Below are 56576 nucleotides of genomic sequence, written 5' to 3'. Positions count from 1 at the left end.
CGCAAACTTTATACACAAACCAAGTCAGCAAATGGATTGTACCTATACTTAATGATAAAAATATGCCACTTGATTTAATGACCATTAAAGATTGGATAACTTACTTTGATGAAGTGAAAGCACAAGGTAGTGCTAAAACAGCCGGTACTATACTAGTACGTATTAAGTCGATTATTGGTTGGGCTGAAAAGCGAGGGGAAGTAAAACCATTTAACCCTGTGCTTACATTAAATGTAAATGATATCGGTGAACAAGCATCAGTTGGCCAGCGAGTTATGCGCTTTGATGAAATTGCAAAGCTTTGGATACAAATAGAAAGCTCAAAAGCCACACCAGCAACTAAAGCATGCCTTCAGCTAATTTATATAACAGGGGCAAGGCAATCAGAGGTTCGTTTAGCTAAGTGGGAGCATTTTGACTTTGACAACAATATTTGGACAGTACCACCAGAAAACTCGAAAACAAATAAAGCTATCCGCAGGCCAATTTCAGCGAAGATGAAAAGTATACTAGACACACTAGCAATGGTTTATGGGCGAAAAGGTTACTTAATACCAGGTAGTAATCCACACAAAGCAATGACCACCCACAGTATTAATCGCTATTGTTGCCGCATGTGGGATCACCTATTTGAAAAATACAAAACGCCCAAGTTTCTACCTCACGATGCTCGTCGCTCGTTATCAACATTGCTTAGTGAAAATGGTGTAGCACCGCATGTAACCGAAAAAATGTTAGGCCATACAATGCGCGGAGTAATGGCCGTATACAACAAACATGATTGGATAAAAGAACAGGCCGAAGCCTACGAGTTATATTGCCAGCTGATTGATGATTCAATAGCATTTGAACTGAATAAAAATTGATATATAGAAAGCATCTATCAGTCTATACTTTGAAACTGATGCAAGCTATATCGGAATACTAAAACAAGGAGTTAAAATGTTAAAAATAGAAGAGTGTGAGAAAGCAATATTAGAAAATGAATTCAGCAAAACTGGTGAAATAAACACTGGTTTTGAATGGATTAATCATGGCTATTATCAGGTAAAGGATGAGGTATCAGAAGACGTCGCTTATTTCATAACAGCTAATGATGATATTGAGTCTTGTGAACTAGGACGTTTTTTTGTTCCAAAAGAATATAGAGGTAGTGTTTTTTCTAGAAATGCTGCTTTGGAAGTATTTGGATTTATTTTTGAGGCAAAGAATGAGGTTTGGTTAGAAGCAAATGAAAAGTCTATAAATTTTTGGCTCAAAGTTTTTGAAAAAATTAATGCTAACGTAAAAGAGGTTGGCGATTACAAGTATTTTCTAACAAAAATCACTTAGCTCTTAATCGTCGTTAATATCTGTCAAATATTGCAGTTGTAACGGTCAAAGCTATAAATAATATCAGTAGAGCGCATTCCCATGAAAATAATTATCTCCATAATATTTATAGCTTTGATAATTTATTCTCATATTTATAATTTTCAACAGAAGATACTTTATATAAGCGTTGATACATTCAATTTGTTACCTGGCCCAGATGAGTCTGCCGTTGTTTCGTTTGGTAAAAATGATAACGACTTTCATGCATTTGCGATAAAAAAGAAAGATATAAAGCAGGGTGTTGAGCTTGTATCAAAATCAAAGAACAACCCTAACTTTTCTGTGTTTGGTGATGTTGATGGTGAAGCGCTTGTTCGTTCAGAGCAGGCAGAGACATTCGCTAAAGTTAAAGTGTTGAGTGTTGATAAGCAAAATCAAAAAGCCGTATTTGAAGTTGAAGCTAACTTATTAAATATCAATTCGAATGAGCTTAATAAATTAGATAAAACAAAAGTTATTGTAAAAGGAGAGCCTTTTTTAAAGCTAATGTAGGTTGTAGTTTACTCTAGCATTATGCTAGTTCTATGCATTCTGAATGAGTATACGAAAGTATTTTTTGAATATAGAGGGTAAAACATTAATCGTATAACGACTAAGTGTAATAATTATTAAAATTTCAAAAAAGAGAATACTGTGAAACTATATATTACAGAAGCATATGATGATTTTGACGAGGTAATTAAGCATCGATTTATTGAAACAGTTCAATACTCGAAAAACAATGGATATGAGCTTAATATTGTTATAAATGACTTTAGTTTACTAGCAATTTCGTTCTTTAATTTTTTAGGGCATGAGAATAATAGGTTGTTTCTAAAAAATAGGTTTATGAAAGTAAGCGGAGTGAAAGTAAATCTTTATAGTCAAGTTACAGCTAAAAATATAGATTCAGCAGGGATTATTTTAGTTATGTGTGTCTCATATGCATTTGCAAGAAAGCTAGAATACATAGACTTTGATAGATGTATTGTTATCCCTAGAAATGCGGCAAGTAAGGATGAGTGGCTATCCCATGTTTAACCCGCCTAATCAATCAACTAATTCCATCGCAGTGTAGCATTGCCTGTATAAATCCTCAGCTTGTTAAAAACTGAACAGTAACTTAATCTATGATCTTCAATGAAAAGGGAAGATCATGGACGCAGAACAACAAATTCAAAACGCAATTGATACCAAACAAAAAATAAACGTAATCTACAATGGTGGTAGCATGAGTGGCCAGTCTCGTGTTTTAGGACCTATAAGTATTAAAGGCAATAAGGTACGAGCCAAGTGCTATACAACCAACGCTTTAAAAACATTCCTAATTGAACGAATACAAGTCATGGCTGAGAATGGCGAACTAACAAAAGATAGATCGTCAGAGGTTAATCAGCCACCAAAAGTAGAGCCACAGCAAACATTGTTAGACATAAAAAATGCGATAGCACCACATTTCCCTGTCGAGCAATGGTTAATTGATTTGACCGAAAGCACAAAAGATCTATCAATTTACGAACGTTTTAAAAACGGCAACCCTAAAAAATTACCAGAGCTACAAGTATGTTTTGAAGAATACAGAACAGAGCTAGAGATTGATGAACTAACAGGTGACTTTAAAGAAGTCATAATAAAGCGTACTAAAAATTGGGTGGTTCGTTATAAGAGAAAGAAATCAGCAATATCGTATAGCCATTTAAATACCGCAGCCGATCGTTTGTTTACATGGTGCAAAGAGTTACTAGGAAACCAGAGTATAGAATTTAAATTTTTAGAAAGCGCAATGCTAAAACACTTAAAAACAATGTGGCCTAGTGGTGATAAAAACAAAATAAAAAGGGAGTTGGCCGCTTATCCTAGCGTTTATTACAACTCTGCAATAAGTCAAGGAACGCTAAATAACGAGAACTGGTATTTTAGTGTGCCTTACACGTTCAGAGATGCGCTTGATATAAAATACGAAGAGCGTAAAAAAGATAAAAAGGGCTATATGGTTTGGACTCAAGGGCCTATTTTAAAGTTTAAAATGGGTGATAACTTCCCTTCCAAAAATAGTAATATCACAATCCAAGTACAGTTTGGTGATCAAATGGGCTGGGACGGAGATAAAAGCGAAATGTATCTTGGTAGCGTGGTGTTTGACTTGTTTGAACTCATAAATAAAAAGTACATTTACAAACAACGCTATCAATGTAACCAAATGGAATTTTTAGAGTTACTAATCAATGGGGGTAGCTTAGACAGATTAACTAAGCTATCCCGTTCATTAATAAATACCTAAAATAAAAAGGCCGCTAAATTAGCGGCCTTTTTCGTAATCCGTAAATATCAGGGTGTTTTCTTTTCAATATGATTTACACGAAAGTCCATACGCGCAACGTCTTTCTCGTTTTGAGTAACACGATTAGATAGTTTTAATAAATCGTCTTTAGTCGCTACTGTATTTTGAATTGTATTAACAGATAGAATCAAGGCATCTAATTTAGTATCTAGTTTTTCAAAACGCTGGTCTAGTTGAGTGAAACGGTTGTCAACATTCGCAACACGGTTGTTCCATGTCCACGCTGAAATCGCGATTGTGATCGCGAAAACTATACTAGCAATAAATTCAAAAGTAACAAATTGTCCACGAGTAGCTGGAGAGTCGTCGTTATTTCCGCTCATCAAAGTTCCGTTATAGTTTAATTTGTTGAATTGACGAATGTGTCAATAGATATCCTAAGTATAACTGTTGTTTCTTGGCGTTGCAATCATGCCCCTTGTTGAATCATTGACGCTTTCAAAGCGACTTACCCGTAAATATAACCTTCCCCACCAACGTACAATTACCATTAATCGGTATTAGTTGCTCTGGCCAGTTGGGGTTGGCGGCTTTTAGGAACTTGTGACCATTTTCGATAATTAGCTGTTTAAAAGTGGCTTGGTTGTCGTCGTCTAGGCGGGCTACTACGTACGAACCGTGAATGCACTCGGCTTCAGGGTCTACAAAAATTAAATCACCCTCATCAAACTTTGGCTCCATGCTAATACCTTGCACCTTTAAAACAAAGGTTAGGTCACTGCAATTAACAGGGCACATAAAACGTTCTGCGTCATAAGCTTTAATTTCACTTATTTCTGACCAAGCGCCAGCTTGTACCCAGCTGATAAGTGGGGCGGTGGCTTTGATTGTTGGCCCTGGTAATACATTACTGTTGATATCTTTGCTGTCACCAATGCCAAACTGTAAAAACTCAGGGGGACACTCTAAAGCTTCAGCTAATGCCTGAATATTGCGCGGATTTTTAGTGGTTCCATTTTCGATTTTTTGTAGTGACTGTTGTGCAATGCCTATCATTTCAGAGAGCTTAACTTGAGTAAGTTTAAGCTCTTTACGTCTTTCTTTTATTCTATTTCCGATGCTCATGAGTAGTCCTTTATCATTCAAATCAACATATTTAAAGTTTAAAAATACAGTTAAATTACAGCTTTTAACTATTTTACAGTTAAAAAGGGTATTGACAACCACCCATAAACTGTACTTTAATACAGCTACAAACTGTAATTTAAGGTGTTGAACTATGAATAACATCACTAAAGCTGTAAAAATCTATGGTGGGCAAACCAAATTAGGCAACGCCTTAGGTGTAAAACAAGCTTCTGTGTGGGATTGGATGAATAAATTCGGTCAAGCCCCAGCGAAATACATTCCACGTATTTCAGAACTAACTAACGGTGAAATATCGGTAAACGATTTACTGGCCGATCATCAAAAAAGCAAAAAGGAAGATGCAGCATGAGCACTGAACAACAAATTATTTTATTAGATATTCATCCAGATGCTAAAGCTGTGCTGTTTGCACTACTACAAGAAAACAACCAACTACGCACTGAGCTTGAAGAGCAAAAAGACCGCCTAGTTAGCACCGTTGAGGCATGCGAGGTATTGGGATGTGCGCGTAAAAAGTTTTGGATTTTGTCGAAGTTGTCTGATTTTCCTAAATCGATTCAATTTGGCAAAGCTAATCATTATCGCTTAAACGAGCTAATTAAATTTAGAACGCAGCACCAACAAAGCGTAAACAACTAGGAGAAAACCATGGCAAATGCAGCATTAGAAATTGCAAAAAAACGCGATATTACAGACATAAACGAACAGCCTGAAAAAACTCAGTTAAAAGTTGTTGATGTAAAGCCAACACCAAAGGGGCTTACTGAGATTAAAGGGCTATTTAATAGCGATCGTCATACCGCTGAATATGTGTATCAGCACTTGAGTAAACCGCAGCAAGTAATTGTGTGTTATTCGGCAGGGCTATCTAAAAGTGATTTAGAAAGGAGCTATCACCAATTTGACCGTGAAAAGCGCCTTAAAATACATCAAGCTATTTTGCAGCTTCAAGAAATAGTAACCGCCTTTGTTGATGCTAATGCCATGACACCAAGCCGTTTTTTACAAAAGCGAGATTTTAGCATTGCTAAAAATACTCAAAAAACAGAACAAGCACATTAGGGATTAGCCATGACACCTGATCAACTAATCAATCAAGACAGTGGCAATGTTGAATTTTACACGCCCGCTAAAGTTTTGAAGTATGTGCACCAAATGTTTCCCGTTATTGATTTAGACCCTGCAAGTTGTGTGGTTGCTAACAAGTCAGTAAAAGCGACGTGTTACTTAACTAAAGATGACGATGCATTAACACGCAATTGGATAGCTAATACTGTTTGGTTAAATCACCCATTCAATAAAGGTGAAATAGCATGTAAGCCAAAATGCGTTAAAAAAATATGTAACGACCCGAATTACAGCAAGTATCGGGGCCATTGTATTACCGAAGACATAGCCAGCAACGGCGATTGGATTGATTACTACTTAGACCAATATGCACAAGGTAACTTTAAAGAAGCAATGAACATCACCTTTGTTAATAGCTCAGAGGCATGGTGCCAAAAGTTATTAAACGCAGGCTTAAGCTGTTTTATTGATGGCCGTACACACTTTAATGATGCACAAGGTAATGTAAAAAAAGGCGCACCTAAAGGCTGTTTTATTACTTACCTCGGCAATAGAACCGCAGACTTTCGAACAATCTTTTCAGCACTTGGCGTTGTTAAATAACAACCAATAAAACCCCCAAAGGAATATTAAAAATGACCACTATCAAAGACCAAGATCTATTTAAAAAACAGAACTTAGTAAGAAATATCATTGAACACGCTATCGACCAAGCTAATTTTACTATTCGCAATTTAAACAAACGTCCAACAGTTGCAATGCTTATGGAGTGTGAAAACTGCCTAACTGACTTTTTGCCAATAGTGAGAATGATTGTTGATGTACATGATGTATACGCGCCAGTTTACGACCAAATGCAAACCGCATTAGACGCCGCGCAAATTCACGGAGAACCTGCGTTAATAGAGTTAACCGAATAAATGGCTAACCCTAAACCACTCGACCTACAAGCCCTTAGACTATCTGGTATAGCTAAGGGTTTAATTTCGTCTATAAGCGATATAGACGACCACAACTTTTTAGCGCGTGGCTTGCAAAATGTGCCAGTGCCTTTACAGAGTCGTATGGCCCGTAAATACATAGACCGCTATAACCAAAAAAAGGCGGGTAGCCAGTTTCGTGCAAATACATGGTTACGCCGCACTATTGCTAGGTTAAAACCACGCTTTGGTGTGCTGTTTAGTATTACTCAAAATATGCCATTGCCATGGCATATTTTAAGCAGTATTGAAAAAACTAAAAAACACGCAGGCACACTCGCTATGGAGTGCGTGCAAATTACCCTTGATGTAAGCGAAGAACACCAACGTTTAAGCTATGAAAAATTAGTACGTGTGACGTATGAAGCCGTAAGCGATCATGCAAAGTCGTTTGGTGTGAACGTGCCATTTTATAGCATGCGTGAAGATGACTTACCGCAAGAATGCTTTGAAATTGCGTTGCTTAAAATGCAGTGCGATAAGTGGTGGGCACGGCAATTAAAAACTCTGCGTAAACAGTTTTTAGAGTTGCTAGAAATTGCGACAGGCCAAGTGGGTAAAGACCTATACCACGATAAAAACAGTAAAAAACCTAAACGCCGTGGCATTAGCCCTTACTCGTCAAAACAAGCACAGCGTGAATTTAGCTTTGCCCAAGCCAGCGGCCGCCAGTTCCTAGAAATGATGGAACTGCAAAGCAGTGACGGCGATGTAATTGACCTAATTGAAGCTGTAAAAAGCGGCATGGCAAACCCCGCTAACCGCCGTAATGAATTAATGCTACGAATACGTGAAACCGAAGAACTGGCCGATGAAATGGGCTATGTTGCTATGTTTTATACTATTACTTGCCCTGCGCGTTTTCATGCTAATGCTAATACATGGGACGGTTCAACACCTAAAGATGCCCAAAATTATTTAACTACTACGTGGGCACGTGCACGCTCCAAATTAAACCGCCGTGACCTTAAATACTTTGGTGTACGTGTGGTAGAACCCCATGCTGACGGCTGCCCGCATTGGCATATGATGTTATTTATGCCTAAAAACAAACTACAAGAAATCAACGCTATTTTGCGTTGGTACTTTATTCAAGAAGACAAAATCGAGCTTTACGATCGTTATGGCCCTGAGCTTACTCGAGCAAAAGTATTTAACAAATTTGTAGATATAAACACCCACGGCACACACATAAAAACGGTTGAGGCCTGTGTTAAATATCGTGCTCATACTGAGAAAACCCACTTATTTAAACTGTATAAAAAAAAGCGCAGTGCGTGGGGTTTTGCTAAAAAAAAGGCCAACGAAGTAGCTATACAGCGTAATAAAGAAGAGGCCGAAAAAGCCAAAGTTGAAAACAGAGAACCTAAAAAAATTAAGGCGAAAAACCATAAAGCGCCTACCAAATTTTACCGTACGTTTAGCCCACGCTTTGACGCTGTAAAGCTAGATAAAAACAAGGGCAGTGCGGCCAGTTATATTGCTAAATACATCAGTAAAAATATTGATGGTTATATGCTTAGCGACCATGTTGACGCTGACACAGGGGAAAACCTGCAAGAGCAGGCTAACCCTGTTTTAGCTTGGGCTAGTACATGGAATATTCGCCAGTTTCAGTTTCAGGGTTCGCCAAGCGTTACAGTTTACCGCGAGCTTCGCCGTATGCGAACCGCTGTAAAAGATGAAGTAATAGAGCCTATTCGCCACGCTGCCGATACTGCCAACTGGAAAGACTACGTAAAGCTACAGGGTGGCATGTGTATTGGCCGCGCTGCTAACTTTAAATCAATGTATGAAGCCACCCCCATGGGCAACGACTACGCCGAAGTAGTACGCCGCATTAAAGGCGTTGTGACCAATATTGATTACAAAGCCGTACTTACGCGTTTGTTTAACAACGTGCACAACGTAACAGATGCAACCAGCTTAAAAACACGCCTTATCGAATGGACCAGGCAACTCAAAGGCACAGCCGAAAAACTCAATGCTAAGGATAACACCAACGTCGGCGCAGCCGACCTATCTTGGTCTAGTGGTAATAACTGTACGCCTATAGCCGTGGGCTCTAGCGCCGAGTTAATACTCGATATGGTGGGGTGTGATGAAAAACAGATCACAGAGGTTAAAAAGGATCTAATTGCAGGGAAAAGGATCGCGAGAAACGGCCATATTTACCAAGTCAAAGATGGCCAATTACATGTATTAGACGAAAACGCCCAATTAAAACAAAACAAGCAACTCGATATTGAATACCGAGCAAAAACATTCGCCCAAAAATCGGGTAGCTGGCACGTAACAGAGGTTCACTGGCAACAAGCCCGCGAACTTGTAGACCTTGCTTATCAATATGCAGAGCTAGAAGGGCGCGAAACCCTCAATGCAACGCGCAATAAACAAGGCGAATTTCATTATGGTGAGCCTAAAAACGGCCTGATCACCATTGGCGATTGGGACTTAGCAATGTTAGTAAACAACAACAGCGCATCAGCAATCAGCGATAACGATTGGTGGGCACTGGATATGATGGCTTAAATGTACCCGTAAGTTACTTAATTGACGGGTACAGTTACGTTTAAGTGTACCCACGAATTAACTAATCCGTAGGTACAGATAAAAATAAAAATTAGAAAACGATTGAAGGAGGTAAAACTAACCTAATTGACAATTCGCCTTGTGCGGGGCTATAGTAAAAGGGCACTGGCTCATCCAGTGCCGGGATTCGAACCCCGCAATTAACAAAGGTGCATTGTCACCAGCTTTTTAGCTGGTTTTTTAATGCGCACGCTTTAGCACACCCATATTATGGTGAGCTGGAGTGAGGCCACTTCGGTGGGCCGTTTCTTTGTTTGCGGTAGTTCGAACCTCGCTTTAGCTTGCCACCCAAAAATTCGAACTTTTGAGTGGCTTAAATGCATATACAAAACAAAGGTTCTTATTATGAACAACCAACTTATTATTTCAAATACCCTAATCCCAGTTGATCACTACAACCGTGTAAACCTAAATGCACTGCATAAAGCCAGTGGGAAAGAAAACAGCAAGCGCCCGTCAATATGGCTTACAACTAAATCAGCAAATGAGCTTGTTAACGAGCTAAGCAAGGATTCTTGCTTAGCTCAAAATGTAATCAACAAGCAAAGAGGCGGTAACGGTGGAGGCGGAACATTCGCCCACGAACTATTAGCCATTTCTTACGCAGGCTGGATCAGCCCTAAATTTCAATTAGAAGTAAACCGCGTATTTCTCCACAGCAAACGCAACGAACCCGAGCTTGCCACCTTGCCAACCCTAAGCGAATTACCAATATTAGATTTTCCCGAAATGCGCTTAAGTATGTTTATACCGTTTAGAGACATGTTTGATTGCGGCTGGCGCTTACGTATGAACCAGTTATTTACCATATTGCGCCAGTGCCAACGCAGCAACACACCAGTAACCGTTAAAGACGTAACTGGCCTAGAGCAAGAATTACGATCACTGCTTCACATAGTCGAAACCCAAGGCAACAAACTAAGCAGTATTCAACGTTTTGTGAATCATTAATAGGCAGGCAGTAAAAAGGGCGCTAAATGCGCCCTTAGTTTAGCGTGCTGAAATACCTTGTATTTCATGCTGTGCCGCTAACTGTAAAAAGTTTGAACGGCTTTTGTATTGCGGATGTGCTTTAACTAAATCATCAATTTGCTTAGTTAATAAGTTAGGCAAAGTTACGTTAATTTTACCTGCTTTGCCTAAGTAGGGTTCAAGATCAATATCAACCAATGCCCATACCCAGCCTGAAAACTCAGGATTATTTACGTGAGCGTTAATATTACTTGATTGCGGCGGTAAAATACCGTCTTCGGCTAATAACTCTAAATGAGTTTCTAGTGCGTCTTTAGCGTTTAATAGTGCTTGCTCGAATGAGTCACCGGCACTATAACAGCCTTGCACATCAGGAAACACCACGCCAAATGCTTCAGTTTCTGTGCCTTTTTCAATTGCGATTGGATATAACATCGCTATTCTCCTAATGAGTGTTTACAACAGTGATAGAGTTAAGGAAATAGGGGCTTAAAGCCCCGCATCTTTCAGTATTTTTGCTACCAATCCTTTGCCTAAATCTTTCTTAGGGTGGGGAACGGTAATGAGATTGGTATGGTTTGGATGCCTAAAGTGATGATGACTGCCTTTCACTCTAACTTCTTGCCAACCCGCCTCTTCTAGCTGTTTGATTAAATCCTTGCTATTCACTGTACCTCGCTTTATTTCTCAACGTGGGGTTACTATAACCCCAGCAATAAACAGAGTCAACTATTTATAACTCCAATAACTCTAAATTATTTAAAAATGAAAATGTTAAACTTGCACAAACTAGTCAGCTGAATTAAGTTACATAAATAAAGCCGCTATGTTTGTCGGTTATTTTCTAGGAGGTATTATGGTAGGTGAATGGATTTCATTAATTCTTAGTGGTGCGTTTTCAGGTTTTTTTATAGGGGCTGCAATCTTTGTAGTAATTTATTTTGGCATGCTCTATCTTTTTGATAAAACTAATGACGATGTCGCAATGCTTATTGCGTCAGTAGTAATTGTGTTAATCCTTTTTGGCTTTTATGGGTTCAGCATTAAAAACTTTCTTGAAGCTGCACAATCGGGAAATAATAGGCCTATTGAAGATATATTTAGGGCAGTCCCTTTTATAATGGCTCATGCTTTATTTTTAGCTTGTGCCTACGTTGGAGTTCGATTAAGTAAAATGATGTTGAGAAAGAAATTACTCGGTTATTAAATACCTAGCAGACTTAGCTGCTGTTCCTTAGGTAGTTTTTTAATAAGCGCCGCAGCAAGTTCTTGGGTGCTTTTTACAGGCGGATTTAAGAAGTGATCAAACGATTGGGTAATGCGGAACGTAGCCCCGCATTCTTTTGTATTTGTGCATGAGCAATATAAATTAACCACATGGGCGCTTTGCTTTTCGCGTGACGTAATTGTTGCTTTAGCTTCGCAATTTGGACAAGTAACCCGCGCCATAATAACCACCAATAGTTAATAAAATACACTGTCATTATATACAGTGATTTTATGCATAACAAATAAGCATTTAATTATGGGGATTAAAAACTTAAGATATAAAATCAAAAATAAAACAAGATGAAAATTGTTATTGGAGAAATTACCGTTATGGAAAATGAAAAAACTAGGTTTAATAATTTATTAAAGAAAAAAAATGCTGTTCAAAATCTAATTAGCTACCTGCAAGTTACGTTTAACGCTGGAGAACGGATACCTGGCGAACTCGAATTGAAAGATATTTTGGGGCATCCTCTTCAACAAACTAGAGAAGCACTGATTGTTCTTGAAAGTTTCGGCTATTTGGAAATTAAAGAGCGTAAACCATCTACTTTACTTAGGTCATTATCAGATCAACCTCTTGGTGTTGGCGAGGCAATACTGAAAAGCAGGCTAAAAGATGATGAGAAATTTAGAAATCTTGTTGAATTAATTATTAAAAATCATCAGGTTAACTCTGAACTGCCGGGGGTGAGGCAACTATCTAATCACCCTGATTTATATAAAGATAAATTAAAAGAAGATTTATTAAGGCTAGAATGTGCTGGCTACATTATAAATTCACAAGGACGAAGACGTAAAATAATTAAGGATCTTTCCTTTTTAATCATGTAAGTAATTCGTATCTACACAGAAAATTCTATCAAACACATTATTTAGAGCAAGCGCTAACACCAGTTAGCGCTTTTTTTTATGCTTTACGCGCTGGGCTCTAAATCAAAATTTAGCTGTAATTTACTGCCAATTTCAGGATCCCTTGCCACTTCATCACTCATTAATTTAATAAGCGGTTTAGTTTCGTTTTTAAAATACATGGCATCGTATTTAGTCGGGTCGCCAAGGCCTGCGGCAAAGTGTGAGCTGAGAACCAAAAAGCCGAAAAATTCACTCCTCCTCGCCTTCCGCTTTCGTGCAAAAAACGTTTCAAATTGACAACCCTTGTGACACGCTATTAATCGCCAGTCAGCCCAGTAAAGGGATCTGTGAGAAATTTTAAAAAGATCGCACTGTCAAAAAGTGACAATGCTTGACATAAAGTGACAATAAAAAGATCAAACAGCTGGTGATTTACCTAATATTGAAATATCATCAATAAATTATCAGTTAAGTGATAAGTAAATCATGAACTATCTATACAAAGGCTCACAAAGCCAAGAGCGGTTAAATGCATTATTGTCGTTTGGGAAAAGTACCAGTGAAGATATAAAAGCGGCGCTCAATGATTACTTGGTTCGCGGTATTAGCAAAACCAATGCAGCAACATTAAATGGCGTGCCAGCGTCGAATCTTACAAGAGCACTTAAACGGCTTGAAGTTGTTGCTGGAAAAATTGAAAAGATTAAAGAACTAGATTACAGATTAAGATAAAGTGCACTTATAAAATTGTGATGGGAATTAACAATTGTGATATTTGAAAAACCGGGTACAGGAATAAAAATAACTTTTGATTTTGTTGGCATTATTATCGTAGTTATAGTTTTAACAGCGAGTTTAACTTATGGTTTTTGTATTATTACAGAGATTATAAAAGCCCCCACGGACAAAGTGAATGTAATACTGCTGGATATTGTCAAAGCTGTAGCTCAAACTTGTACAGCGTTAACATTCATTTTCGGTTTACATCAATATAGGAAAACAAGAATTCAGCAGCGACAGCTAAGTATATCAAGTGAAGCTAAACTACAAGTAGACAAAATGATAGCTGCAATTGAAACATTAGAAACAGGTGATGTGACATCAATAAAAAATATAAATAAAGTATTGCCTGTTTTAAGTAATTTGGGAACAAACTTTGAACAACTTTTCAATGCAATGGAAGAAGATATTCAAAAGGCAATAGTAAGAATGCAATGGCAGGATATGTATTTTAATTATTTGAGACCTGCTTTATATGATCTAGATATAGTCTGTATATTGAAAAGTGAGACTAAAATACCTGATTTTAAACTAGCGGAAGCAATCAAAACTGCAGAAGAGTTATCGAAAAATCAAAGAGCATTAAAGAAATATCAATTTGTAAAAGCATTACTGAATAATAAAGAAATAAGAGCAGGATACAATATTAAAAGTAAAATCAAATCTTTAGATTTATTTACTGTGTATTATTTAGATGATAAAGAATTAAATGACTTACTATTTGGCCTTATGAGTCGTATCGACATAAGAGCAATTGCCCCCGTTCTTGCAGTTGCGAGGGAATAAAAAATACTTTTATAGTAGATATACGCTAGTCACTTACTAGCGCCATTTAACTTTTCTACCGTTCTTAAACCTGCAAGCCCAAGCATGGCAAGAGTTAGTTCCATCATTGTATCAAGTGGTAGCTCAGGTTTACCAATATCAGGTATTAACCATACTAAAAGCGGGTTTATCACAAAGGCAAACAAAAAACCAAAACCACATACCCACATTAAAAACGGGCGTGCGCCTGCTACAAATGTGCTGCGGTGTTGGGCTTGCACCTTCATAATCTCGGATTGTGCTAAAGCAGGTTGCTGTGCCAAGCGTTGTTTTACAACATCAAGCGTTAATACCTCTTCGTCGCTGGTAAATAAATTATCAAGCACATTGCCTACTGCATTAATTGGCTCAGCCGCATTGCTTGTGAATAAACTCGTAACCCATCCCATTATTTAATCCCTCTGATAAATTTAATAAAGCTTTTAGGGTCTTTACTAAACGCTTTAATTAGCTTGTCGAACCCTTCTAAAATATGTGGGGCTGCGTAGGCAGTTACCCCAATCACGCCTGTTTTTAGGTTTTCATCAAACCCGCGCCACTCGCAAAACATGGCTGATAGGTAGGCTGCAAATATCGCAATCAGTACACTCATAAAGTAATGAAAAAACGTAAATTGCCGTTTGCTCAAATACATTTGGATTGCGGCTGCTAAAAAACTCAACATAAATAAACGCCCCCATTGTTTAATAAACTCTGTTACATCTATCCAGCTCATGCGGCTTCCTTAGGTGTTGGGTTTAAGTCTGAATACTCAGGCTCTTTAAATTCAATATGCTGCGAGGCAGGTAAGTAGTTATTAATACCTAATACATCTTGCTGCAGGGGCACAACTTCGTTGTTGTAATACGCGCGGGTAATTTTGTCTAAATCACCAAAGCCTGGGCTATCGCCAGATGATTGGCCGCTCAGTGCTTCTTGCGCACGGTGCATGCTGAGCATGTCGTTAAGCGTAATTTTTTTAATGCGCTCAAATTCGTCTTTTGTTGATATGTCGCCCACCGGTGTAATGTTTATCGCTTTTTCAGCATCGGCTTTATTACTGCGAAAATTAAAAAACAAACTTCTAAAGTTACCCACGCCTTTGCTGTCGCGTATTGCATCTTTAAGGGCGGTTTCATCTTCATCACTTAAATTAGGGTCGGCCATTGAGAATATAAAACCCATGTGCGCGCCGTTCTTGTAATAACGGCGACGAAATAGCGTGGCATCTTCATTAAGCAAAGCCGACTGAATACCGCCGTAATATTGCGGTATACCATAAATGCCTTGCCCGGGGTCGTATTCTTTTACGTGTATTATTTCGCCCGCATTAAAGTAAACAGGCTCATGACTGCGATTACTTAATTGTGCGTACACACCGCGTTTATCGGTATAACGCATAGTCAACGCAGGCAAATGGCGCAGTTTAATAACTTGCCCAAATGAATTTTTAATAACCTGCAAATAGGCGTTACCGCTCCACAGCAAATCAAATGCAAACTTACTAAGGGCTTGATGGCTTAAAAGCGGGTTAGGCTTATACCATTTTAAAATCATGTTGCGTTTAAAGTAGAGTATTGGCCCATGCTGGGCATTTACACGCAGCAGTTTAACCAAGCCTTGCAAATTAATGGGCGGGGCGTAAATGCCGTTACTGTCACTAAACACCCCAACGTAATCGGTTAGCCGGTTGTCTAAACACGGCTCCGGATCGCCAAAGCTAAACGTATCGGTTACCGCTGTGCGTTGGTTGTAGTTTGGCGCTTGGCCGTTACTTACTTGTAATCGTGGTTTACTCATTAAGCTGCAATTCCTACAGATGTTTGACGGCTATGTGCGTTACCGTCGAGTGGTTCAAATAACATAGCGTGCATAATTGCCCACGCAATATCGGCATGGCCTGTTGTGGCTGTGCGGTTTGTGGCATAGGTGATTTGGTCGCCCACCACTTTACGGCGAATATTAATGAACGAGCTGGCAATATTTACCGCGTCCTGGTCAAACTCAAAGCGGCGGTTTTGAATAACGTTAATGGCTTTAATAACCATGCGGTTTTTAATGATGGGGTTGTAATGAATCGGCTCAGCATTGGGGTAAAACTTAGTAATAAGCTCCCACACGCCATAACCAATGCCAGTAGTGTCTACGCCAATATGCACAACGTTGTATTTATCGGTGAGGTGTTTTATCTCGTTCGCCATTGCTTCAAAGTCGTTGCCGCTTAAATCAAGTGCTTCTAGCAGTAAAAACTTTTCGCCTGGCTTCATTGGTGCACTTAAAATGGCAACACTTGCTTTATCACCAAAGCGGGCAGGGTCAAAACCAATTACAACAGGGCGCAAGCCAAATGGGCGCTCGTAGGCTAAATCAAAGTCAGCCCATTTGGTTGAGTCGCCCACACAGTTCATAAGCTGTTTAAGATTAAATGCACTGTGTGCATCATCAATAAACTTACACATAAACAAGTTATTAAACTCATCTACGCTGTATTCGTTTTCAAGTACGCCAATATCAATACGGTCAAAACCACTGGTTACTACATCGTAAACCGTGAGCATTTGACGCCAAATACCGTCGTCACACAACTTGCCGTTTTTTAAGTTTTTATGGCTTATATCTATGGCAAATTCAGGATCGTTACACGCTTTTGTTTTACGGTACCATTTACCGTTCCAATGGTCGTAGGCTTCGTGGCTGGTAACCGATGGCGTACTAAAATAGGTTATTCGTAAATGTTTATGCGTTGCCATAGCCTGCGCCAAACCGCGTAACGACTTATATTTAGGTATCCAAAATACTTCATCAATATATAAATCGCCGGACTCAGATTGCGCAGTACGGGCATTAGTTGATTTAAAAATTAGTTTAACGGTTTTACCGCCGGCTAAATTAAGCACCATGGGTGAGCCACTTAATTCAACATTAAAATGCTCACGCACCAACGCCACAATATTGGCTTTAAATACTTCGGCTTGGTCGCGGCTCGCCGATATAAATATTTTATTGCGGCCATTTACCACAGCATCGTAAAACGCTTCGAATGCAAAATAGAAGGTTGCGCCAATTTGGCGGGGTTTTAATATAAAGCGGGTGCGGTGGTCTTGGTTATCAAACCAATGTTTTTGGTGAGGATAAAGTAATGTGTCTTTAAGCTCGTTGAGCATTTCAAGGGTAATGCCAGAGCAATCGTTTTTCTTTTTCTTCTTCGATTTTTTGTCATTGCCGTTATGACTGTTGCCGCTGTTATTGTTAGCGGGGTTGTCATTACTTGCGCGCTGTTTTGGGGCTGGGGCTAATTTACTTTTATTAAGTGCGCACAACTGGCGCGTGCAAAAGTCGAGCTCTTTATAGTCGGCATCGGTTTTATTGTCTTTATCGGCCAGTACATTAATGCGTTTGCTAAAGGCCATTTCGGCGTTATAGCTTGGGCACATGTCCTCCCACTTGCCAGCCTCCGACCAACGGCGAATGCTACGCGCACTGGGCATGTCGTCAAGCTCGGCTATTTCGTCCACCGTGTAGCCCTCAACAACATACAAATCTTGTGCTTTTTTGCGTATCTCTGGTCCGTAGTTCGCCATCTATTGCGCCGCTTTTATTAATCCATAGCGGCAGTGTATTCGTTATAAAACGCTTAATCTGTCAGTCAAAAACCTGTCCATTCCTAAAAGTTAAATATAGGAATTTCAAAAAGTTAAACCGTTGGAAAGGAATAAAAAGAGGGTGCAAACTGCAATCACTTTAAAGCAATACGCTTAATTTGCACATATTTAAAAAGGGTTGTTTATGCCAGGTCAACTACGTACTAAACCGTTATCGATTGCCGCTGTAGGTATGACCGTTGACGGCCGCGAAATATCAGAGCAAGACGTAGCCGACATAGTAGAAACATACAACCCGCGTAAATACGGTGCACGCATTAATGTTGATCACGAATTTAACTGGTCAGGTTGGGCCGCTAAAAATCTGCATAACGTAGATATTCCCGGCATGTTGGGCGATGTAGAAAGCGTACAAGCCTATGAAAACGAAGAGGGCGTTGTGTGCTTATACGCAGTGCTTGCGCCCAATCAAGGGTTTGTAGAGCTGAACAAAGCAGATCAAGCTGTTTATTTTAGTATCGAAATTAGCCGCGATTTTATGGGCACAGGCAAAACCTACCTAACCGGTTTAGCAGTGACGGACTACCCAGCCAGTTGCTATACCGACCGTATCCATTTCAGTAGTAAGAGTAAGCCAGATGACACGGACGTCTCTTTATTAAAAGTTGATTTAGGATCATGTGAGCCTATCGACGCCGCACCTAAAAAACCATTTTTTAAACGACTATTCGCAAAGGAAGAACCCGACATGAACGAAACACAATTAGCCACTGCATTAAAAGATGCGCTGGGCACACCGCTTAGTGAGTTTGCTAAAAAACTAGATGGGCTTGCCACAAAGCTTGATTCGTTTTCAACCACAAAAGTGGAAGGTGAAGAAACGCCGCCAGCTGATGATGAAAACACTGAATTAGCTCAAGTAAAAGAAGAGCTATTAAAAACAAAAACAGCATTGGACGAACTAAACGACAAGTTTACCAAAGCGTTGAAAACACCTGCGGGTGATACCACTGACGCCGAAGAAGAACCCGAAGGCGAAGAGGGTAAATACAGTAATTTGTACTAATTACACTCACCCTAACTTAACTTAGCTAAACGCAGGAAAGAATATGAAAACCAGAACTAGAGAATTATTTGTCGCCATTATGGCAGGCATGGCCGTTAATTACGGTGTTACATCAATGAGTGAACAGTTCAACGTTGAGCCTACAACTGAGCAGCATTTATATGATGCTGTTTATGAATCGGCTGAATTTTTACAGATGATCAACACCGTACCGGTAGACGACTTAGTTGGTCAATCGGTGATCATGAGTGTAGACGGTGGCGTTACAGGTCGTGCAGGCGTTGAAACCGACGACACCAAAGAGCGACAAACTCGCGACGTATCAAAGCTCGCTAAACGTGAATACCGTTGTTACCCCGTTGAATGCGACATTCATATTACATGGATAAAAATGGATCAGTGGTCTAAGTTCCCTGATTTTCATAATCGTTATCGCAATCACGTACGCCAGGCTATTGCGCTCGACATTATTAAAATTGGTTGGAATGGTACGCGCGTAGCTGATACCACAGATATTACAGCCTATCCAATGATGAACGATGTAAACATTGGCTGGCTACAACTAATTCGCCGCGATGCACCCGAGCGCGCAATTAGTGAAGGCGCAACCGCTGGCGAAATTCATATTGGTGCTGGCGGCGATTACGAAAACTTAGACCAAGCGGTGCACGATGCATTGCAAGGTATTCCAGAGCACAAACGTGCAAACATGGTGGCTATTATTGGCGACGAGCTTTTAGCACAAGACAAAAATAAGCTGTACGCCAAGCAAGCACATACCCCAAGTGAAAAAACCAAGATTGAGCTGCAACAGGTGATTGATACCTATGGCGGTTTAATGACATACAAAATCCCTTTTTTCCCTGCTCGTGGCATTTTAGTCACCAGCTTTGACAACTTAAGTCACTACGTACAAACAGGATCAACGCGTACCAGTGTAGAAAACAACGCTAAGAAAAAACGCGTTGAAGACTACCTATCACGAAACGATTGCTACTACGTAGAAGACCTTGAAAAAGTCATGTATTTCGAATCAACCAGTATCAAGTTACCAAATTCAGACGGTAGTGCCTGGGTTTAAATATTCGGTAAATTCCCATTTGGCCGGCTTGTTTAATCCAATTTTCGAGCCGGTCTTTTTAACCACATTAAAGAGTGTTTTTAAATGAGCTTAGTCAAAAAATCATTAGCCAAAGCAGCAGGCAGCGTACCAGCAAGCACTGACAAAAAAGCGCCAACGGTCGCGGCAACAGCCACGAGTACCCATGCGCCAACCACTATCACTAAGCAAACCGAGTACCAGCTTTATGCAGCAGCCATCGAATCTGACTTAGCTCAATTAAAAACATTTACTGATATAGCAGATAAAGCAACTTACAAGTCTGAAGCGTTAGAACGCCAAGACTATTTAGGGTATATCAATCAATATCGACTAAGCGGCCAGTGCCACCCGAACACGGTTTTAGCATGGGTGTTTATTTGGTTGGTTGACTTAAAACGCTGGGATGCAGCGCTAGAACTCCTGCCGTTTATGATTGAGCAAAAGCAACCACTGCCAACGGTATTTAATACCAAACATTGGCCTGCATTCGTTATCGACCAACTCTACGATGACGCTAATTACTACCTAACAGAATCAAAGCAGCAAGGCTTATTTGAGATTAGCTATGTACTGCGTGGCTTAATCAATACCGTAAAAAACCAAGACTGGAACGGCCTTGAAGTGGTGGGCGGTAAATTGTACGCCATTGCTGCCAAGGTTGATGCAGCCCAGCACAACTATGGTAATGCTCTGTTATTTGCAGAGCACGCCCAAGCCATTAACGACAAAGCAGGAGTTAAAGGTTTAGTCGATAAGTTAACAAAGCAATTAAAAGCAACGGTTAACGTGTAACAGCTCCAACGCCAGCGGGCAACTTAGCACAGTGCGAGTATTAATTATGTCGCCAGTGTGACTAAGTGGCGCCCGCACCTAATTTAATGTGTGTGTTTTTACAGGTGCAATATGAATTTAAGCGGTATGCCACAAGCAGATTTACAAAGCATTAATGTTGATGTGCCAGGCAATGGCTATTACCCGACATTAAGCACGGCTTATTTTATAGAGCACTACGCCGTTGCCCAAGAATACGCCAGTAAAAGTGAGCTGCTTGTTGAAAAGCTAAAGCGTGCACAGACCGAGGTAAACCAAGAACTAGTAAGCGCTGTGCTTACTAACGGCACACCATTAAACGCACAACAAATAATTTTTTATAACGATGCAGTGTATAGCAAAGCCAAAGCTAATTTATTGGTATCCAAGCTTGGCAGTACACACCGTGAAAACGCAACAGCACAGTCGCAATCAGCCATTGATAACTTTGAACACTGGCAACGCGAAAGCATAAACGCTATGCGCTTACTGCAAGCACTAAGCCCTAATTTATCGGTAGAGCTGTTATGAGCCAAAGCAAAATTGAAAAGCTTAAACAGCATTTAGTGAGTGTTGAGTACCAAGGCCATAAGTTGGCGCTTAATACCCAGTTTGATAGCTGGATAGAAGGCGGGCGCATAGAGCCAAGTAGTAAAACAATGAATGGTAACGGGTTATTAGCAGCGCGGTTTTATTACTCAGGTGTGATCAGCATTAATCCATGCTTTGCGCCGGCTGCGTTAATTTGTGCCTTTGCATCGTTTTGGTTGCAAAACAACGGCGGGCGTTATGACAGCACCGACATTGAATTTAGCGCCGATGTAAACGACGACAACAGCAATGAAGTAGAGCTGACTATTAACCAGCTGTGTGAAGACATAGAACTAATACAAACAGACAACGGCCCCTTTGAATTAAACGGTAACCGTTACGACTTTGGCGAGCAAAGCCTATGGGTTGCTGAATCATTTTTACTGCAAGGCACTGTAAGCCGTGCTTAACGTTAAATTTGACGAAGGGCGCAGCAAAGAACAATTAGCGTTTTTACAGCTCAAGCCTAATAAGCGGCGCAATATATTACGTCGTGTTATTCGAACAACGAATAAAAGCAGTAAAGAGCGGATCACCAAGCAAACGGATTTAGCAGGCAAAACATGGCAAGGCAGAGCAAGTGGTAAAAAAAAGAAAATGCTCACCAAGCTTAAAAAGTTTATGAAGGTTCGCCACAGTGCAAACGACGCCAGTGTTTATTTTTCAGGGGGCAACAGCGGAAAAATAGCCCGTGCCCACCAAGAGGGCATAAGCCTAGATGCAGGCAAGCCAAAAGGTAAAGCGGCTCAAAATAAAGAAAGGCCAGCCACGCGAAATTTAGCCAGGGCATTAATAGCCGAGGGTTACAAAATACCGCGTCGTAAAGGCAAGGGCAGTAAACGCCCAAGTATTAAATGGATAACAGAGAATTTAAGCATTAACCAAGCAGGGTTTTTACTTCGCGATTTAAAGGGCAGCTCAAGTAAGAGTACATGGCAAATTGACTTGCCGGCCCGCTCATTTTTAGGGCAAACGCAGGGCGAAGAAAAGCAGCAAATGAATTTTATTTTAAACCAGGCTATGCACGTTGCGTAGCGCAAAGTAAAAGGAACGATCATGGCACAAGGTAAAGTAACCGTTGCCGCCATACAAACAGGCAGTGGCGCTACGAAACAGATTGAACGCAGTGTGTTGTTTATCGGTCAAGCGAGTGAGAACAACGGCAAAATTTTATCTATTAATGCACAAAGTGATTTTGATGTTGAGTTCGGCGTCGCCGACTCCCCACTAAAAAAACAAGTAAAAGCATGGCAACGCAACGGTGATGACTTAGTGAGTGGTTATGCCATCCCGCATGGTGCAGGCGATAACGTAATGGCCCTTATTGATAAAGCAATGGATCAGGATGTTAGCCCTGAAATTATTGTTATTTGTACGCCAGTTACAGGCAAAGCCGACATTGAAAGCTACCAAGCCAAAGCGCTTGAAATTTTATCGAGCCTTGCTCGTCGTGTTCGCTTTTTACTTGCAGCACCTGGCTTAACGGCTGAGCAAAGTTGGCCTGATTTAGTGACTTCATTGCAACCGTTAACCGATGGCGTAGTAGGCGATCGTGTGGCTGTTATCCCGCTTTTATTCGGTGACGAACTAGGCGCAGTAACAGGGCGTTTATGTAAAAGCGCAGTCACTATTGCTGATAGCCCAATGCGTGTGCTTACGGGTGCAATGTCATTGATGCCACACCCAGAAGATGCCGCCGGCAACCCCTTAACCAACTCAACCACGGCGGCACTTGATGCGCTGCGTTTTAGTTGTACACAGTTTTATGCTGATTTTGATGGTACGTATTTTGGCGATGTAAACATGCTCGACGCTGAAGGCGGTGATTTTCAAAAAATTGAAATTGGCCGCATTGTTGATATGGCTGCACGTGCTGTGCGAATTATTGGAATTCAAAACGTTAAAAATCGTCGCTTAAACAACAGCAGCACCGGGATTGAATTTGGTAAACGCATTATGGGTAAACCGCTGCGCGATATGGCACGCTCTATCAATATTGGTGCCGATAAGTTCCCTGGTTTAATTCGCGCACCAAAAGACGACAGTATCAACCTAACGTTTATGAATGCGATCACCTTACAAGTCGTACTTAAAGTTAAACCAATCGATTCACCCAACACCATCATTGTTGGGATCATGTTAGATAACGCAGAGTAGGAGCGCAAACATGCAAAAAGTACTAGGCGGTAAAGACTTCGATATCTTCATTGGTGATTCGATGGTTCATGTTATGGAAGCGACTTGCAAAATTACGGATGGGCGCACCGTTAAAAAAGTGCGCGGTATCCCAAAGGGCTTTATTGATGGCGATGTTGAAGGCGAAGTAACACTAAAGCTTGATCATGAAAATTGGTTAATCGTGCAAGCGCAAGCTGAAAAAGCAGGCAGTTGGAAAGGTATTGAACCGTTTGATATTGCGTTTAATGCAGAAGTAGCTGCAGGTAAAAAGAACGTTGAAGCATTTGGTTGCCTGCCGCAGCTGGACGAAATTTTAAACATTAAAGCCGATGGTGGCGAAGAAGACACCACATCAATCAAGTGTCCGATTACTAGCCCTGATTTTGTCAAAATTAACGGTGTGCCATACCTAACTGACGATGAAGTGAGAGATTTGTAATGACTAAAGCCATTCGCACACTAACTGCCACAACATTACTAAGCACCCTGCAAGCATGTGGGCATAAAGTATTTGAGGGTGAATTAAACCTAAACATTATAGGCATTCGCCATGCAAACACCCGCGCCAACACGTTTAACGATGCAATTTGTGTGTTGTATCAGCAAAACAGCGAATGGCAGTTAAAGCAGTATAAAGCCACAACAGATGCCGGTATTTACTGGCGTAAAAACCCAATAAACATAGACGGCACAGCGGTGCTAGTTGCAGGGCAGCATAAAAGCTTGTGGACGTTGGGTTATCACCAGGGCAAGTATCGCGCCCTTGTACAGCATAAACCGGTTGTTGTTCTACGTGACAACAACCATGACACCGAGTTAGACACGGACGTCACACCCCAAGCAGAGCTACAACAAGGTTATTTTGGTATTAATTGCCACCGTGCAAACAGCAAAACCACATCAACCCAAGTTGATAAGTGGTCAGCCGGTTGTCAGGTGTTTGCAAACCCCAATGACTTTAATGAATTTATTGCTTTGTGCGAGCAATCAGCAGCCAAGTACGGCCCTTATTTTACCTACACACTGCTAGAACAAGCAGATTTAAAAGAGAGTATTGATCATGGCGTTTGAGAAAAAAATCACATTAGAAACCCCCGTTGGCGAAATCACATTTAATGTAAATGGCGCCGACTACAACAAATACATTAACTCGACTCAGCCGAATAACAAGGTGCAGCCGGCAACTAACTTTTTATTAAACACAGTGGTTGAAGCCGATGCTAAAAAGCTCAAAGAGCTGGTACAGCAACCGGGTGCCGCGTTGTTTTTAGTGGGTGCCATTGTTGAAGAATACCAACCCGAGTTTAATTTTACGGTAAAAAAATCGAAAGCCGAGCCAAGCAAATAGGCAAAAGCAGGCTCGATCAGTTACTGGCATACCACGCTAAGTATTTTGGCAACCAACCAGTAACTGATGAGAGCTTGGCACAGGCGCTTTACCTTGAAACATCACAGCAAGAAAACTTTGTAACAGCCGTAAATAACGGCATTTGCACAGCATTAGGCGGCGAGTAATTAATGGCAACACTCAGCAAATTAGACAAGCTTACTTATTCAATCGGCATCATTGACAAAGTCACTGGCCCGGTTAATAAAGTCATGGCTAAAATTAATCAGCTGAGCCAGCAAACCGCCGCCGCACAAGATCAAATGATGCGCGGCGCAGCCACAGCCGTAGCAGGTGGTTATGCGCTTGCTCGTTCGCTTGCGCCAGCAATAGATCAGGCCGCCGCATTAGGTGAAGTGAAATCGCTTGGCGTAGTTGACGAATCATTACAAAAATTAAACAAAACTTCATTAGAGTTTACCGCTAACTTTGGCGGCAACGCATCCGACTTTGTTCGCAGTGCCTACGACATTCAATCAGCAATGTCAGGAATTACAGGCGACGAACTATCAAAAGTTACCGAAATATCAAACACCTTAGCCAAAGCCACTAAAGCTGATGCCGCAACAGTGACCGACTACATGGGAACGATGTACGGCGTATTTAAATCAACAGCCGACAAAATGGGCAAAGTAAAGTGGGCGGAAGATATAGCAGGCATTACAGCTAAGGCAGTAACTGATTATAAAACTGACGGTAAAGAAATGGCTTCCGCGTTCAGTGCTTTGGGAGCCTCATCGTCTGCGCCACTGGCAGAACAAATCGCAGTAATGGGGCGTTTGCAATCGACTATGAGTGGTAGTGAATCAGCAACAAAATATAAAGCATTTGAAGCTGGAGCAGGTAAAGCTCAAAAAGCACTCGATTTAGATTTTACAGATAGCTCGGGCAAGCTATTACCGATGGTAGATATACTTCAAAAAATAAATGAAAAAACAAAAGGATTAACTAAGCAAGCGGACATTGATGCAATAGCAACCGCGTTCGGATCAGCTGAAGCATCATCATTAATTAAACTATTAATAACTGATATTGATGGGCTAAACAATCAGGTTCAAGACTTAGGCAGCGTAAGCGGTATGGCAAACGTTGCAAAAATGGCAGACGATATGAGAACGCCATGGAACAAATTAAGTGGATCATTTAATGCTGCATCCATAGCACTAGGCCAGCGTTTGTTACCTGTGGTTGAGCCGTTCGTTGAAATGCTCGCCGCCGGCTTTGCTTATATCGTTTCGTTAACTGAGCGCTTTCCGATTTTATCCAGTGTGATTGCAACACTTGTAGTGGGCATTGTGGCGCTTATCTCTATTTATGGCGTGGTCATGTTCATGATGGGCCTTTACAAAATGGCGCTGATAACAAGTGGTGCGCTCACAATGGGTTTAACAGTGATAACTAAATTATGGCAAGGCGCACTCATTGCGTTGCGTGTATTGGGTTTTTTATCACTCATTGCAACGATGGGCGCGGCGGCCATTGCCATGGGTACATTTAAAGCAGTTATGCTCGCAGGCCAAGCGGCTACATGGTTGTTTAATGCAGCGCTTTGGGCAAACCCAATTACGTGGGTAGTAGCGGGTGTTATTGCGCTCATCGCTGCGGTTGGTGCGCTTATCTATTACTGGGATGACTTAGTGGCTGCGTTTCAAAATACCGCATGGGGAAAAGTATTAATGGCGGTGTTTGATAGTGTGAAAGCGGCCTTTAATGGGGTGATTGATAGCGTAAAATGGGTGCTCGAAAAGCTCGGCCTGCTTGACGATACCGAGGCAAAAATAAAAACAGAAGCGACCTCAACACACGAAAACATTAACCGTGCTCAGCCTAGAAATTTAGTCATGCAAAATGCAGATCAAGCGTTCAGCCGCGACTACGGCCAAGCTGTGATCAACAAAGCCGCCCAAGTACCAGGCAATAAAGCCAGCACTAACTATGGTGCGGTGAATGATGTTACGTATTTGAATCGAACGCAGTTAAACAAAGGTCAAACTAAAAATGCTATTAACTTAACATTGCAAAGCAGTAATGCCATTGAGCAAACAAATAGCGCGTTGGCACAAACGAACACATTAAATAACCGCTATGTAAGTTCAACTGTGGCGAATGGATTAACCAATATCGCGCCTGTAAATACTGCTATTAATAACGATGTTTCAGTAAACGATGCTGCTTTTTTTGCAAGCGCAACAACGCATAGTGTAGCTCACCCAGCATTACAAAATAGTATTGCTACAAACCAAGCAAATAAGGTTTTGGAACAAACCAGCGCAGTAACCATGGCTGCAAACTATGCTGCTTATTCAACAACGGGCAACATCAATAACAGCGCTACTAACTCAGTATTACAAAGCAGCCCAGCTACACATAACGATGTTGGCCACAATGCACAATCAACACAGTTCGTAACACAATCAGCGATAGAAAATGGCAATACACGCACAGCTAATCATTTTACTAACGCGGCCAATTCACCTGTTTATAGTCAAAAATATGAACAACTCGCCCGCTTTAATCAAGGTGCAGCGCCATTACAACGATTGCCAATGGTCAAAACAGATCAGGCAATTACTAACACAGCGAACGCGTACAGCGTTGAGCAATTAAATACTGAGCAACAACACACGAATAGCTATAAAGCCAAAGTACAAAAATCAACGTTTTTACAAAGCCTAACGAGCAGCACCAGCCAGAGCAGTTCAAGCGAGAGCGATAACAGCAAGCGTGTGCACATAGACAACTTAACGATTAAATCTGACGACTTAGCGCAAAGCTTTGAACAAATGATGGAGCTAGCAAGCTGATGAACTTTGATATTGCACTGCACATAGATTTAGCCGTTGAGGATAATGATTTTGTACTTAATGACTCGCTGACACCCAGTACATTAAGTAAATCGAATGTGGTGGCGCAAGATATAAAGCATCGAATTTTAGAAAGTGGTTTACTCATAAAGCTGATTGGTCTGCGCAATAAAAACGGCATAGCGCCCATTTTAACCGAGCTCGAATTACTAACCGAGCAAGACAATCGGATTAAGCCTGGCACTATAAAAGTGTACCGAAATGACGACGGCACATTAAGTATCACCGCGCAAACGCGCCAATACGGGAGCCTACAAAGTGGACTTTAAAACCCTAATGCAAAATGCAGGTTTGCCAATGGATGAGCAAACAGCGCAAGCGCAGTGGCAAGCACAGTTAAAAGAGCAAAACATACAAGTTGCCAACAATTCACCCTTTGGCCCATTTTGGCGAACCGTTGAAGCGTTGCTAACAAAGCCAGTCGTGCAGCTGTTTAATTGGCTAGCAACGCAGCTAATGCCTGACTTATTCATTATGACAGCAAGCCGAGTTGCACTGATTGAACGCCATGGCCCTGCACGTAATGTGTTTATTCAAGCGGGCGTAAAAGCACAGGGATTATTAACGTTTACACGCGAAAGCGACGAGGGCGAAAGTTCCATTGTGGCAGGAACCGCAGTGGTAACCGATGTGCTAGGCGATAAAGTGTATAAGCTTATACTTTTACAGGATGTGTATTTTGAACAAGGGCAACGCACTGCGTATGCATTGGCTGAAGCCTATGAAACCGGTGCAGCTTATAACTTACCCGCAGAGGCTTACCGATACTTTACTGAGCAACAAGAAGGGATCACCGTAACCAACAACGATGATTGGTTAATTAAGCCAGGCTCTGATGATGAAGACACTGAGCATTATCGCCTACGCATTCGTAACGTATTTGGTACTGCTTCCCGCTGGCATATCAATGCTGTTTACAAACAAATTATTGCTAGCTTTGCTGTACCAATAGATAACATTGAAATACTAACCAATGCACCACGTGGACCAGGCACGGCTAATGCGTATATTTACTTAGATGTTGGCCCTGTACCAACAGCACTATTGAGTGCTATTAACCAACATATTCGTACCGCAGGCCACCATGGTTTAGGGGATGACTTTATGGTTTACGCTATGGCAACCAACGGGTTTGATATCACCGCAACCTATAAGTTACATGACAACAGCCACGCTATTCAAGACGACTTAACCACGTTTATACAAGCCGCATTTCGTCAAAATGCAGCGTATGCACCCACACGCGTAACGCATCAAACTGTGTTCAGTATTAGCCAACTAATAACACAGTGTCATGAACAATTTAGTGAACTGCAATCAATCAAGTTTGATATTGACGACATAACCGCCGCCAACTGGTTACCGGTACTTACATCATTAACCGTTAACGAGGTGGCAAATGTCTAACGAAATCGCCACCTGGTTAAACAAAGGCTACGCCGAAAAACTGGTAAAAGCGGCAACCGGTTACTGGGAGCAATCACGTAACTACGTTATGTGGGCTGTTAACCAAAAAGATGAATCTAAAAACGAAGAGCCAGTTCTAGGCTTTTTAGCGTGGGAGCGGTTAACCAATCGCTTAGATGATGAGCCAATCGAGCTATACCGCAAGCGCGTGCAGCACGCATTGGTTAATACCATTGACGCCGGAGAAATTGCATCCGTTAAAAGTATTTTTGAGCGCCTAGGATTAGAGGTGCTTAATGTACGCGAAAGGCTCGACGGCCGAGACTGGGACATTATCGCTATTGATCTGACTGACTCAACACTCGCAGGCAATACCGATTTACTCCCAGAGCTAATACAGCTCTATGGCCGAACATGCCGTCGCTACGAATTAACCGTGCATAACAAAGCTGATGTATCACTGAGCTTAGGATTAACGCATGTACAGTGGGATAGCTGTCACATTGATCACCCACTGCATTTAGCGGCACAAAATAAAGCGCAGCAACAATACAGTTACGGTTTTACTGATTTGCAAAATGAAAGTTACGAAGCGCCACTGTATGCAGTTACGCACGATGTAAAACACGTATCGCCATTCGAGCAGCTGTATCAATTTTTAGGGTGTGACAACCTTGTAAGTAATACACATCACCAAGCAATCACCACCGATGTACAGCATGTTATTGCCGCACATCATCACTATGGATTTTTAAGTAAAGAGGGCGGTGTAAGTATCGCCAAGGAGCCACTATGACCCAAGCGATCACCGGTATTATGACCAACGCCGGCAAAAGTTACATCACAACCCGCGCGCTGCAAAACTCAGGGCTCGATGTTAAAGAATTAGTGTTAGCAAACATTCCTAATTTAAATGAAAGCGCAGAGCGTAACCCCAATGAAAGCATGCCTAGCACATTGCAAATAGTGTATCGGCGCAATATTGATACGTCAGGCTATGTTGATTCAAATACCGTGGCATGGGCCGTCATACTTGAGCAAGATATCGGCGACTTTGACTACAACTGGATTGGGTTAGTAACACAAGACGGTACATTGCTAGCCATTGATTACTTGCCATTACAGCGCAAGCGCCAGGGCGTAAACAATGTACACAACCGCTCGTTTGTATTGAAGTTTGCAGCTGCTGCAGCATTAGCGCGGATCACCATTCCCGCACAATCGTGGATGTTCGATTATAGCCCACAAATTGATGCGCTAAACGCATTGTCAACTACAACAGCAACCGCACAGGTAAACAACATGTACCGCACATTACGTAATTTTTTCTTGATGTCAGATTTTACCGTATTTACTAAGGAACTATGATGAGCATTGAACAAATAAATGAAATTGTAAGCGCGGCCGACCGCGTAGTCACGGCGATAGAAAGCAAAGCTGCAGAAATCGATAATAAAACCGCGCAACTAGCCAGCGATTACAGCAGCAAGAAAACCGCCCTTGAACAACAAATTGCAGAAAGTTCGGCAGAGCTAGCAATCGTTGCATCAGCTGGCTACCGCAAAGCAATCGAAGACGCATCAGGTGGCCGTAACACTGTAGTGATTGACGAGCAAGGTAACCCAAATGTCATGGTGCGCATCCCGCGTTTTAATTACGAAGACATTAACCAAGCAATTCTTGATCGCCTTGGCGTTGACTTAATGCTAGGCACTGGTACACCAACTATGTTCCAACGTAATGGCGAGCAAATGGGCGAAGTGTTAATTGCAAAATACCTAGCATCATCCGGCGCTAATGGCGGTTGCTCCGTAATTGGCGGTGTACAACCACGTACATCAGTTAATTACGATGTAGCAAAAGCGTTGTGTAACAACAAGGGCGCAGGCTGGCACATGATGAGCATTCACGAATGGGCTGCAATCGCACTATGGTCACTAGCTAACGACACAGTACCACGCGGCAACACTAATTATGGTCAAAGTCATGAGAATAAGCTAGAAACAGCACATCGAAAAGATGGTGGTATACCAGGTGATACCAGTGGTGCTTCAATAACTGACGCGGGTGGTGGGCCAAATACATGGGCACATGATCATACAAAGTGGGGAATACAGGATTTAGTAGGTAACGTATGGGAATGGCTAGATCAAATGATGTTCAGTGAGGGGCAGTTTATTTCTACTTTAGATAATAACCCCGATGTTGTAGAGGAAAACTGGATTAAACATTTAGCATTCTTAGACTCACCAGTTGAAAGTAGTGAAGGTACAGGAAGTGCAGGGTCACCAATCCTGAGCAACACAGTTATAAATCGCAATGGTCCAATAGGAAATATTGAGTATAACAATCCATATCTCAGTAATGGACATTTTGCTGCAATTGAAAAGTCGGCAAACTATAACAAAATAGAACTATTACGTAGATTACTTATCGAGTCAGAGTCAGTTGAAACAGTTAAAGGGTATTTATATGCTCGAAATTATGGCACTAGATTTCCTAGACGTGGTGGACATTGGATATCTAATGTAGGTAGTGGTTTAGGTGCACTAGATCTTCGGGACGCACGAAAAACATCAAATAGCGGTATTGGTTTTCGGCCCGCTTTGTTTACGCAATAAAATAGTTCGTATTGAATTATGAGTCCGAGCTATCGCCCAGGCTAACTAAATATTTAAAAGGTAAAACTATGTTTACATACATTTACAAAGGCGCAAGCCATAGCAATACAAACGGTGAGTACATGCAAAACTTAGGCATGGAGCAAGAACAAATCGACTCAGTATTAAATCAGCAGCAATTTGAATTAAGCCAAAACGTAGAAAAGCGCCAAGCTGCATACAAAGCAGAGTCAGACCCGTTATTTATGGAGTCACAATTTGATAGTACAGCTGAGTCACATCAAAAGTGGCAGGATAAAGTAGCTGAAATCAAAGCCCGTTACCCATTGCCTGAAAATGCATAACCTAGCGCTTTCTTATCACCAAACAGCCGCCCCTTGCTCAATGCAAGCGGGCGCGCAGTTACTTGCATCGGCAATAAAAGACGGCTCACGCACAGATAAGCCAGCACAATATAGCGCGCTGCTCTTATCTGTTAGCGCAAATGACCCTGCCGCACTGGCTAGCAAGCTCAGCATGATAAACGAATATTGCCCAATACCTGAGTTTATTAGCTGTGCTCAATACGGCCAAAGTCAAAGTGCACTAGAGCAAACTCAGCTCGTAACCTATGACGGCCAAAGTATCGAATGGCAAATAAACACCCTGCAAAGGCTATTACCAATACGTGATCAACAAATAGCTGACGAACTCGCGACAGTAAATGACAGCGGTAAACAATTAATCACCACCATTGACGACGCATTAACCCAAACCGCAGAGCTAAAAACAGCCCGCGACGAGCGACTAAATCAGGCGCAATTTACTGCCCAAAATAGCGGGGTCGATATTCAATTAATAACAGCCGGTACAGCAAAGCAGCTAGCCGACTCAGTTGCTAACAAAGGCAATGAGCATAACTATTGGGCGATGTGTTTGTTTGTTGGCGAACCAAGCGAGCTTAATCATATTAAAGAGGTGTTATGAGCATATCGTTAGATGGCTGGAATATCCCCGGGTATGAAACGCGGGTCAATGCTGGTATTAAATTAGCCGGCGGCGATATGTCAGGCATGGGAAGTTTTGCGCTCATTAGCGATCAAGGTGTTAAGCCTGGCATATTAACTGTGAGCACTAAAATACCGCTTAATGAAGAGGGGACTTTAGCATTACTTATTAGCAAAGCGAAAGCACTTGATGAAAACGGCGCCCGTATTATTTACACAATTAATAATGCATTAGCAGGGGCCTATAAAATACGTAAAGCCAAATTTGATGGCGAGGTAAAGGCAGTAGAACTTGAAGAAAAGCGCGCATGGCAAATCAGCTTTAAACTTATTGAAGTACAATCCGTATCAGAGCGTGAGCAACAACAGCTTGATGGTACAGCAAACCAAAATGCACAGTCGCAAGCGGTCACTTCAAATAACGATGTACAAAGTAAATTTGCAGCAGTGGAGGGGCCATGAGTACCCGCCTATCCGATACGCTAACCATTGGAGGTAAACCAGTAACGAGCATCGTTACTAAAAGCGTACAACTTGATATAGCCAGCACTGGTCGTGCAAAGTTTGAAATAGTGACAGAGCAAGTGCCAAGCGGATTAGTCGAGCTGCATTTAGGCTACACGCTAGATAATATGGTCCCGTACTTTCTCGGCGTTATCGAATCAAAACACCAGGCAAACGGCCGTTGGTATTTAACTTGTCGCGAATTACTCGGCGCATTAAGTTTCACTGCCCCCCTTGCAGTTCGCCATGCAACAATCAAAGCGGTGCTTGATGAATTGGCAAAGCTAGGTGTTGAATTTGTGACACCTGAAAACGCCGGCTATTTAAATAAAACGATACCCGCGTTTTACCATAGCGGCACAGGTATTGAAGCGCTAAAGCAAATAGGCAAAGCATGGGGCATTAGTGATTTTATATTTCAACAACGCCCCGATGGCAAAATATTTGTAGGCAGTTGGCACGACTCCCGCTGGCCACTCGCAGCAATAAACGACTTTCCAGAGCACACAATAACAGCCAAAAGCTCAACCACCGGCGAGCTAATAGCCATTCCAAAATTAAGACCAGGCATACAAATAAACGGCCGGAACATAACCGAAACAACCCTAATCAACGACAGGATGCACATACGATGGTCAAACAAGCCATTAAACGCCTAATACAGCGCTACTTCCCAGAACTAAGCGAACGTAAACACCTGCCGCAACTTGCACGTATCGAAAAAATATACGACCTACCAAGTGACGCCGCAGCAATCAGCACCGCGTTTAGGCCACTAAAAGCGGCCGACGTACAGCTATTAAACCCGCTCACAAATGAGCCATTAGCCGTGCCCGTATTTCAGCAAGTAACACTCGGCACAGGGCAAGCATCCGATCACGGTTTGTTGAACGAACCGATGCCAGGCATGCAATGTTTAATACAGTACATCGATGGCCTAAACAGCCATCCCGTCATCACCAGCTTATTACCATGGCAAAGCTTAGTGCCCGAGCACAAACGCACCGATGTTACGCTACAGCAAAACAGCCGCAGCAAAATACAAGGCCGCGACGGCAACTGGCACACCACAACCGACGGCGACATAACCCAAACCAGCGACACGAGCAAAACAGCAGCACGCAAAAGCGAACAAAACTATCACCAACGCACCTGCAGCATAGACAGCCACGACATTGCAAAAATAGATGGTAATCAAATCAACGAAGTCATGGGCGCATTAAAAACCGTGGTCGGCGAAAAAGCCTTAATAATTGCACTTGAAGGGTTATTGCTAGGCAGTAAAAAGCAGGTAGATATTGAAGCCACCGAAAACATGAACCTAACCACACTAAAAACCCTCCACGCTAAAGCCACAGAACTAGCAAAGGTCGAAGGAAAAACAGTTTGGTTGGGTGACAGCTCAGTAAACGTGGCTCAAGTTCTTCTTGATTTAATAAGCCTAGTAAAAGACATAAATCAAAGTTTAGAAACCCACGGCCATAAAGATCAGGGAGCAGGGCCTCCAATAACAAAGGGCGAATTTACAGGCCACAAATCAACAGCAAGTGATTTGAAAAGTATATTAAAGCCAATTGTGGCTAATTAATTTTTGGTGCTGAATTTAAATTTTTCTTTAACTGTTTCATCATAGAGTGATGTGTATCCAAACTCTAGAGTCAATTTGGATGTTATTTCGCTCTCAATCTCGTTTTTACTTTGTTGGCTTGTTCTGTCATCAAACTGTAATTCCAATATAATTATTGTTTCGCCTTTAGCTATATAACTATTTTGTTTTTGTGTAGAGGTAATTGGTGGTTTTTTGTATGCACAATACGTCTGAAATTTTTCATTAATTATTTTTTCGAAGTCTTCGTATTCGATGAGTTCATCATCATAAAAAAACTTAAATTCATCTACTTTTGCTGGACCTAAACCTTTATTGGTTATTGAAAATGTAAAGGCTTCTACATGTAGGTTAAGGTTACTGCATATTGCAGGTCTTACAGATAGCTCATTGTGCCGTTTATTTGACTTTGATTGCTGCCAAGTAAAGTAGATCGCAAATATCGCTATAAGTGTTGAAATTAAGGGTAAGGCGAACTTTAGAATTAGATCCATAATCGTGCAATCTCATATTAGAGCGGAGAATAAGAGTTGTGTATATATATGTGTATAAAATATTTATTTTATTTATTTTATTTATTTTAAATCAGATACTTGATGTCATTATCTCATAGTCGTGCCAATAGATTGTTGCTTGATTTTGCTCTTGATATGCCATGCTGAAAACCCTGAGTAGTTAACTTTAAAACGCCTAAATACGCGCCAAGTTACTAAAATAATGAATTATTTAGATTATGGCATATGGGCGAAGGAGTTTATAGGTTTGGGTGATAAATGAGGTGTTAGTTAGATATTTTGAATTTTGAGGGCTAGAGCTTACCTATACTTAATTAAGTAATTCAAAAGTGGGCTTTATTGCTGCAAATAAAATTAACTGTTACATTTGTAACTATATTATATGAAAGGACTCTGTAAAAATGAAACTCAATCAAGTTTTATCAATTGTTAACCAAGTCGAAAAATCTAAATTTATTTCATGTCTCGACCGCCTTTGTTCTGATGCTGCTAAGAATAATAAAAAACTAGCTAAAACAATAGACAATATTGACGGTCAAATTAAAAATGCGTCTGGTAGCGAAATTACCCAATTATTCCATACCGTCAGAGATTTTTTTAAATGCTCTGTAAAAGATCAAATATTAATGAGTACAGCACAACTCAACTTGCTAGTTAATATTTTGAGCCGTGACGGGAATGGAGTTGCTCGAATTAGCTGGATTGAATCGCTTTATGAGAAAGAGTGGGCTGAGTTATCAAGGCTCTCAAAAGAGCTTAAAGATTATATCCAACAAAATTCAGCTGAAAGCATTTTAGAAAGAAATCGCGCCTTGAAAATTTATCATGCGTGCATGAAAGAAGCATACTTTAATGATGAAAAGAATAATCGCGATGCTAAAGTAACTGACGATGAGCGCAGCATTCTGAATGTGCTTGCAGATGAGTTGAATTTAACAACAGATGAATGCGCTGCTGTAGAGCATTTAGTCGATGTTATTCCTAAAAATGGAGTGCTGGATGCTTTAAATAGCCTGAGGGATATGGGGTTATTGTTTATAAGTAAGAAACGCCAAGAAGTGTTCATTCCAGATGAAATAGTAACTTTACTTAATGAAATTCAAGGGAAAGATTTAGCCGATAAATATATATTAAGAATCCTCAGAACTCTTACTGACGCTGAGCTTTCAAATGCACTTAAAGCGCATGGTCGTAAAATAAGAGGCGTAAGCCGAACTGATAAGATTCAAACAATTATTCATTCAGGACTTAGCGCAGCTAGATTACTATCAGATGATATCCACAGTCTTGAAGATAATCAAAATCAACGTAAAGAGCGCTTAAAACAGTTAATTCAAGACTTAGAAATTGACACTGAAAAACTTGGCACTACTTTAGATGAGCGTATTAGTTTAATACTATCATCGCTATCAGGTGCAACAGAAAAGGAGTTTGATTCCCTCAGCGCTAGTGGATTTAAGCAGCTTCTAAAAACATTAGAAGAACATTTTCCAACAATGCAAGTAGTGCTTAAAGAAGCATTTGAGCTTGAAGCTAATGAAATAATAGATACTGAAAAATTACGTGCCTTGAGTATCACACCTCATGATATTTTATATTTACTTTCAAATGATGAAGTAAGAGAAGTTCGAGATAGTATGGGGCTATCTAAACGTGGTAATGCGCGTTTTGCTATTTTAGAAAGCTTTGCTAATGCGACCGATAAACTAATTGAAAATTACGACGCATTAGCGCGTCGTGATATCAATACTCTTAGGGAAGTTGGTGCAGATGTAACAGAAGCTGATATTGGTGTTAAGTTTGAAGAAGTCACAAAAGCAATTTTTGAACTACTAGAGCTAAATATCGACGAAGACCTTCGTAAAGATTTAAATACTGCTAAAGATAAAGCAGATATCGTAATTTCACTAAGTGATAACGACATAATTATAGGTGAAGCAAAAACCTGTAAAAATGGAGATTTCGCCAAATATTCAACAACTTCGCGGCAAGTAAAAGCCTATGTAACTCGCGCAGAAAACCAGGGTAAACGAGTTGCACAAGTGTTGATAATCGCGCCCAGCTTTTCAGATGATTTCATTGAGTCCGCCGAAATGGATACTGAAGTAAATATCTCATTGTTAGAAGCGCATGGTCTTAAGCTAATACTTGATGCTTACAAATCTAAACGTAACCCAAGTTTCGCTCCTAAGTTACTTACTAAAGGTGGTTTGCTGAAAGCAGAGTTAATAGCCAAGAATATTTAAGGCAGATACTAAAGGCATGTACTAACTTAAAAAATCAGTTAATTTAATAAAAGAAAGATCTACCTAATACAATGAAATTAAAGTTAAAAATAACATTACTCTACTCACTTTTCATATCTACTAGCGCTTTGGCTGAACTGGCTAAAGTTCAAGTAAATGGCTTTGACGTTGAATACGAGCTAGCCGGTAAAGGTAAACATACTATTTTACTTGAAGCGGGCGGTTCTGCTGGTTTAAGTGATTGGGAACCGGTTTTTGAATCACTGATTCAACACGCTAGAGTTATACGGTATTCTCGTATTGGTAATGGCGGCTCTGCACAAATAAAGAAAAACTATAGCTCAGAAGAATATGCAGCTGAGGCTTTGTTACTTCTTCAAGTACTAAAAATAAAAGAGCCTGTTGTGTATGTTGCGCATTCTTATGGTGCTTATATTGCGCGTGTATTTGCTGCAACATACCCTAATCAGATTAAAGCGTTGATGTTAATTGAGCCTGCATCAGAGCACGATGTAGATATTATGCGCGCGATTGACTTGCCTCGTGCTGAAAAAGAAATTGCTGCAATAAAGCTCGGCGATATGAAAAATGGAATGTCGAATCAGTATTTAGATTTTTGGTCAAAACGTCCACTGCCTGATTATCCACAAATTGCTGACATACCCGTGACAGTAATTGCCTCAGTTAAAAAGTACAAAAAGCCATCTGTATTATTTTTTACCGACAAAGCGCGTGAAATGTGGGGCGACTTATACTCAAAGTGGGCTAATGCATTTCCTCGAGGTGAGATAGTAATAACAAATAAGAGCTATCACTATCCACAAAATGATGAGCCAGAAATGGTTGTAGCCCAAGTAGTTAAGTTGCTTGAACGTACTAAATAGGTGTTGGTTTGGTTGCTGATTGTATAAATACCAATTGCCGTAAATTAGTAGTTTGGCATTAGACTAAAGTCTATAGGTTAGATTTATTCACTTATTAGGTTTGTTTTAATCGTTTGTCGGTTTTGTGTTAATTCTCTAAAGTTCAGTTGTCGGCAACAAGCACGGCTAACTAATACCAATTTTATTAAAACATGATCATTTTAGCGAATTAAATAACTCACTAACTGCGTTAAAAATTACTTATATAGAACGACTATATTTCATAATTTTTGCCTTGTTATTAAGCTATTTTCTTGACGCTAAAAAAGCTCACTAATTTAAACAATTGGCATAACAGGACTACGACCATGAAAATACTTATCAAAACTATCGCTCTTAGCTCACTACTTACATGTTCAGCTGCTGCAGTAGCTGATGCAAGTGATTACAAATTAATGGTTATTGAAACTGCAACAGCGCCACAGCCACTTGAGCAATCATTTAACAGCTGTGCACTGAATGTTAAGTCAAAAAATTATGCAGAAGCTGAAACAATTTGTACACAAGCAATCGCGCTTTTAAAAGACGCAGATGGCCCTAAATTTAAAGTACGCCAACTTACATCGTTTGCATTAAGCAATCGTGGTATTGCACGTTTAAAAGCGAACAACGACACTGCTGGCCTTGCTGATTTATACGAAGCAAACCAAATGTCTACAAGTACAATGGTATCGCACAACTTAACTCGCGCTAAAGAAGAGCTTTCTTTATAAAATTTATTAATAAAGTGCCTATTAAAGCATGATATAAAATAGCGACAGTACAAAAAAGCCATGTTAGGTTTACTCCTAACATGGCTTTTTTGCGTTTTAACAAGACAAGTTTACGGCCTTACTAAATAATAACTAATTTAATATTACGGATTAATAAAAATGGAACTTACAAGCAGCTTAACCATATTTGAAATTGGCGCGATATTTTTATCAATTACGGCGTTACTCACCTATGTGAATCACCGTTTTATTGGCTTGCCAACAACCATTGGTGTAATGGTTATTTCGATGGTGGTTTCTATTGCGGCTATATTTTTGGGCTTTTTAGGGTTTGATGATCTTATAGATTACGAAGTGAGCTTGCTCGATCAGTTAGATTTTACTGAAGTTTTGCTTGATGGCATGCTCTCTATGCTGCTTTTTGCTGGGGCGCTGCACGTAAATGTTAGCGATTTAAGGCGCTATAAATTGCCAATAGGCATTTTAGCCTGTGTGGGTACGTTGCTATCAACGGTTATTATTGCTGGCGCGCTTTATTTAGTACTTCCTTTGCTTGGTTTTGATTTAGCGTTTATTTGGTGTTTACTGTTTGGTGCATTAATTTCGCCAACCGATCCTATTGCGGTAATGGGAATTTTACAATCTGCGGGTGCGCCTAAAAGTATTGAAACCGTGATTGCGGGTGAGTCGTTATTTAACGATGGTATTGGCGTGGTTATTTTTGTGCTTTTATTGGGTGTTTTATCAAGTGGTGATATTCCTACAACCTATTATGTAGCGCACACGCTGGCGGTTGAAGCCGGTGGCGGTATTGTTTTTGGTTTGGTATTAGGTGGTATTTTATATTACTTACTCAAAAGTATTGATAGTTATCAAGAAGAAGTACTACTTACTTTAGCGGGCGTTATTGGTGGTTATGCACTTGCAAGTCATTGGCATTTGTCGGGCCCACTTGCAATGGTAATGATGGGGTTAATGGTGGGCAATCATGGCCGTAGTATGGCTATGAGCGACAAAACACGCCATTACGTTGATTTGTTTTGGGAGCTAATTGACGAAATTTTAAATGCCATTTTATTTGTACTCATAGGGCTTGAAGTCGTCATGATTGCATTTTCGAGTAATTTATTTATTGCTGGTGGCTTAACAATTTTAATCGCCTTACTCGCACGTTTAATCGTTGTGGGTATAACAACCACTACATTTAATAAGCAATTAGAGTTGCCATCAGGTGCGTGGAAAGTTTTAACCTGGGGTGGCTTGCGTGGTGGTATTTCTGTTGCATTGGTATTGCAATTACCTGATGGGAACGAGCGCGATATTTTATTAGCTCTCACTTATGCGGTTGTGGTGTTTTCTATTTTAATTCAGGGTTTGAGTATTGGTAAAGTAGCCAAAACTATCCGTTAAATATAATTTTTTAAAAGCGTGTGAAATAGCTGTATTTCACACGCTTTTTATTTCCTCTTATAAAAACAAAAAGGGAAGTGTGTGTTTCAAAACAGTTAATTCATTAATGATGAAAAGTTACTAGAGTCGAAATTATAAATACATGACTTAGTATTGCATGTGATTAAATGTATAAATTTTTTTGATTGTTATTCAATTACGCTAAGGCAAGATGCTTAAAATAAAACGGACTAAATAAAAGCATAAATAATTATATACGTTCTAAAACGCAAGATAGCTATTTCAGACACAAGGGTTGGTGCGTAAGCTACTTAAATATATAGAAAAATGCTAACCGTATTAGACTAAGGTCTATAGGTTAATTTTCTTCACTTATTAGGTTTGTTTTAATCGTTTGTCGTTTTTGTGGTAATTCACTAAAGTTCAGTTGTCGGCAACAAGCACGGCTTAACCAACAGGACTACGACCATGAAACTTACACTTATCAAAACTATCGCTCTTAGCTCACTACTTACATGTTCAGCTGCTGCAGTAGCTGATGCAAGTGATTACAAATTAATGGTTATTGAAACTGCAACAGCGCCACAGCCACTTGAGCAATCATTTAACAGCTGTGCACTGAATGTTAAGTCAAAAAATTATGCGCAAGCTGAAGCAATTTGTACTAAAGCAATCGCGCTTTTAAAAGACGCAGATGGCCCTAGATTTAAAGTTCGCCAACTTACGTCATTCGCATTAAGCAACCGTGGTGTTGCACGTTTAAAAGCACATAATGACACTGCTGCACTTGCTGATTTATATGAAGCATCAAAATTATCTAACAGCACAATGGTATCGCACAACTTATCTCGTGCTAAAGAAGAGCTTGCTCTTTAATAATAACTTTATAGTCATTGATGGGCTGTTACGTTTTCGAGAATAACAAAACCCCACGTTAGGTATTACTTAATGTGGGGTTTTGCATTTAAAACACATTCGTTTACAAAAACCACCTACTATGCAAACCTTATAACTTTAGGTACATATAGCCTGAATTAGAAAGTAACAGCTCCTTCTCGTTGTGCTTAATTAATCTGAACTCTGGATAATAAATCTATTTCGAGCAGCTATTTTCAGCGCTAACTGCGTTGAATTTACTTGCAATAGGCCAGCTATTGAAGCGTAAATTCGTCTTGTTTCCACTGAAAATTTCTGGCTAGAGAAAATAAACTTAAATATCATTATAATTCAATGTTTTAGTAAATATCTTAACCAGAGTTTAGGTTAATTAACAAATGTAAGTGCTTAAATTAACATTCCATGTAATGATATAGGTACAGGGCATGTTAACTTGTTGCCATCCCCCCATAAAAACTCAATAAATTTCTGTTGTTTAAATTTATACCAACCTGCATAAATCTTTGAGCATTTTAACGAATTACATTGCACTATAACGTCGTTAAAATTTTTATTTAGAACAACTAGATAAAAATTTTTTGCCTAGTTCTAGCGTAATTTTCTTAACGTTAAATAGATCTCATATATAAGCAGGTTGGTATTACTTATTTTTTATAAAAATAATTCATTTAATTTATAACAATATGATTTTTAATAATAATTAAAGTACAAAAAAGGAAGTCTTTGTATGTTTTTTAAAAAAAGTCAGTTAGCTATTTCATTAGCGTTTACGCTAGGCCTTGTTGGATGTGGCGGCGATGATAAAGCGAGCGTTGCAGAGCCCGTTGCAGAGTCTGTAGTAGTCAATGCAGACCCAGTGAAGGTAGACCCAGTAGAAGTTAACACCATCTCTCTTACTGGAAAGGTTATTGATGGCTATGTATCTGGTGCAATAGTATGGCTAGATATTGATGGCAATGGTATTTTTGACGAGCAAACAGAACCTTCTGTAGTCTCTGAAGAATCGGGTAATTATAGTTTTAATTTTACAGAAGAGCAGGCGCTGTGTGTGCCGTATTCAACTATGTATGTTGATGTACCTGTTGGCGCAATTGACGAGGATTTAGGAGAGGTAACACAAGCGTATCAAATGTCATTTCCGCCCTCAATTGAGGCTTTGACTGATGAAGATATTCGAAATATATCACCTTTAACAACCGTTATTTGGGAGCAGTTGAGCCTTCAATTACAAAAAATTGGTAACAATAATTTAAGTTGTGATGCACTTAAGGAAAATATTGAGCTACTTGCAAACCTTCAAAGCGAAATAACAAATGTAATGCAAAACTTGGTTGCGCATTATAATTTGTCGACGGAACAAATTTACTCAGATTTTATCGCTACTAACGACAGCGACGCTTACGACAGAGCACAAGCAATTGTTAAGGGGTTAAAAGCGGCCTATAAATTCAAGCAAGAGCTAGATGCTCAGTTTCCTGATGCAGAAGAAGTAAGAGCAGTGATTTACCAAGACACAGCAAAAGATGCAGAGTATGGGTTTGAAAATGCATGGTACCGCGACAAAGTTATTTTTGCGGGCACTGAGTTTTTTCATGAGCAAGTAAAGCTTAAAAATACAGACGAACTCGATAAAATTGATTTTATTTTAACTCAACTTCAATCAATAGATACGCCTTGGGGCGAAGAGTCGTTAAATGGAAAATTAAGAGTTAGAGATGATGTATACATTAACGTCGATCGTACTTACCGATGCTCTAGTATTGAGAACGTTAGTTTTGAGAAAAGTAATGTGCGTTACAGCGTTGATAATACAAGCCCGTCGGTTAACTTCCCAACAGCGGATGAATGCGTTAGTTCTAATTTAGATACACCGTTCGAGCGAGGTTTTAGCATTAGCTATACTGAGTCAGAATCGTTTTACCAAACTGACTTTGCCTTTAGAGAGGAAAATGCCGACTTTCAAACATTATCTGATTGGGTAAATGTTAAAGACAAAGCTGCTGATTTAGACACTCAAGATTTAGTTACTGTACTCGCTGCTATGCCCTATAAGTTTGATGACGAAACATCTATTGATGCTAGCTTTTGGCGTAAATACAAAACCACAGACAACGTACGTATTATTAAAACAATTGAAGGGCAATGGTTTAGAGAGACTCGCCGAGAAGATGGAACAACGCTGTATGAATGCGGTGAAAACGGTGTTGATTGGGGGCCATGCGAATAGTTTCTCCTTAAAGTATGAATGTTAATTATTTATGCTAATTAACCTGAACTCTGGATAATAAATCTATCTCAAGCGGCTATTTTCAGCGCTTTGGATAAAACGACAAAATGTTCAACATTAAAAACCACGTTAGGTTAATACCTACCGTGGTTTTTTGCTTTTAACTAAATGTCCTTATAAATCATTTGGTTATGTGGTTTTAATCTCGGCTGTAACGCATGTAATATTGGTGTAATAGTAAGATGTTATCCCGTACGCTAAAGTATTTTAGAAGGAACATATTTAAAAATACTTAAATGATCCGTGTTTAAGTTTTTAAGGTGTTCGGGGTATTAATATCTAGGAGAAAACTACAATGCAGCAAGAAGCAATAACTAAACTTAAAAACCGTAACATTAGTCACCTCAAAGCCGATTTAGCGTGCGTAAAAGCAATAGCTCAAGCTGCTATAAATGTTGAGCTTTTCACTATTCCGATTTATATGGTATCGCTTTATTCTATAAAGGGAATGCATCAAATTAACAGTGCCGGAAGTAAACTTTACGCTGGGCGCTGGTGGCCAGGCTCTGGTGCAACGGCCGCAACTAAGGAAAAACCACTAACAACCAATGAAAATGTGTTTAATAAGGTATACAGCGTTTTTATTGAAGAGATGTTGCATCTACAGTTAGCTTCTAATATGGCTAGCACGATAGGTGTCACGCCTATTTTTACAAGTAAAGCATTACAAAGCGACGATTATGGTTGGCATTGTTATAAAGCAAATTCAACATTAATACCGCATATCTTAGATTTTACAGACTGGAAGGGCAAAGATCCTGATTTAAGTAAGTTAACAGTAGAGCTGAGGGCAATGAATGAGGCGCAGGTCGATCTTTTTTTAGCGATTGAAGAAAAAGCTGAGCGTGGACATGAGATGTTATTTAACCCTCCAGTAAAGCGGAAAAACGGCGATGTGGGAACGAAGTATTTTGAATCAGCGCCATTTAATTGGTTTACACCGAGTATGGGAGAAACTGATTTACCATTATTTGGCTCTATTGGTCATATGTACTTGTGTTATTGGGATTACTTAGAGATTACTTATTCCGATGGTAGTCATTTACTATCGCACTTAATTTCACCTGCAAAAGACAATGGCTTACAGCGAGATCAATTTAATAATACCCCACCGAGAGAAGCTAAGCAGTATCCAGGTATTAAAACTGAAATAGAATGTACAACTCAAGATTTGAATAACGTAAAACTACAGCTCATCAATAATATTAATGCTATTACTGACCAAGGTGAAGGTGATGATGTGGTTAAAACGATTATAGAACGTTGGGTAACTGAGCCTTGGGCGGTTTCGTTTGAGAAAGCTCAAACAAAAAAAGCGGGTATGCTCAGTAGCGTGCAATCTAAGTTTCAGCCGAGTAAAGAGGGCTTAATTAAAGATTACCCAGGGTATGATGATCAAGGTAATCCTACAGCGGCTGCATCAGGCTCTGCTCAAGCGCGCTTTGATAATGGGGGGAAAGATCATTTTGAACTATTCGACGAAGTTAAAAGCTTAATAGCTAAAGATGATTATATTACCTGGGATGTATGGCATGAAAATAACCCAGATAAACCTTGGAATGATGCAATGCTAGGTATTGATGTTGCACCTCACCTACCTAAAACATCCGATATTGCAGCGGCTTTAAATCGATTAGGTTCACCAGCAGAAATAGATAATACGTTTACTATTTTTAGCTCTTCTGCTGTTGGTACCATTAAAGGAATTACAACATCACTGAACAAATATTGGGCTGATCCTAAGTCACAATTTCCTTCGCCTGCGATGGGTGGCTCTGGAGATCGTGTTTCTATTTGTTGGGCTGTTACGGGCCGTTGTCCTGATCTAGTTACAGGCATTGAAAATCAAACAAAACAACAGTTGTATCATGCGTGTCAAGGTATGGCGATAGATGAAAGTAGTGGTGATGATAAGAATGTGTGTGCTGATAAATTGGCGTATCACAGCTGTAAAGGGTCGAACGAGTGTAAGACACAAGGTGGTTGTGGCTTTGTGCAAAGCGCAACGGGTGGCGGTAATTGCGGTAGTTCTGCGGCAGCAGGATTAAAAAGCGCGCCAGCAGATAATTTATGTGGCAGTTTGGGAGGTTGCGCTGTGCCTATTTCAGCATCACAACTTTACCCTGCACAAAGTGATGCTAATTATGAAATGCAGTTATATAAATTTGGTGAAGCCCCACACTTTCATGCACAAGAAATACAATGGCCAGAATTAGTTGCAAGAGATATGTTACCTCCTACTGTTGTTGAAAAAAACTCTATGCCTTATCACCAAGGTGAAGCTGTTTACGATGTTGCATGGCGCAGCTACTGTGCTGCAAAAGGTTTGGTGAAAGTGCAAGGTAGTGGCCATAATAAATCCATTCATATTCCTTCATCGCCGGCACCATCTGATATTCGTTTGGTATTACCGCCTTCAACTTAAGCGATTTTTTCAATAGCAAAATTAGTGTAATCAATTCAGTGCACCATTACACAGCTATAAACCGTAAGGCTCCTTTATGGGGGCTTTACTCATTTATAAGGACCAACATTTTGACGAAAAATATGCTTAATTTAGAGCCATTGGGATTTGGGGTTGGATTAAGAACACAGCATTTCCCTTATCTCATGAATGAAAAAGACTGGGGGATTGATTGGTTTGAAATAATTAGTGAAAATTTTATTGATAATTATGGCTATGCTCGTCACGTATTAGAAGAAGTCCGTGCAAAAAAACCGATTGTAATGCACGGTGTGTCAATGAACATTGGCAGTACAGATCCCTTAAATCAGGTATACCTTGAAAAGCTAAAAAAACTTGCTCATGAAATCGAACCTGAATGGATTTCAGATCACCTTTGTTGGACAGGTACAATGGGTGTTAATAGTCACGATCTTTTACCTATGCCACTAACTAAGGAAAGTTTTCAGCATGTGGTTTCAAGAATTCATTATGTGCAAGATTTTTTACAACGCCCATTAATACTTGAAAACCCTTCTAGTTATTTAGAATTTCAACAAAATACTTTTACTGAATGGGACTTTTTATCAGAACTAGTTAATCAAACTGGCTGCGGACTGTTGCTAGATGTAAATAATGTTTATGTGTCATCTTATAATCATGGTTATGACCCTGAAACATTTATTAAAAATCTCCCTCATGATCACATTGTGCAGATACACCTAGCAGGACCTACATTAATGGGAGACTGCCTTATTGATACGCATGACAGACCCGTGCCTGAAAAAGTGTGGTATTTATATCGACTGGCTCAGTCACTTGCTGGCGGTAATATTGCTACTTTACTAGAATGGGATGCCAATATACCTGACTTTCCTACGTTAGTGACTGAATTGAATAAAGCGCGTTCAGTTCTTAGAGGTGCCATGCCAAGCACAGATAATATTTTTAGTACAATAAATGACACAATAGCACTCTCTACTCCAATAGTCCGTTAAATAACATATGGTTAGATCAAAGTATGAATGAAGTAACGCTGAAGAAAACACAAGAATGGATGATGACGATGTTAGTTGTACGTGGCGATCTTAGAGAAAAAGTGATGCAAGCTTCTGCACATACTGATTTATCTTGGGAGTTATTAACCGAAGGTAAAGAAAGATCAACATTTTTTCGTCGCTTAAACATATATGCTGCAGGGTATGTTATGCGCTTAGTTGAGTGCTTAAAATCTGAATATCCAACTCTTGAGAGCTTTATGGGGGAAATAGTTTTTGCAGATTTTGCAAAAGCATACATTGTTACTCTTCCCTCGGAAAAGCCAAGCTTGTATGACTTAGGTGCTGGATTTTCACTGTTTCTTCAAAGTACTCGCCCAGAAGGTAATTATAGCTCTGAGGAGGAAGCCTTTTTTTCTTTGCCGGCTGAAATTTCTCGTGTTGAGCGAGCACAGGCGGAGGTATCATTAGCTAAAGGATTTGAAGGAGAGCAAGATGAACTCGCTGTATTAGATTTTTTTTCGATACTACAACAAAAGCTTACTGTAAAAACACCTCCTTGTTTACGTTTAGTTGAATTAGCTTACCCAATTATACCATTGATGGAAAAGCTCCAATTACATGATGGATATGATATGCCTGTAGCAAAATTAAATTTTGTCGCTTTGTCTCGTATTAATTATAAATTAAGTACATTAGCGCTTGAATCTTGGCAGTTTGAATTTTTAAAAGTGTGTGAGCAAGAGCCTCTTTTATCAAATTGTATTGAAATTACGTCAAAAATCACTGGTTTAGATAAAGGTGATTTATTAGCGCGTTTATTGTTCTGGCTGCCCAACGCTACTGTGCATGGATTACTTAAAGTAACTTATTAATATAATCAAAAATATCACTTTATTCCGGCTTTTAAATTACAGCTTAAACTCTATTTTATTTATTAAACACTTTTTAATCTGTTTTTTACCTAGCATTACTGTAAAATTATCGGCTTAACATTTGTATAGCAATATTTACAATTGTTATTGCTCGTTAAGTATTTAAACTAATTTAAGTAGAGCTTATGATTTTTTACATTATAGGGTTAAGTTTACTTGTTATTATTTTATGCGTTGCGCTTTATGTAATTTACAGCAATATAAATAAAAGTCGAGTAAGAAAATCCAAGGAATACAACGTACTGTTTGATAAAGACACGATAGTGGATGATTTAATCACTCAACTAACAGAAAAAAATCAAACACAAGAAAACCAAGATAAAACAGCTAAAGGTAAAGAAGAAATCCTTGCAACATTTGTTGAGTTACATCGCTCTGGTAGCTTTTGCGCACATTTGAGTGAACAGGAAATTATTTACTTTGTGAAAAAGAAATTAAACATGGAGAGTAATAAAAATGGATAGCGAAAAAGCAGTCCCAGCAGTAAAAAGTGACTCATTTATGAGTCGATTTGGTCGTCGTAATGTAATTATAGTGTCATCAATTGTTGTTGTACTAGCGGTAATTGCAACGCTTACATCGCAAGTTGTTTCGTGGAATGAAGCAGATGAGCGTTTAGTACATCAATCGGCTTTTACAGGTAACTTAACCGTAATAAATCAAGCCGGCCCTTATTTAAAAGCGTTTGGTAGTACATCTGCTTATAAAAAAGTAATTTCGATTAATTTTACGGGCGATGCCGGTGCAACAGCAAGCGCAATTGTGCCGTTAATACCAATTCGATTTTTAGATACCACAACGGGCGGCGCACGAGGTGTTTCTCGTTTTAGGTTACCAGGCAATGTACCAGCAGCTGAGTCGGGTGCTCTACGTGGTTTACTTAAAATACACGAAGAGTTTGGTTCACAAGAAACATTAATATCTAATTTATTAATGCGTGCAACCACTGAAAATGTAAAAGCGTCGGCGCGTATGATGTCGGTAGAGCAACACTACTCTGGTGGTAATGGTCAATTAAGCCAAGATTTTGCTGATCAATTAACCAACGGTATTTTTGTTACTGAACAAATTATTAGTACAGGTGAGCGCGATAAATCTGACGATTTAGGTAATTTAAGTAAACAGCAACGTGTCACTATTAATATTAAAGTGGACGATGAAGGTAATACATTGCGTAACGCACCTATTTTAGGCGCTTACGGTATTACAGTAGTTGATGCCAGCATTATTGATATTGACTACGAAAGCAAAGTAAATGCTCGCCTTGAAGCCCAAAAGCAAGCAGCTGCTGATGAAGCACTAGCGCGTCAAAATCTTAAAAAAGCTGAGCAACAAGCACGTACAGAAGTGGCTTTAGGTGAACAAGCAATTGCTAAGCAACGTGCTGAATCTGAAAAGCTAAAAATCAAAGAGCAAATTGATGCTGAACGAATTAAGGCAAATGCCATTATTTCTGCGCAGCAACGAGTGGCTGTAAAAGCGGAGCTTGCAAAAGAGCAAGAAGAGATTTTAAAGCAACAACGTTTAGAAGCATTAGGTATGGACGTTTTAGCTGAGGCTCGTTTAAGAGCTAAGTCTGCTGCACTTGATCCAAAGTATGTATTTGATGAAACGCTAAAAGCAGAAGTTAAAATTCAAACTGCTTTATTTACAAGCTTAGGTAATAGCCGTTTAGTGCCTGAAATTGTAATAGGCGCAGGCCAAGGCGAGCAAAGTAATGGCTCTGAATTTATGCGTTTATTAGCCGCCGATGCTGCATTAAGTCTTAAAAAGCGTTTAGAAAAAGAGAAAAAATAAACGATTAGTTAAGTATTGCACAAACAATAAAAACGTTGGCTGATTCGCATTGGCCAGCGTTTTTTATTGCGTAAATTTTGTTATTGTATGGTGCAGCTTAGCTTGTGAAAACAAGCTTTTTAAATTATGAAATAAAAGAGTGAGCAGTACTTATGGATTCCAGTAATCAATTTATTTTAGATTTAGGGCAAGAGCATATTACCATTCAGCGACGATATGAAGCGCTGGGAGCGTTTAACGATTTTTTGATTGCTGTATGGTTTTTAATTGGCAGTTTTTTCTTTTTAAATGACTCACTAATAGAAAGTGGCACATGGTTGTTTATAGCGGGCAGTGCCCAATTGCTTATAAAACCTGTTTTGAAGTTGATCAGCTTAGTACATGTTAGTCGGGTATTTCATTCAAATAAAACACCATAAACACGACTTATGATGAGTTCAGTTATTATGGCTAATAATTTACCAATATAAGTTATTTAAATATCAAGGATAGAGCATTGAAAGTACTTAAGTGGATTGCAATTGGCATTGCTACTGTATTGATTATAGGCTTACTAATTCCCGAAAAAATAATGATTCCGGTACAAGGTGCCACAAGTAAAGATTGGAACCATAACACGTTTTGGTACGAGCCTTGGGGTAGGTCGGGTGTGCACAAAGGAATTGATATTTTTGGCACAAAAAATACCCCCGTAGTTGCCTCAACAAATGGTGTTGTTATATTTGCAGGTGAGTTAAGCCGAGGTGGTAAAGCGGTTGCTGTACTTGGGCCAAAATGGCGCGTGCATTATTTTGCACATTTAAATGAGTACAGTGTAAGTGCTGGCGATACAGTGAGCATAAACAGTCAAATTGGTTTACTGGGCGATACTGGAAATGCCGCAGGGAAACAGCCTCATGTGCATTATTCTATTTTATCGTTAGTGCCCATGCCGTGGCTTTTTACAACGCAAAATCAAGGGTGGAAAAAGATGTTTTTTTTGAGCCCACATAAAAAATTAACGATTAAGTGACCATTGTATTTACTATAAAATGACCTTTTTAATTTAGCTGTTAATCCCGTATAAAGTGGGCTTAACAGCTTCAAAGTAATAAATTTTAATTGTTAATACTGATTTTTCGTTTACTGCATTGCTACTGCGAGCTGGTGGTATAAACCAATACCAACAATCACATTAAACGGGAAAGTTACACCGAGTGAACTCAGCATAGCAAGACCAATATCGGCTTTAGGGATTGCCGCCTTTATTGCAGCGGGTGCGGCTATGTATGAGGCGCTGGCTACTAAGCTGCCTAAAATAACTACCGAGCCTAATTCTAAATTTAAAAGTGTGCCTACTGCTGTGCCAATCGTGCCTAAAAATAGCGGGGTGACGATAGCAAATACCGCTAGTTTCCAATGCTTCCAAGGGATAGGGCGTAGAGTTTGCGCGGCGACTAAACCCATTTCTAGTAAAAATAATGCCAACACAACTTTAAAGCTACTGGTTAAAAGACTCGTTACTTGGCTACCTTGCACCGTGCCGTACATCATACCTATTACTACACCGCCAACGAGTAAAATCACACTTTTGTTCGTGAGAGTTTCGTGCCAAAGGGCTTTTAACGACAGCTCATTATTTTGGCCGTTTTCTTTATCAAGCTTTCGGTAAAGCAATAAACCAACAATGATTGCAGGGAGTTCTAGCATCACTAAATAAAGGGTTACTTCTGCGCCTACTACTAATTTAGCCGACTCGGCATAGGCGAGCGCAACAGCAAATGTACCAGCACTCACTGAGCCGTAATGTGCGGCAATGCTGGCGCTATTAGCAACAGAGAGTTTAATAACGTATTTTAAAATAGGGTAAAGCGTAAGGGGTATAAGTGCACCAAGGAGCATAACCGATCCCATTTCGGGCAGTAGTTGCCAGCTTAAGTTACCGTGCAGCACCATACCGCCTTTTAAGCCGATAGTTAACATAAGCAATAAGCTTAATGTGTCGTAGGTGGCTTTTGGAATGGCCAAATCAGAGCGTAAAATACCCGCTACTAATCCTAAAATAAAAAACATAACAACAATATCTGGCACTGGCTTTCCTTACTAGTTGGTAAATTAAGTAGCGCTATTGTAGATAAAACTTTGTATAGTAAATAATAAAATAAATACGAGTTAGTTATAGGTGTTTATCTATGGGTTGCTTATTAGATAACTATTATTAGGTACATTATGAGGTAGGTATGGATTTACGACATATATCGTTTAGGTTGCTTGAAGTATTTATGAGCGTGGTTAAAACGGGTTCAATAAGCGAAACCGCAAGGCGTTTACACCTAACACAGCCAACGGTATCGCTACAAATAAAGCGACTGCAAGAAGCGGTAGGCGAGCCATTACTCCTTATACAACAGCAAAAGTTACACGTGACCGATGCAGGGCTTGAACTGTTTAAAACATGCCAACAGGTGTTTGGACATTTTGAAGACTATCAAGATTTTTTAACCGAGCTTAATGGTGGATCGCGCGGCCGTTGTAAAATTGCAATGGTTAATACGGCGCAATATATTTTACCAAAACTACTTGGACCTTATAGTAATTTACATCCCCATGTTGAGCTCCCGCTTGAAATAGGTAACAGGGCTGAGGTACTTGATAGGTTTGAGCGAGGAGAGGACGATATTTATGTATTTAGCCACCCGCCGTCGCTTGAACACGCACAAGCTGCGCGTTTTTTGCATAATCCACTGGAATTTATAGTGCCGCTAAACCATCCGTTAGCTCATGTAAAAGCCGTTAAATTAACTGATTTAATGCAGTATCGTTTTTTACTACGAGAAAATGGCTCAGCAACACGTATGTTATTTGAAAGCGAGTTACAAAGCCGAGGGTTAGTGCTGAGCGATAGCGTGCAAATGGCGAGTAATGAAGCAATACGCGTCGCGGTTGCATCGGGGATGGGCATTGCGGTTTTATCACGCCATGTACTTGCAACAGACGATACTAGTTTTAAAATTTTAAACGTAACCGATGCCCATTTAGCGAGTCATTGGTATTTTGTAATGCGAACAGATAGGCACATATCGCATGCTGCACGTAACTTTTTAAAGTTTGCGAAGCAGCACGTAGAGCAATATTTAGATACGCAGTGGGTGCGTAATGAGTTACATAACTTAGATTTAAACTAGATTTAAATTAGGTTTAAAGTTAATTAATGTCCGGTGTTGAGTCTCTTAAAATAAGCTTTGGCTGAAACACGTGCTTTACTGTTATGCCGTTTTTTTTATAAATGTCTTTAAGTACTAAGTTAGCCGCAGCTCGACCCATTTCGGGAACTGGGTTATCTATTGTAGTCAGTGTTGGGTAGAGGTAATTGGTAAAAATTACGTTATCGAACCCAATAATGGCTAAATCTTTTGGCAGGTTAAAACCGTGTTCGCGGGCGTATTTCATGGCACCCGATGCCATTTCGTCATTGGCACACACAAGGGCGGTTATTTGCGCTTTATTTTGAATAAAATGCCTTAAGCCCTCGCTGCCGCCGGTTTCTTTAAAGTCGCCTATGTAAAATAGGTTTTCGTCAAAGGTTAGGTTGTACTCTGCTAGGGCTTGTTTGTGACCTTTTAAACGATTTGACGCGTCTTCTTTAAACTGTGGGCCTGCTATGTACGCAATGTTTTTATGGCCTTTGTTGATCATGGCTTTAGTGGCTAAGTAGCCGCCCATTACGTTGTCGAGGCTAATGCAGTTTTCTTCAATTTCTTTAACGTAGCGGCTCATTAAGTAAATAGGGGTTTTGCCTTTACTTAACTCAATTAGGTACTCGTTTGATACCGCTTCTACGTGGGCAATAATAGCGTCGCAATTACGGCCTATTAAAAATTCAAAGCCGCTTTTTTCTTTTTTCTCGTCACTGTGTCCAGGGGTAATAATCACGTGTTTACCCGCAATACGAAGGTGCTCTTCAATGGCTGACATCATTTGACCAAAAAACGGACCATCCAACTCAGAAACTAAAATACCGACGCTGTTTGTAGTGCTAGACGCCAAAGAGCGAGCAATAGAACTTGGCTGATAGCCTAGCTCTTTCATTGCTTCTAATACCTTTTTTTTAGTTTTTTTGCTTACGTAGTCGTTGTCGTTAAGTACCCTTGAAACAGTTGATAAAGACACACCTGCCATTTCTGATACTTGATAAATTGTCGCCATTGATGTCCTAGCTTATATGTGTTTTTAATCGCGCTTTATAAAATATAAAGCGCGAAGGGTCATTAAAAGTTAATTTACACATTACTGCGTCTAATTGCTAAGTTTTCTGTTATTTTTTGCGTCATCGCTGAGGTAAGCGGATAAATAAGCATCAATGCGGCGCCTAAAAAAGCAAATGCGGCAGGTATCCAGCTCATAAGTAGCTGCATGCCAGGTAAGGCCTGCGTAATTGTTAGCTCATCCATGCCGTTATAGCCGTAGCCTGCAAGTACCACCAACACTAAAGCACCTGCAAAACCACCCCCGGTTTTTTGCACAAATGTACCCGCAGAATAAATAAGGCCAGTAGCGCGGCGTTTGTTTTTCCACTCTGAATAATCGGCTGAATCACCAAGCATACTAAAAAATAATGTTGGCATCATCGCGGCAAAAAATTCAGCAGCGCAACCAAAGGTAAATACAGCGACCAGGTTATCGCTAGGCACCCAGTAAAATGCAGTAGTGAGTATGCCGCTTAGCATTAATGAAGCAATAAATAGGTTTCGTTTACCCATAATTTCGGCTAGTTTACCTGTGGCAAGTGCGCCTAATATAGATACAACCAACAAGGCGATAAAGTATTGCCCAGCCATGAGTTCATTGGCTACGTGGTACTTAAAGTAGTACGCAATTACACCGTATTTTATGCCATTAAACATCATGGTTAAAAAACCAATGCCGAGTAATACCAACCAAGGTTTGTTGGTCAGAAGATCAACCATGTCGCGCTGTGAACCTGTTAGGCTTTGCTTATCTTTATTGAGTAATTTTTTAATAACGAATGTCATTGCAGCCATAACAAGGGCAAAAAATACGCCGCTGTATAAATCGCGGTAATAAAAAAACAGGGTGGTAGCAAGCAAAGGTAGGATTATAAATGGCAGGCTTTTGGTTAAATCAAACAACTCTGATTTTAAATTACCTTCATTTGAGGCATGCGGTGTTACACGCTCTTTGGTGGTCGCAAACGTTATAATCATTAAAATAATAAGTAAGCTGGCAAATAAGTACATAGTAAGCTGATAGCCTTTGGCGTTGTCGCCGCCACCAAAAAATGCCACTAGCTCAGGTAAAAAACCCATAACCAATAAGCCACCCGTAAACGCACCGGCAAACCTAAAACCAGAGAGCTTTGTGCGCTCTGTATCGTCTGGTGTCATTACGCCCATAAGTGCCGAGTAGGGCACGTTACTTACGGTGTAAGCAAGCGTTAAACCTATATAAGTTACGTAGGCATAAATAAGTTTGTTGGTGGTGCTAAAGTCGGGTGTAGTAAAACACAACACCATAAACAAGCCCAAAAATGGTGCCGAGTAGAGTATCCATGGGCGAAATTTACCAAAGCGCGACTGCGTTCTGTCGGCAATCATACCCATAATAATGTCGGTTACGCCATCAGACAGCCTTACCACCAAAAATAACATGGCAGCGGCTGCAGCCGATATGCCAAATGTATCGGTGTAAAACACCGCTAAATAAGCAAGCGCGCCGCGCCATACTAAGTTAGCGCCGGCATCGCCCATGGCGTAACCGACTTTTTCGTATAAAGGGAGTTTGTTCACAGTGTGTGTTCTTATTGTTATAAGCCGATAAATTATCGGCTAGTTATTAGTTTACTGTACGCTTTACCGCTGGCTTTAACAGTTCGTTTTTGTGTGTTGTAGTCTACGTGTACTATTCCAAAACGTTTTAAATATCCTTCAGCCCATTCAAAGTTATCCATTAGGCTCCACGCAAAGTAACCATCTACTTTAACGCCTTGCTCGGTTGCGTTATGTAGGGCATTTAAATGTTCGTGGTAATATTCAATACGGTCGATATCTTTTACTTCACCGTCTTTAAATTCGTCAGCCATGGCTGCACCGTTTTCGGTAATATAAATAGGTGGTAGGGTGTATTTTTCGTTTAACGATACAAGTAATTCTGTAAGCGCTTTAGGGTAAATTTCCCAGCCAATATCGGTCATTGGCGCTTTATGTGGCAGCTCATGGTAAAAGTCGGTATCGCTTGCTTGATAATGCATGCGGGTATAGAAGTTAACCCCTAGGTAATCTAGCGGTTGAGCAATTATTTCCATATCGCCATCTAAAATGTCAGGGCGGTGGGCTTTAGGTAATTGCTTAATAATATCAGGGTATTTACCTTGCATTACAGGCTGCATGTACCATTGGTTTATATAGTCATCAGCAAATGCAGTGGCTTTTAAATCGTCTTCACTTTGGGTAACTGAGTAACAAGGCGTAAAGTTAAGTACAATACCGTTTAGCGTATTTGGGCTATTTTTAGCAAGTACTTGCATAGCTAAACCGTGACCCAGTAATAAGTGGTGCGCGGCTTTACGACCAAATTCACGACCTACAA

67 protein-coding genes (2 of these 67 cut by a window edge) are annotated in these 56576 nt (G+C 40.1%); 52 read left to right on the top strand and 15 right to left on the bottom strand.

Annotated elements, in window-relative coordinates; translation table 11 throughout:
- From D172_RS10715 to D172_RS10695, 5 genes are all read left to right on the top strand, one after another.
- Window positions 1–866, top strand: the 3' portion of a protein-coding gene (locus D172_RS10715) for a tyrosine-type recombinase/integrase (protein WP_007378173.1). It extends 352 nt beyond the left edge of the window; the window shows 866 of its 1218 coding nt (coding positions 353–1218); the start codon falls outside the window, past its left edge; its stop codon occupies window positions 864–866.
- Window positions 867–942: 76 nt separating this feature from the next.
- Window positions 943–1332, top strand: coding sequence for a hypothetical protein (locus tag D172_RS10710; RefSeq protein ID WP_007378172.1), 390 nt, complete (start codon window positions 943–945; stop codon window positions 1330–1332).
- A gap of 81 nt (window positions 1333–1413) precedes the next feature.
- Complete coding sequence (locus tag D172_RS10705) at window positions 1414–1866, top strand: hypothetical protein (protein ID WP_232224832.1); 453 nt, start codon at window positions 1414–1416, stop codon at window positions 1864–1866.
- Between the two features lie 141 nt (window positions 1867–2007).
- Window positions 2008–2394 carry a hypothetical protein gene (locus D172_RS10700; protein WP_008135667.1) on the top strand — a complete coding sequence of 129 codons (387 nt, stop codon included), beginning with the start codon at window positions 2008–2010 and terminating at the stop codon, window positions 2392–2394.
- A 115-nt stretch (window positions 2395–2509) separates the two neighbouring features.
- Window positions 2510–3634, top strand: a complete 1125-nt coding sequence (locus D172_RS10695) for a hypothetical protein (protein WP_008135665.1) — start codon at window positions 2510–2512, stop codon at window positions 3632–3634.
- 47 nt (window positions 3635–3681) lie between these two features.
- On the opposite strand, the gene D172_RS10690 is transcribed toward D172_RS10695, so the two are convergent.
- Together D172_RS10690 and D172_RS21275 are read right to left on the bottom strand one after the other, a co-directional pair.
- Window positions 3682–4017 (bottom strand): hypothetical protein, encoded by a 336-nt coding sequence (locus D172_RS10690; protein ID WP_007378169.1) that lies wholly within the window; start codon window positions 4015–4017, stop codon window positions 3682–3684.
- Window positions 4018–4132: 115 nt separating this feature from the next.
- A complete protein-coding gene (locus D172_RS21275; RefSeq protein ID WP_007378168.1) occupies window positions 4133–4759 on the bottom strand; it encodes a LexA family protein in 627 nt (208 codons plus the stop codon).
- Window positions 4760–4913: 154 nt separating this feature from the next.
- On the opposite strand from D172_RS21275, the gene D172_RS10680 reads away from it, so the two are divergent.
- The 7 genes from D172_RS10680 to D172_RS10650 all read left to right on the top strand — a co-directional run bounded on the left by D172_RS10680 (window position 4914) and on the right by D172_RS10650 (window position 10374).
- Window positions 4914–5132, top strand: coding sequence for a YdaS family helix-turn-helix protein (locus D172_RS10680; RefSeq protein ID WP_007378167.1), 219 nt, complete (start codon window positions 4914–4916; stop codon window positions 5130–5132).
- Complete coding sequence (locus tag D172_RS10675) at window positions 5129–5422, top strand: helix-turn-helix transcriptional regulator (RefSeq protein WP_007378166.1); 294 nt, start codon at window positions 5129–5131, stop codon at window positions 5420–5422. The genes D172_RS10680 and D172_RS10675 overlap by 4 nt, the downstream gene beginning before the upstream one ends.
- 9 nt (window positions 5423–5431) lie before the next feature.
- On the top strand, window positions 5432–5845 hold the full coding sequence (locus D172_RS10670) for a hypothetical protein (RefSeq protein ID WP_007378165.1): 414 nt from the start codon (window positions 5432–5434) through the stop codon (window positions 5843–5845).
- A 9-nt stretch (window positions 5846–5854) separates the two neighbouring features.
- The gene (locus tag D172_RS10665; RefSeq protein WP_007378164.1) at window positions 5855–6454 is read left to right on the top strand and encodes a DNA N-6-adenine-methyltransferase; all 600 of its coding nucleotides are present in this window, start codon (window positions 5855–5857) and stop codon (window positions 6452–6454) included.
- 32 nt (window positions 6455–6486) lie between these two features.
- Window positions 6487–6771: a hypothetical protein gene (locus D172_RS10660; RefSeq protein ID WP_007378163.1), complete on the top strand. Its 285-nt coding sequence runs from the start codon at window positions 6487–6489 to the stop codon at window positions 6769–6771.
- Complete coding sequence (locus tag D172_RS10655) at window positions 6772–9363, top strand: replication endonuclease (RefSeq protein WP_007378162.1); 2592 nt, start codon at window positions 6772–6774, stop codon at window positions 9361–9363. It abuts the gene before it with no gap.
- Between the two features lie 405 nt (window positions 9364–9768).
- Complete coding sequence (locus D172_RS10650; protein WP_007378161.1) at window positions 9769–10374, top strand: KilA-N domain-containing protein; 606 nt, start codon at window positions 9769–9771, stop codon at window positions 10372–10374.
- A 39-nt stretch (window positions 10375–10413) separates the two neighbouring features.
- Here D172_RS10650 and D172_RS10645 read toward each other — a convergent pair whose 3' ends face one another.
- Together D172_RS10645 and D172_RS10640 are read right to left on the bottom strand one after the other, a co-directional pair.
- Window positions 10414–10830 carry a type II toxin-antitoxin system HicB family antitoxin gene (locus tag D172_RS10645; RefSeq protein ID WP_007378160.1) on the bottom strand — a complete coding sequence of 139 codons (417 nt, stop codon included), beginning with the start codon at window positions 10828–10830 and terminating at the stop codon, window positions 10414–10416.
- A gap of 54 nt (window positions 10831–10884) precedes the next feature.
- Entirely contained in the window at window positions 10885–11064 is a 180-nt protein-coding gene (locus D172_RS10640) for a type II toxin-antitoxin system HicA family toxin (RefSeq protein ID WP_007378159.1), read from the bottom strand.
- 187 nt (window positions 11065–11251) lie between these two features.
- On the opposite strand from D172_RS10640, the gene D172_RS10635 reads away from it, so the two are divergent.
- Window positions 11252–11602, top strand: a complete 351-nt coding sequence (locus tag D172_RS10635) for a hypothetical protein (RefSeq protein ID WP_007378158.1) — start codon at window positions 11252–11254, stop codon at window positions 11600–11602.
- Here the strand turns inward: D172_RS10635 and D172_RS10630 are convergent.
- A complete protein-coding gene (locus tag D172_RS10630; protein ID WP_007378157.1) occupies window positions 11599–11844 on the bottom strand; it encodes an ogr/Delta-like zinc finger family protein in 246 nt (81 codons plus the stop codon). The genes D172_RS10635 and D172_RS10630 overlap by 4 nt on opposite strands.
- A gap of 120 nt (window positions 11845–11964) precedes the next feature.
- On the opposite strand from D172_RS10630, the gene D172_RS10625 reads away from it, so the two are divergent.
- Window positions 11965–12498, top strand: a complete 534-nt coding sequence (locus D172_RS10625) for a hypothetical protein (RefSeq protein WP_033023791.1) — start codon at window positions 11965–11967, stop codon at window positions 12496–12498.
- Window positions 12499–12581: 83 nt separating this feature from the next.
- Here the strand turns inward: D172_RS10625 and D172_RS21580 are convergent, their stop codons facing one another.
- Window positions 12582–12755 (bottom strand): hypothetical protein, encoded by a 174-nt coding sequence (locus D172_RS21580; protein WP_007378156.1) that lies wholly within the window; start codon window positions 12753–12755, stop codon window positions 12582–12584.
- 250 nt (window positions 12756–13005) lie between these two features.
- Here D172_RS21580 and D172_RS10620 point away from each other — a divergent pair, with 250 nt between their 5' ends.
- Together D172_RS10620 and D172_RS10615 are read left to right on the top strand one after the other, a co-directional pair.
- Complete coding sequence (locus D172_RS10620; RefSeq protein WP_007378155.1) at window positions 13006–13251, top strand: hypothetical protein; 246 nt, start codon at window positions 13006–13008, stop codon at window positions 13249–13251.
- A gap of 36 nt (window positions 13252–13287) precedes the next feature.
- The gene (locus D172_RS10615; RefSeq protein WP_007378154.1) at window positions 13288–14085 is read left to right on the top strand and encodes a hypothetical protein; all 798 of its coding nucleotides are present in this window, start codon (window positions 13288–13290) and stop codon (window positions 14083–14085) included.
- Window positions 14086–14114: 29 nt separating this feature from the next.
- On the opposite strand, the gene D172_RS10610 is transcribed toward D172_RS10615, so the two are convergent.
- From D172_RS10610 to D172_RS10595, 4 genes are read right to left on the bottom strand one after another with little or no spacing between them, the layout of a single operon-like run.
- Complete coding sequence (locus tag D172_RS10610; protein ID WP_007378153.1) at window positions 14115–14513, bottom strand: 3TM-type holin; 399 nt, start codon at window positions 14511–14513, stop codon at window positions 14115–14117.
- Window positions 14513–14839, bottom strand: coding sequence for a phage holin family protein (locus D172_RS10605; RefSeq protein WP_007378152.1), 327 nt, complete (start codon window positions 14837–14839; stop codon window positions 14513–14515). The genes D172_RS10610 and D172_RS10605 overlap by 1 nt, the downstream gene beginning before the upstream one ends.
- Complete coding sequence (locus D172_RS10600) at window positions 14836–15903, bottom strand: phage portal protein (protein ID WP_007378151.1); 1068 nt, start codon at window positions 15901–15903, stop codon at window positions 14836–14838. Before D172_RS10600 ends, D172_RS10605 begins: the two co-directional genes overlap by 4 nt.
- Window positions 15903–17684, bottom strand: a complete 1782-nt coding sequence (locus D172_RS10595; protein WP_007378150.1) for a terminase large subunit domain-containing protein — start codon at window positions 17682–17684, stop codon at window positions 15903–15905. Before D172_RS10595 ends, D172_RS10600 begins: the two co-directional genes overlap by 1 nt.
- Window positions 17685–17889: 205 nt before the next feature.
- Between D172_RS10595 and D172_RS10590 the strand changes: the two genes are divergently transcribed.
- From D172_RS10590 to D172_RS10490, 22 genes are all read left to right on the top strand, one after another.
- Window positions 17890–18771 (top strand): GPO family capsid scaffolding protein, encoded by an 882-nt coding sequence (locus tag D172_RS10590; RefSeq protein WP_007378149.1) that lies wholly within the window; start codon window positions 17890–17892, stop codon window positions 18769–18771.
- Window positions 18772–18814: 43 nt separating this feature from the next.
- Complete coding sequence (locus D172_RS10585; RefSeq protein WP_007378148.1) at window positions 18815–19852, top strand: phage major capsid protein, P2 family; 1038 nt, start codon at window positions 18815–18817, stop codon at window positions 19850–19852.
- A gap of 84 nt (window positions 19853–19936) precedes the next feature.
- Window positions 19937–20665, top strand: coding sequence for a phage terminase small subunit (gene gpM / locus D172_RS10580; protein WP_007378147.1), 729 nt, complete (start codon window positions 19937–19939; stop codon window positions 20663–20665).
- 111 nt (window positions 20666–20776) lie between these two features.
- Window positions 20777–21214: a head completion/stabilization protein gene (locus D172_RS10575; protein WP_007378146.1), complete on the top strand. Its 438-nt coding sequence runs from the start codon at window positions 20777–20779 to the stop codon at window positions 21212–21214.
- Window positions 21211–21684 carry a phage tail protein gene (locus D172_RS10570; RefSeq protein ID WP_007378145.1) on the top strand — a complete coding sequence of 158 codons (474 nt, stop codon included), beginning with the start codon at window positions 21211–21213 and terminating at the stop codon, window positions 21682–21684. Before D172_RS10575 ends, D172_RS10570 begins: the two co-directional genes overlap by 4 nt.
- Window positions 21677–22309 carry a phage virion morphogenesis protein gene (locus D172_RS10565; RefSeq protein ID WP_007378144.1) on the top strand — a complete coding sequence of 211 codons (633 nt, stop codon included), beginning with the start codon at window positions 21677–21679 and terminating at the stop codon, window positions 22307–22309. Before D172_RS10570 ends, D172_RS10565 begins: the two co-directional genes overlap by 8 nt.
- 21 nt (window positions 22310–22330) lie before the next feature.
- Window positions 22331–23431: a DUF2586 domain-containing protein gene (locus D172_RS10560; protein ID WP_007378143.1), complete on the top strand. Its 1101-nt coding sequence runs from the start codon at window positions 22331–22333 to the stop codon at window positions 23429–23431.
- A 10-nt stretch (window positions 23432–23441) separates the two neighbouring features.
- Window positions 23442–23891, top strand: a complete 450-nt coding sequence (locus D172_RS10555) for a phage protein (protein ID WP_007378142.1) — start codon at window positions 23442–23444, stop codon at window positions 23889–23891.
- Entirely contained in the window at window positions 23891–24523 is a 633-nt protein-coding gene (locus D172_RS10550; protein ID WP_007378141.1) for a hypothetical protein, read from the top strand. The genes D172_RS10555 and D172_RS10550 overlap by 1 nt, the downstream gene beginning before the upstream one ends.
- Window positions 24513–24800: a putative phage tail assembly chaperone gene (locus D172_RS10545; RefSeq protein WP_007378140.1), complete on the top strand. Its 288-nt coding sequence runs from the start codon at window positions 24513–24515 to the stop codon at window positions 24798–24800. The genes D172_RS10550 and D172_RS10545 overlap by 11 nt, the downstream gene beginning before the upstream one ends.
- Window positions 24776–24967 carry a DUF6890 family protein gene (locus D172_RS21930; protein WP_374700022.1) on the top strand — a complete coding sequence of 64 codons (192 nt, stop codon included), beginning with the start codon at window positions 24776–24778 and terminating at the stop codon, window positions 24965–24967. Before D172_RS10545 ends, D172_RS21930 begins: the two co-directional genes overlap by 25 nt.
- Before the next feature lie 3 nt (window positions 24968–24970).
- Window positions 24971–27643, top strand: a complete 2673-nt coding sequence (locus D172_RS10540; protein ID WP_007378138.1) for a phage tail tape measure protein — start codon at window positions 24971–24973, stop codon at window positions 27641–27643.
- Window positions 27643–27972, top strand: coding sequence for a DUF2590 family protein (locus D172_RS10535; RefSeq protein WP_007378137.1), 330 nt, complete (start codon window positions 27643–27645; stop codon window positions 27970–27972). The genes D172_RS10540 and D172_RS10535 overlap by 1 nt, the downstream gene beginning before the upstream one ends.
- Window positions 27962–29110 (top strand): baseplate J/gp47 family protein, encoded by a 1149-nt coding sequence (locus D172_RS10530; RefSeq protein WP_007378136.1) that lies wholly within the window; start codon window positions 27962–27964, stop codon window positions 29108–29110. The genes D172_RS10535 and D172_RS10530 overlap by 11 nt, the downstream gene beginning before the upstream one ends.
- The gene (locus D172_RS10525) at window positions 29103–29906 is read left to right on the top strand and encodes a hypothetical protein (protein ID WP_007378135.1); all 804 of its coding nucleotides are present in this window, start codon (window positions 29103–29105) and stop codon (window positions 29904–29906) included. The genes D172_RS10530 and D172_RS10525 overlap by 8 nt, the downstream gene beginning before the upstream one ends.
- The gene (locus D172_RS10520; protein ID WP_007378134.1) at window positions 29903–30478 is read left to right on the top strand and encodes a phage tail protein; all 576 of its coding nucleotides are present in this window, start codon (window positions 29903–29905) and stop codon (window positions 30476–30478) included. Before D172_RS10525 ends, D172_RS10520 begins: the two co-directional genes overlap by 4 nt.
- Window positions 30478–31731: an SUMF1/EgtB/PvdO family nonheme iron enzyme gene (locus D172_RS10515; protein ID WP_007378133.1), complete on the top strand. Its 1254-nt coding sequence runs from the start codon at window positions 30478–30480 to the stop codon at window positions 31729–31731. The genes D172_RS10520 and D172_RS10515 overlap by 1 nt, the downstream gene beginning before the upstream one ends.
- Before the next feature lie 68 nt (window positions 31732–31799).
- Window positions 31800–32075, top strand: a complete 276-nt coding sequence (locus tag D172_RS10510; RefSeq protein WP_007378132.1) for a hypothetical protein — start codon at window positions 31800–31802, stop codon at window positions 32073–32075.
- Window positions 32068–32697 (top strand): hypothetical protein, encoded by a 630-nt coding sequence (locus tag D172_RS10505; protein ID WP_007378131.1) that lies wholly within the window; start codon window positions 32068–32070, stop codon window positions 32695–32697. Before D172_RS10510 ends, D172_RS10505 begins: the two co-directional genes overlap by 8 nt.
- Window positions 32694–33179, top strand: a complete 486-nt coding sequence (locus D172_RS10500) for a hypothetical protein (protein WP_007378130.1) — start codon at window positions 32694–32696, stop codon at window positions 33177–33179. The genes D172_RS10505 and D172_RS10500 overlap by 4 nt, the downstream gene beginning before the upstream one ends.
- Window positions 33176–33880 (top strand): hypothetical protein, encoded by a 705-nt coding sequence (locus D172_RS10495; protein WP_007378129.1) that lies wholly within the window; start codon window positions 33176–33178, stop codon window positions 33878–33880. Before D172_RS10500 ends, D172_RS10495 begins: the two co-directional genes overlap by 4 nt.
- On the top strand, window positions 33853–34809 hold the full coding sequence (locus D172_RS10490) for a hypothetical protein (protein WP_007378128.1): 957 nt from the start codon (window positions 33853–33855) through the stop codon (window positions 34807–34809). The genes D172_RS10495 and D172_RS10490 overlap by 28 nt, the downstream gene beginning before the upstream one ends.
- On the opposite strand, the gene D172_RS10485 is transcribed toward D172_RS10490, so the two are convergent.
- Entirely contained in the window at window positions 34806–35321 is a 516-nt protein-coding gene (locus D172_RS10485) for a hypothetical protein (RefSeq protein WP_008135610.1), read from the bottom strand. The two genes, D172_RS10490 and D172_RS10485, sit on opposite strands and share 4 nt — an antisense overlap.
- A gap of 422 nt (window positions 35322–35743) precedes the next feature.
- Between D172_RS10485 and D172_RS10480 the strand changes: the two genes are divergently transcribed.
- From D172_RS10480 to D172_RS10420, 13 genes are all read left to right on the top strand, one after another.
- Window positions 35744–37588, top strand: coding sequence for a hypothetical protein (locus D172_RS10480; RefSeq protein ID WP_007378126.1), 1845 nt, complete (start codon window positions 35744–35746; stop codon window positions 37586–37588).
- Window positions 37589–37659: 71 nt separating this feature from the next.
- Window positions 37660–38472, top strand: a complete 813-nt coding sequence (locus tag D172_RS10475; protein ID WP_007378125.1) for an alpha/beta fold hydrolase — start codon at window positions 37660–37662, stop codon at window positions 38470–38472.
- Window positions 38473–38819: 347 nt separating this feature from the next.
- Window positions 38820–39224, top strand: coding sequence for a hypothetical protein (locus tag D172_RS10470; protein ID WP_007378124.1), 405 nt, complete (start codon window positions 38820–38822; stop codon window positions 39222–39224).
- A gap of 159 nt (window positions 39225–39383) precedes the next feature.
- A complete protein-coding gene (locus D172_RS10465; protein WP_007375499.1) occupies window positions 39384–40634 on the top strand; it encodes a cation:proton antiporter in 1251 nt (416 codons plus the stop codon).
- 468 nt (window positions 40635–41102) lie between these two features.
- Window positions 41103–41510: a hypothetical protein gene (locus D172_RS10460; protein ID WP_007375498.1), complete on the top strand. Its 408-nt coding sequence runs from the start codon at window positions 41103–41105 to the stop codon at window positions 41508–41510.
- A 748-nt stretch (window positions 41511–42258) separates the two neighbouring features.
- Window positions 42259–43758 carry a hypothetical protein gene (locus tag D172_RS10455; RefSeq protein ID WP_007375497.1) on the top strand — a complete coding sequence of 500 codons (1500 nt, stop codon included), beginning with the start codon at window positions 42259–42261 and terminating at the stop codon, window positions 43756–43758.
- Between the two features lie 355 nt (window positions 43759–44113).
- The gene (locus tag D172_RS10450) at window positions 44114–46243 is read left to right on the top strand and encodes a ferritin-like domain-containing protein (RefSeq protein ID WP_007375496.1); all 2130 of its coding nucleotides are present in this window, start codon (window positions 44114–44116) and stop codon (window positions 46241–46243) included.
- A gap of 122 nt (window positions 46244–46365) precedes the next feature.
- The gene (locus tag D172_RS10445; RefSeq protein ID WP_045984408.1) at window positions 46366–47259 is read left to right on the top strand and encodes a DUF692 domain-containing protein; all 894 of its coding nucleotides are present in this window, start codon (window positions 46366–46368) and stop codon (window positions 47257–47259) included.
- Between the two features lie 23 nt (window positions 47260–47282).
- The gene (locus D172_RS10440) at window positions 47283–48134 is read left to right on the top strand and encodes a DNA-binding domain-containing protein (RefSeq protein ID WP_007375494.1); all 852 of its coding nucleotides are present in this window, start codon (window positions 47283–47285) and stop codon (window positions 48132–48134) included.
- Between the two features lie 185 nt (window positions 48135–48319).
- Window positions 48320–48658, top strand: coding sequence for a hypothetical protein (locus tag D172_RS10435; protein WP_007375493.1), 339 nt, complete (start codon window positions 48320–48322; stop codon window positions 48656–48658).
- On the top strand, window positions 48651–49991 hold the full coding sequence (locus D172_RS10430; RefSeq protein WP_007375492.1) for an SPFH domain-containing protein: 1341 nt from the start codon (window positions 48651–48653) through the stop codon (window positions 49989–49991). The genes D172_RS10435 and D172_RS10430 overlap by 8 nt, the downstream gene beginning before the upstream one ends.
- Window positions 49992–50143: 152 nt before the next feature.
- Complete coding sequence (locus D172_RS10425) at window positions 50144–50410, top strand: YrhK family protein (RefSeq protein ID WP_007375491.1); 267 nt, start codon at window positions 50144–50146, stop codon at window positions 50408–50410.
- Window positions 50411–50487: 77 nt separating this feature from the next.
- Entirely contained in the window at window positions 50488–51003 is a 516-nt protein-coding gene (locus D172_RS10420; RefSeq protein WP_007375490.1) for a M23 family metallopeptidase, read from the top strand.
- A 110-nt stretch (window positions 51004–51113) separates the two neighbouring features.
- Here the strand turns inward: D172_RS10420 and D172_RS10415 are convergent, their stop codons facing one another.
- On the bottom strand, window positions 51114–52061 hold the full coding sequence (locus D172_RS10415; RefSeq protein ID WP_007375489.1) for a sodium-dependent bicarbonate transport family permease: 948 nt from the start codon (window positions 52059–52061) through the stop codon (window positions 51114–51116).
- A 149-nt stretch (window positions 52062–52210) separates the two neighbouring features.
- Here D172_RS10415 and D172_RS10410 point away from each other — a divergent pair, with 149 nt between their 5' ends.
- Window positions 52211–53155: a LysR family transcriptional regulator gene (locus D172_RS10410; protein WP_007375488.1), complete on the top strand. Its 945-nt coding sequence runs from the start codon at window positions 52211–52213 to the stop codon at window positions 53153–53155.
- A 19-nt stretch (window positions 53156–53174) separates the two neighbouring features.
- On the opposite strand, the gene D172_RS10405 is transcribed toward D172_RS10410, so the two are convergent.
- The 3 genes from D172_RS10405 to D172_RS10395 form a co-directional block, all read right to left on the bottom strand.
- Window positions 53175–54176 (bottom strand): LacI family DNA-binding transcriptional regulator, encoded by a 1002-nt coding sequence (locus D172_RS10405; RefSeq protein ID WP_007375487.1) that lies wholly within the window; start codon window positions 54174–54176, stop codon window positions 53175–53177.
- 74 nt (window positions 54177–54250) lie between these two features.
- Window positions 54251–55777, bottom strand: a complete 1527-nt coding sequence (locus D172_RS10400) for an MFS transporter (protein ID WP_007375486.1) — start codon at window positions 55775–55777, stop codon at window positions 54251–54253.
- Between the two features lie 32 nt (window positions 55778–55809).
- Window positions 55810–56576 carry the 3' portion of a GH1 family beta-glucosidase gene (locus D172_RS10395; RefSeq protein WP_007375485.1) on the bottom strand. 562 nt of this gene lie beyond the right edge of the window, so only the last 767 of its 1329 coding nucleotides appear in the window; its start codon lies beyond the right edge, outside the window — the gene reads right to left on this strand; the stop codon is at window positions 55810–55812.

The organism is Pseudoalteromonas sp. Bsw20308 (genome assembly GCF_000310105.2).
GTDB lineage: Bacteria > Pseudomonadota > Gammaproteobacteria > Enterobacterales > Alteromonadaceae > Pseudoalteromonas > Pseudoalteromonas fuliginea.
This window is presented reverse-complemented; position numbering and strand designations above follow the sequence as displayed.

Excerpts from the sequence above, each read along its gene's own strand:
- D172_RS10490 (WP_007378128.1), top strand. The coding sequence starts at position 33,853 with ATGGTCAAACAAGCCATTAAACGCCTAATACAGCGCTACTTCCCAGAA.
- D172_RS10440 (WP_007375494.1), top strand. The coding sequence starts at position 47,283 with ATGAATGAAGTAACGCTGAAGAAAACACAAGAATGGATGATGACGATG.
- D172_RS10545 (WP_007378140.1), top strand. The coding sequence starts at position 24,513 with ATGGCGTTTGAGAAAAAAATCACATTAGAAACCCCCGTTGGCGAAATC.
- D172_RS10470 (WP_007378124.1), top strand. The coding sequence starts at position 38,820 with ATGAAAATACTTATCAAAACTATCGCTCTTAGCTCACTACTTACATGT.
- D172_RS10555 (WP_007378142.1), top strand. The coding sequence starts at position 23,442 with ATGCAAAAAGTACTAGGCGGTAAAGACTTCGATATCTTCATTGGTGAT.
- D172_RS10535 (WP_007378137.1), top strand. The coding sequence starts at position 27,643 with ATGAACTTTGATATTGCACTGCACATAGATTTAGCCGTTGAGGATAAT.
- D172_RS10655 (WP_007378162.1), top strand. The coding sequence starts at position 6,772 with ATGGCTAACCCTAAACCACTCGACCTACAAGCCCTTAGACTATCTGGT.
- D172_RS10705 (WP_232224832.1), top strand. The coding sequence starts at position 1,414 with ATGAAAATAATTATCTCCATAATATTTATAGCTTTGATAATTTATTCT.
- D172_RS21275 (WP_007378168.1), bottom strand. The coding sequence starts at position 4,759 with ATGAGCATCGGAAATAGAATAAAAGAAAGACGTAAAGAGCTTAAACTT.
- D172_RS10430 (WP_007375492.1), top strand. The coding sequence starts at position 48,651 with ATGGATAGCGAAAAAGCAGTCCCAGCAGTAAAAAGTGACTCATTTATG.
- D172_RS10680 (WP_007378167.1), top strand. The coding sequence starts at position 4,914 with ATGAATAACATCACTAAAGCTGTAAAAATCTATGGTGGGCAAACCAAA.
- D172_RS10675 (WP_007378166.1), top strand. The coding sequence starts at position 5,129 with ATGAGCACTGAACAACAAATTATTTTATTAGATATTCATCCAGATGCT.
- D172_RS10560 (WP_007378143.1), top strand. The coding sequence starts at position 22,331 with ATGGCACAAGGTAAAGTAACCGTTGCCGCCATACAAACAGGCAGTGGC.
- D172_RS10710 (WP_007378172.1), top strand. The coding sequence starts at position 943 with ATGTTAAAAATAGAAGAGTGTGAGAAAGCAATATTAGAAAATGAATTC.
- D172_RS10450 (WP_007375496.1), top strand. The coding sequence starts at position 44,114 with ATGCAGCAAGAAGCAATAACTAAACTTAAAAACCGTAACATTAGTCAC.
- D172_RS10525 (WP_007378135.1), top strand. The coding sequence starts at position 29,103 with ATGTCTAACGAAATCGCCACCTGGTTAAACAAAGGCTACGCCGAAAAA.
- D172_RS10445 (WP_045984408.1), top strand. The coding sequence starts at position 46,366 with ATGCTTAATTTAGAGCCATTGGGATTTGGGGTTGGATTAAGAACACAG.
- D172_RS10465 (WP_007375499.1), top strand. The coding sequence starts at position 39,384 with ATGGAACTTACAAGCAGCTTAACCATATTTGAAATTGGCGCGATATTT.
- D172_RS10695 (WP_008135665.1), top strand. The coding sequence starts at position 2,510 with ATGGACGCAGAACAACAAATTCAAAACGCAATTGATACCAAACAAAAA.
- D172_RS10435 (WP_007375493.1), top strand. The coding sequence starts at position 48,320 with ATGATTTTTTACATTATAGGGTTAAGTTTACTTGTTATTATTTTATGC.
- D172_RS10515 (WP_007378133.1), top strand. The coding sequence starts at position 30,478 with ATGAGCATTGAACAAATAAATGAAATTGTAAGCGCGGCCGACCGCGTA.
- D172_RS10405 (WP_007375487.1), bottom strand. The coding sequence starts at position 54,176 with ATGGCGACAATTTATCAAGTATCAGAAATGGCAGGTGTGTCTTTATCA.
- D172_RS10590 (WP_007378149.1), top strand. The coding sequence starts at position 17,890 with ATGCCAGGTCAACTACGTACTAAACCGTTATCGATTGCCGCTGTAGGT.
- D172_RS10670 (WP_007378165.1), top strand. The coding sequence starts at position 5,432 with ATGGCAAATGCAGCATTAGAAATTGCAAAAAAACGCGATATTACAGAC.
- D172_RS10585 (WP_007378148.1), top strand. The coding sequence starts at position 18,815 with ATGAAAACCAGAACTAGAGAATTATTTGTCGCCATTATGGCAGGCATG.
- D172_RS10410 (WP_007375488.1), top strand. The coding sequence starts at position 52,211 with ATGGATTTACGACATATATCGTTTAGGTTGCTTGAAGTATTTATGAGC.
- D172_RS10635 (WP_007378158.1), top strand. The coding sequence starts at position 11,252 with ATGGTAGGTGAATGGATTTCATTAATTCTTAGTGGTGCGTTTTCAGGT.
- D172_RS10460 (WP_007375498.1), top strand. The coding sequence starts at position 41,103 with ATGAAACTTACACTTATCAAAACTATCGCTCTTAGCTCACTACTTACA.
- D172_RS10425 (WP_007375491.1), top strand. The coding sequence starts at position 50,144 with ATGGATTCCAGTAATCAATTTATTTTAGATTTAGGGCAAGAGCATATT.
- D172_RS10660 (WP_007378163.1), top strand. The coding sequence starts at position 6,487 with ATGACCACTATCAAAGACCAAGATCTATTTAAAAAACAGAACTTAGTA.
- D172_RS10485 (WP_008135610.1), bottom strand. The coding sequence starts at position 35,321 with ATGGATCTAATTCTAAAGTTCGCCTTACCCTTAATTTCAACACTTATA.
- D172_RS10475 (WP_007378125.1), top strand. The coding sequence starts at position 37,660 with ATGAAATTAAAGTTAAAAATAACATTACTCTACTCACTTTTCATATCT.
- D172_RS10645 (WP_007378160.1), bottom strand. The coding sequence starts at position 10,830 with ATGTTATATCCAATCGCAATTGAAAAAGGCACAGAAACTGAAGCATTT.
- D172_RS10620 (WP_007378155.1), top strand. The coding sequence starts at position 13,006 with ATGAACTATCTATACAAAGGCTCACAAAGCCAAGAGCGGTTAAATGCA.
- D172_RS10650 (WP_007378161.1), top strand. The coding sequence starts at position 9,769 with ATGAACAACCAACTTATTATTTCAAATACCCTAATCCCAGTTGATCAC.
- D172_RS10605 (WP_007378152.1), bottom strand. The coding sequence starts at position 14,839 with ATGAGCTGGATAGATGTAACAGAGTTTATTAAACAATGGGGGCGTTTA.
- D172_RS10495 (WP_007378129.1), top strand. The coding sequence starts at position 33,176 with ATGAGTACCCGCCTATCCGATACGCTAACCATTGGAGGTAAACCAGTA.
- D172_RS10600 (WP_007378151.1), bottom strand. The coding sequence starts at position 15,903 with ATGAGTAAACCACGATTACAAGTAAGTAACGGCCAAGCGCCAAACTAC.
- D172_RS10500 (WP_007378130.1), top strand. The coding sequence starts at position 32,694 with ATGAGCATATCGTTAGATGGCTGGAATATCCCCGGGTATGAAACGCGG.
- D172_RS10520 (WP_007378134.1), top strand. The coding sequence starts at position 29,903 with ATGACCCAAGCGATCACCGGTATTATGACCAACGCCGGCAAAAGTTAC.
- D172_RS10625 (WP_033023791.1), top strand. The coding sequence starts at position 11,965 with ATGAAAATTGTTATTGGAGAAATTACCGTTATGGAAAATGAAAAAACT.
- D172_RS10455 (WP_007375497.1), top strand. The coding sequence starts at position 42,259 with ATGTTTTTTAAAAAAAGTCAGTTAGCTATTTCATTAGCGTTTACGCTA.
- D172_RS10575 (WP_007378146.1), top strand. The coding sequence starts at position 20,777 with ATGAATTTAAGCGGTATGCCACAAGCAGATTTACAAAGCATTAATGTT.
- D172_RS10550 (WP_007378141.1), top strand. The coding sequence starts at position 23,891 with ATGACTAAAGCCATTCGCACACTAACTGCCACAACATTACTAAGCACC.
- D172_RS10665 (WP_007378164.1), top strand. The coding sequence starts at position 5,855 with ATGACACCTGATCAACTAATCAATCAAGACAGTGGCAATGTTGAATTT.
- D172_RS10610 (WP_007378153.1), bottom strand. The coding sequence starts at position 14,513 with ATGGGATGGGTTACGAGTTTATTCACAAGCAATGCGGCTGAGCCAATT.
- D172_RS10540 (WP_007378138.1), top strand. The coding sequence starts at position 24,971 with ATGGCAACACTCAGCAAATTAGACAAGCTTACTTATTCAATCGGCATC.
- D172_RS10510 (WP_007378132.1), top strand. The coding sequence starts at position 31,800 with ATGTTTACATACATTTACAAAGGCGCAAGCCATAGCAATACAAACGGT.
- D172_RS10480 (WP_007378126.1), top strand. The coding sequence starts at position 35,744 with ATGAAACTCAATCAAGTTTTATCAATTGTTAACCAAGTCGAAAAATCT.
- D172_RS10630 (WP_007378157.1), bottom strand. The coding sequence starts at position 11,844 with ATGGCGCGGGTTACTTGTCCAAATTGCGAAGCTAAAGCAACAATTACG.
- D172_RS10690 (WP_007378169.1), bottom strand. The coding sequence starts at position 4,017 with ATGAGCGGAAATAACGACGACTCTCCAGCTACTCGTGGACAATTTGTT.
- D172_RS10505 (WP_007378131.1), top strand. The coding sequence starts at position 32,068 with ATGCATAACCTAGCGCTTTCTTATCACCAAACAGCCGCCCCTTGCTCA.
- D172_RS10595 (WP_007378150.1), bottom strand. The coding sequence starts at position 17,684 with ATGGCGAACTACGGACCAGAGATACGCAAAAAAGCACAAGATTTGTAT.
- gpM (WP_007378147.1), top strand. The coding sequence starts at position 19,937 with ATGAGCTTAGTCAAAAAATCATTAGCCAAAGCAGCAGGCAGCGTACCA.
- D172_RS10570 (WP_007378145.1), top strand. The coding sequence starts at position 21,211 with ATGAGCCAAAGCAAAATTGAAAAGCTTAAACAGCATTTAGTGAGTGTT.